At 67.5% G+C, this 54,369-nt stretch carries 61 protein-coding genes (2 of these 61 running past the window's edge); 43 read left to right on the top strand and 18 right to left on the bottom strand.

Annotated elements, in window-relative coordinates; translation table 11 throughout:
* The 38 genes from IAI54_RS14425 to IAI54_RS14240 form a co-directional block, all read left to right on the top strand.
* Nucleotides 1-582, top strand: the 3' portion of a protein-coding gene (locus tag IAI54_RS14425) for a phage portal protein (protein WP_187967864.1). It extends 981 nt beyond the left edge of the window; 582 of the gene's 1,563 nt are visible here — the last part of the coding sequence; its start codon lies beyond the left edge, outside the window; its stop codon occupies nt 580-582.
* Nucleotides 579-1,277, top strand: a complete 699-nt coding sequence (locus tag IAI54_RS29140; RefSeq protein ID WP_187967863.1) for a S49 family peptidase — start codon at nt 579-581, stop codon at nt 1,275-1,277. Before IAI54_RS14425 ends, IAI54_RS29140 begins: the two co-directional genes overlap by 4 nt.
* 20 nt (nt 1,278-1,297) lie before the next feature.
* On the top strand, nt 1,298-1,990 hold the full coding sequence (locus IAI54_RS14415; RefSeq protein ID WP_187967862.1) for a Clp protease/crotonase-like domain-containing protein: 693 nt from the start codon (nt 1,298-1,300) through the stop codon (nt 1,988-1,990).
* Nucleotides 1,991-2,030: 40 nt separating this feature from the next.
* The gene (locus IAI54_RS14410) at nt 2,031-2,384 is read left to right on the top strand and encodes a head decoration protein (protein WP_187967861.1); all 354 of its coding nucleotides are present in this window, start codon (nt 2,031-2,033) and stop codon (nt 2,382-2,384) included.
* Between the two features lie 58 nt (nt 2,385-2,442).
* Nucleotides 2,443-3,474, top strand: a complete 1,032-nt coding sequence (locus IAI54_RS14405; protein ID WP_187967860.1) for a major capsid protein — start codon at nt 2,443-2,445, stop codon at nt 3,472-3,474.
* 67 nt (nt 3,475-3,541) lie between these two features.
* Entirely contained in the window at nt 3,542-3,790 is a 249-nt protein-coding gene (locus tag IAI54_RS14400; RefSeq protein ID WP_187967859.1) for a hypothetical protein, read from the top strand.
* A gap of 31 nt (nt 3,791-3,821) precedes the next feature.
* Nucleotides 3,822-4,253, top strand: coding sequence for a hypothetical protein (locus IAI54_RS14395; protein WP_187967858.1), 432 nt, complete (start codon nt 3,822-3,824; stop codon nt 4,251-4,253).
* A complete protein-coding gene (locus tag IAI54_RS14390) occupies nt 4,250-5,017 on the top strand; it encodes a hypothetical protein (RefSeq protein WP_187967857.1) in 768 nt (255 codons plus the stop codon). The genes IAI54_RS14395 and IAI54_RS14390 overlap by 4 nt, the downstream gene beginning before the upstream one ends.
* Nucleotides 5,014-5,559: a phage baseplate assembly protein V gene (locus tag IAI54_RS14385; RefSeq protein WP_187967856.1), complete on the top strand. Its 546-nt coding sequence runs from the start codon at nt 5,014-5,016 to the stop codon at nt 5,557-5,559. Before IAI54_RS14390 ends, IAI54_RS14385 begins: the two co-directional genes overlap by 4 nt.
* 11 nt (nt 5,560-5,570) lie before the next feature.
* Nucleotides 5,571-5,777 (top strand): DUF7210 family protein, encoded by a 207-nt coding sequence (locus tag IAI54_RS14380; RefSeq protein WP_187967855.1) that lies wholly within the window; start codon nt 5,571-5,573, stop codon nt 5,775-5,777.
* Nucleotides 5,777-6,199: a GPW/gp25 family protein gene (locus tag IAI54_RS14375; RefSeq protein ID WP_187967854.1), complete on the top strand. Its 423-nt coding sequence runs from the start codon at nt 5,777-5,779 to the stop codon at nt 6,197-6,199. Before IAI54_RS14380 ends, IAI54_RS14375 begins: the two co-directional genes overlap by 1 nt.
* Nucleotides 6,199-7,119, top strand: a complete 921-nt coding sequence (locus IAI54_RS14370) for a baseplate assembly protein (RefSeq protein WP_187967853.1) — start codon at nt 6,199-6,201, stop codon at nt 7,117-7,119. The genes IAI54_RS14375 and IAI54_RS14370 overlap by 1 nt, the downstream gene beginning before the upstream one ends.
* Nucleotides 7,116-7,748 carry a phage tail protein I gene (locus IAI54_RS14365; protein ID WP_187967852.1) on the top strand — a complete coding sequence of 211 codons (633 nt, stop codon included), beginning with the start codon at nt 7,116-7,118 and terminating at the stop codon, nt 7,746-7,748. The genes IAI54_RS14370 and IAI54_RS14365 overlap by 4 nt, the downstream gene beginning before the upstream one ends.
* A 15-nt stretch (nt 7,749-7,763) precedes the next feature.
* Complete coding sequence (locus IAI54_RS14360) at nt 7,764-10,043, top strand: hypothetical protein (RefSeq protein WP_187967851.1); 2,280 nt, start codon at nt 7,764-7,766, stop codon at nt 10,041-10,043.
* A gap of 11 nt (nt 10,044-10,054) precedes the next feature.
* Nucleotides 10,055-10,222: a hypothetical protein gene (locus tag IAI54_RS14355; RefSeq protein WP_187967850.1), complete on the top strand. Its 168-nt coding sequence runs from the start codon at nt 10,055-10,057 to the stop codon at nt 10,220-10,222.
* The gene (locus tag IAI54_RS14350) at nt 10,203-11,207 is read left to right on the top strand and encodes a hypothetical protein (RefSeq protein ID WP_187967849.1); all 1,005 of its coding nucleotides are present in this window, start codon (nt 10,203-10,205) and stop codon (nt 11,205-11,207) included. Before IAI54_RS14355 ends, IAI54_RS14350 begins: the two co-directional genes overlap by 20 nt.
* Before the next feature lie 96 nt (nt 11,208-11,303).
* Nucleotides 11,304-12,779, top strand: coding sequence for a phage tail sheath subtilisin-like domain-containing protein (locus IAI54_RS14345; RefSeq protein WP_187967848.1), 1,476 nt, complete (start codon nt 11,304-11,306; stop codon nt 12,777-12,779).
* Between the two features lie 28 nt (nt 12,780-12,807).
* Nucleotides 12,808-13,317 carry a phage major tail tube protein gene (locus IAI54_RS14340; protein ID WP_187967847.1) on the top strand — a complete coding sequence of 170 codons (510 nt, stop codon included), beginning with the start codon at nt 12,808-12,810 and terminating at the stop codon, nt 13,315-13,317.
* Nucleotides 13,318-13,349: 32 nt separating this feature from the next.
* Nucleotides 13,350-13,775: a phage tail assembly protein gene (locus IAI54_RS14335; RefSeq protein WP_187967846.1), complete on the top strand. Its 426-nt coding sequence runs from the start codon at nt 13,350-13,352 to the stop codon at nt 13,773-13,775.
* A gap of 141 nt (nt 13,776-13,916) precedes the next feature.
* Nucleotides 13,917-16,691, top strand: coding sequence for a phage tail tape measure protein (locus IAI54_RS14330; RefSeq protein ID WP_187967845.1), 2,775 nt, complete (start codon nt 13,917-13,919; stop codon nt 16,689-16,691).
* On the top strand, nt 16,688-17,191 hold the full coding sequence (locus IAI54_RS14325) for a phage tail protein (protein WP_187967844.1): 504 nt from the start codon (nt 16,688-16,690) through the stop codon (nt 17,189-17,191). The genes IAI54_RS14330 and IAI54_RS14325 overlap by 4 nt, the downstream gene beginning before the upstream one ends.
* A complete protein-coding gene (locus IAI54_RS14320) occupies nt 17,191-18,183 on the top strand; it encodes a phage late control D family protein (protein ID WP_187967843.1) in 993 nt (330 codons plus the stop codon). The genes IAI54_RS14325 and IAI54_RS14320 overlap by 1 nt, the downstream gene beginning before the upstream one ends.
* 7 nt (nt 18,184-18,190) lie before the next feature.
* A complete protein-coding gene (locus IAI54_RS14315; protein ID WP_187967842.1) occupies nt 18,191-18,436 on the top strand; it encodes a tail protein X in 246 nt (81 codons plus the stop codon).
* A 108-nt stretch (nt 18,437-18,544) separates the two neighbouring features.
* Entirely contained in the window at nt 18,545-18,910 is a 366-nt protein-coding gene (locus IAI54_RS14310) for a hypothetical protein (protein ID WP_187967841.1), read from the top strand.
* A 239-nt stretch (nt 18,911-19,149) separates the two neighbouring features.
* Nucleotides 19,150-20,391, top strand: coding sequence for a head decoration protein (locus IAI54_RS14305; RefSeq protein ID WP_187967840.1), 1,242 nt, complete (start codon nt 19,150-19,152; stop codon nt 20,389-20,391).
* On the top strand, nt 20,391-20,624 hold the full coding sequence (locus IAI54_RS14300) for a hypothetical protein (RefSeq protein ID WP_187967839.1): 234 nt from the start codon (nt 20,391-20,393) through the stop codon (nt 20,622-20,624). Before IAI54_RS14305 ends, IAI54_RS14300 begins: the two co-directional genes overlap by 1 nt.
* The gene (locus IAI54_RS14295) at nt 20,621-21,208 is read left to right on the top strand and encodes a hyaluronate lyase N-terminal domain-containing protein (protein ID WP_187967838.1); all 588 of its coding nucleotides are present in this window, start codon (nt 20,621-20,623) and stop codon (nt 21,206-21,208) included. The genes IAI54_RS14300 and IAI54_RS14295 overlap by 4 nt, the downstream gene beginning before the upstream one ends.
* Nucleotides 21,208-21,867, top strand: coding sequence for a hypothetical protein (locus tag IAI54_RS14290; RefSeq protein ID WP_187967837.1), 660 nt, complete (start codon nt 21,208-21,210; stop codon nt 21,865-21,867). The genes IAI54_RS14295 and IAI54_RS14290 overlap by 1 nt, the downstream gene beginning before the upstream one ends.
* Before the next feature lie 16 nt (nt 21,868-21,883).
* Complete coding sequence (locus IAI54_RS14285; protein WP_187967836.1) at nt 21,884-22,483, top strand: DUF4376 domain-containing protein; 600 nt, start codon at nt 21,884-21,886, stop codon at nt 22,481-22,483.
* Nucleotides 22,480-22,830, top strand: coding sequence for a DUF1353 domain-containing protein (locus tag IAI54_RS14280; protein ID WP_210321127.1), 351 nt, complete (start codon nt 22,480-22,482; stop codon nt 22,828-22,830). The genes IAI54_RS14285 and IAI54_RS14280 overlap by 4 nt, the downstream gene beginning before the upstream one ends.
* 50 nt (nt 22,831-22,880) lie before the next feature.
* The gene (locus tag IAI54_RS14275; protein ID WP_187967835.1) at nt 22,881-23,573 is read left to right on the top strand and encodes a peptidoglycan-binding protein; all 693 of its coding nucleotides are present in this window, start codon (nt 22,881-22,883) and stop codon (nt 23,571-23,573) included.
* Nucleotides 23,573-23,911 carry a hypothetical protein gene (locus IAI54_RS14270; protein WP_187967834.1) on the top strand — a complete coding sequence of 113 codons (339 nt, stop codon included), beginning with the start codon at nt 23,573-23,575 and terminating at the stop codon, nt 23,909-23,911. Before IAI54_RS14275 ends, IAI54_RS14270 begins: the two co-directional genes overlap by 1 nt.
* A gap of 90 nt (nt 23,912-24,001) precedes the next feature.
* Entirely contained in the window at nt 24,002-24,325 is a 324-nt protein-coding gene (locus tag IAI54_RS14265) for a hypothetical protein (protein WP_210321126.1), read from the top strand.
* Entirely contained in the window at nt 24,294-24,581 is a 288-nt protein-coding gene (locus IAI54_RS14260; protein WP_187967832.1) for a hypothetical protein, read from the top strand. The genes IAI54_RS14265 and IAI54_RS14260 overlap by 32 nt, the downstream gene beginning before the upstream one ends.
* Nucleotides 24,578-24,916 carry a hypothetical protein gene (locus IAI54_RS14255; RefSeq protein ID WP_187967831.1) on the top strand — a complete coding sequence of 113 codons (339 nt, stop codon included), beginning with the start codon at nt 24,578-24,580 and terminating at the stop codon, nt 24,914-24,916. Before IAI54_RS14260 ends, IAI54_RS14255 begins: the two co-directional genes overlap by 4 nt.
* A gap of 267 nt (nt 24,917-25,183) precedes the next feature.
* On the top strand, nt 25,184-26,605 hold the full coding sequence (locus IAI54_RS14250; protein ID WP_187967830.1) for a DNA cytosine methyltransferase: 1,422 nt from the start codon (nt 25,184-25,186) through the stop codon (nt 26,603-26,605).
* The gene (locus IAI54_RS14245; RefSeq protein WP_187967829.1) at nt 26,578-28,005 is read left to right on the top strand and encodes an McrB family protein; all 1,428 of its coding nucleotides are present in this window, start codon (nt 26,578-26,580) and stop codon (nt 28,003-28,005) included. The genes IAI54_RS14250 and IAI54_RS14245 overlap by 28 nt, the downstream gene beginning before the upstream one ends.
* On the top strand, nt 28,005-29,306 hold the full coding sequence (locus IAI54_RS14240; RefSeq protein ID WP_187967828.1) for an McrC family protein: 1,302 nt from the start codon (nt 28,005-28,007) through the stop codon (nt 29,304-29,306). Before IAI54_RS14245 ends, IAI54_RS14240 begins: the two co-directional genes overlap by 1 nt.
* 2 nt (nt 29,307-29,308) lie before the next feature.
* On the opposite strand, the gene IAI54_RS14235 is transcribed toward IAI54_RS14240, so the two are convergent.
* The 5 genes from IAI54_RS14235 to IAI54_RS14215 form a co-directional block, all read right to left on the bottom strand.
* The gene (locus IAI54_RS14235) at nt 29,309-29,851 is read right to left on the bottom strand and encodes a hypothetical protein (protein WP_187967827.1); all 543 of its coding nucleotides are present in this window, start codon (nt 29,849-29,851) and stop codon (nt 29,309-29,311) included.
* A gap of 246 nt (nt 29,852-30,097) precedes the next feature.
* Nucleotides 30,098-30,385 carry a tyrosine-type recombinase/integrase gene (locus tag IAI54_RS14230; RefSeq protein ID WP_235679053.1) on the bottom strand — a complete coding sequence of 96 codons (288 nt, stop codon included), beginning with the start codon at nt 30,383-30,385 and terminating at the stop codon, nt 30,098-30,100.
* 400 nt (nt 30,386-30,785) lie between these two features.
* Nucleotides 30,786-31,523, bottom strand: a complete 738-nt coding sequence (locus tag IAI54_RS14225) for a peptidoglycan-binding domain-containing protein (protein ID WP_187967825.1) — start codon at nt 31,521-31,523, stop codon at nt 30,786-30,788.
* Nucleotides 31,524-31,564: 41 nt separating this feature from the next.
* The gene (locus tag IAI54_RS14220; RefSeq protein WP_187967824.1) at nt 31,565-32,725 is read right to left on the bottom strand and encodes a CHAT domain-containing protein; all 1,161 of its coding nucleotides are present in this window, start codon (nt 32,723-32,725) and stop codon (nt 31,565-31,567) included.
* Complete coding sequence (locus IAI54_RS14215; protein WP_187967823.1) at nt 32,662-36,360, bottom strand: SEL1-like repeat protein; 3,699 nt, start codon at nt 36,358-36,360, stop codon at nt 32,662-32,664. Before IAI54_RS14215 ends, IAI54_RS14220 begins: the two co-directional genes overlap by 64 nt.
* A 383-nt stretch (nt 36,361-36,743) precedes the next feature.
* Between IAI54_RS14215 and IAI54_RS14210 the strand changes: the two genes are divergently transcribed.
* Genes IAI54_RS14210 through IAI54_RS14195 form a run of 4 tightly spaced genes read left to right on the top strand, consistent with a single transcriptional unit; the run spans nt 36,744 to nt 40,979 of the window.
* The gene (locus tag IAI54_RS14210) at nt 36,744-38,426 is read left to right on the top strand and encodes a glycosyltransferase (protein WP_187967822.1); all 1,683 of its coding nucleotides are present in this window, start codon (nt 36,744-36,746) and stop codon (nt 38,424-38,426) included.
* Nucleotides 38,423-39,310 (top strand): glycosyltransferase, encoded by an 888-nt coding sequence (locus tag IAI54_RS14205; RefSeq protein ID WP_187967821.1) that lies wholly within the window; start codon nt 38,423-38,425, stop codon nt 39,308-39,310. Before IAI54_RS14210 ends, IAI54_RS14205 begins: the two co-directional genes overlap by 4 nt.
* A complete protein-coding gene (locus IAI54_RS14200; protein ID WP_187967820.1) occupies nt 39,301-40,047 on the top strand; it encodes a glycosyltransferase in 747 nt (248 codons plus the stop codon). Before IAI54_RS14205 ends, IAI54_RS14200 begins: the two co-directional genes overlap by 10 nt.
* Nucleotides 40,044-40,979 carry a glycosyltransferase gene (locus IAI54_RS14195; RefSeq protein ID WP_187967819.1) on the top strand — a complete coding sequence of 312 codons (936 nt, stop codon included), beginning with the start codon at nt 40,044-40,046 and terminating at the stop codon, nt 40,977-40,979. The genes IAI54_RS14200 and IAI54_RS14195 overlap by 4 nt, the downstream gene beginning before the upstream one ends.
* Before the next feature lie 81 nt (nt 40,980-41,060).
* Here the strand turns inward: IAI54_RS14195 and IAI54_RS14190 are convergent, their stop codons facing one another.
* The 5 genes from IAI54_RS14190 to IAI54_RS14170 all read right to left on the bottom strand — a co-directional run bounded on the left by IAI54_RS14190 (nt 41,061) and on the right by IAI54_RS14170 (nt 45,696).
* The gene (locus IAI54_RS14190; RefSeq protein WP_187967818.1) at nt 41,061-41,381 is read right to left on the bottom strand and encodes a 2Fe-2S iron-sulfur cluster-binding protein; all 321 of its coding nucleotides are present in this window, start codon (nt 41,379-41,381) and stop codon (nt 41,061-41,063) included.
* 42 nt (nt 41,382-41,423) lie between these two features.
* Complete coding sequence (locus tag IAI54_RS14185) at nt 41,424-42,740, bottom strand: TRAP transporter large permease (protein WP_187967817.1); 1,317 nt, start codon at nt 42,738-42,740, stop codon at nt 41,424-41,426.
* Nucleotides 42,740-43,252, bottom strand: coding sequence for a TRAP transporter small permease (locus tag IAI54_RS14180; protein WP_187967816.1), 513 nt, complete (start codon nt 43,250-43,252; stop codon nt 42,740-42,742). The genes IAI54_RS14185 and IAI54_RS14180 overlap by 1 nt, the downstream gene beginning before the upstream one ends.
* A gap of 76 nt (nt 43,253-43,328) precedes the next feature.
* Nucleotides 43,329-44,438: a TRAP transporter substrate-binding protein DctP gene (gene dctP / locus IAI54_RS14175; protein WP_187967815.1), complete on the bottom strand. Its 1,110-nt coding sequence runs from the start codon at nt 44,436-44,438 to the stop codon at nt 43,329-43,331.
* Between the two features lie 49 nt (nt 44,439-44,487).
* Entirely contained in the window at nt 44,488-45,696 is a 1,209-nt protein-coding gene (locus IAI54_RS14170) for a cytochrome P450 (protein WP_187967814.1), read from the bottom strand.
* Nucleotides 45,697-45,910: 214 nt separating this feature from the next.
* Between IAI54_RS14170 and IAI54_RS14165 the strand changes: the two genes are divergently transcribed.
* A complete protein-coding gene (locus IAI54_RS14165; protein ID WP_187967813.1) occupies nt 45,911-46,420 on the top strand; it encodes a MarR family winged helix-turn-helix transcriptional regulator in 510 nt (169 codons plus the stop codon).
* A gap of 319 nt (nt 46,421-46,739) precedes the next feature.
* On the opposite strand, the gene IAI54_RS14160 is transcribed toward IAI54_RS14165, so the two are convergent.
* The 8 genes in view from IAI54_RS14160 to IAI54_RS14125 are tightly spaced (at most 34 nt apart) and all read right to left on the bottom strand, a layout consistent with a single transcriptional unit that may run on beyond the window.
* Complete coding sequence (locus tag IAI54_RS14160; protein ID WP_187967812.1) at nt 46,740-48,194, bottom strand: aldehyde dehydrogenase family protein; 1,455 nt, start codon at nt 48,192-48,194, stop codon at nt 46,740-46,742.
* Between the two features lie 5 nt (nt 48,195-48,199).
* Complete coding sequence (locus IAI54_RS14155) at nt 48,200-48,967, bottom strand: sugar isomerase domain-containing protein (protein WP_187967811.1); 768 nt, start codon at nt 48,965-48,967, stop codon at nt 48,200-48,202.
* 34 nt (nt 48,968-49,001) lie between these two features.
* The gene (locus tag IAI54_RS14150; RefSeq protein ID WP_187967810.1) at nt 49,002-49,760 is read right to left on the bottom strand and encodes a nucleoside phosphorylase; all 759 of its coding nucleotides are present in this window, start codon (nt 49,758-49,760) and stop codon (nt 49,002-49,004) included.
* Nucleotides 49,761-49,763: 3 nt separating this feature from the next.
* Nucleotides 49,764-50,642 carry a carbohydrate kinase family protein gene (locus IAI54_RS14145; protein ID WP_187967809.1) on the bottom strand — a complete coding sequence of 293 codons (879 nt, stop codon included), beginning with the start codon at nt 50,640-50,642 and terminating at the stop codon, nt 49,764-49,766.
* A complete protein-coding gene (locus tag IAI54_RS14140; RefSeq protein WP_187967808.1) occupies nt 50,639-51,205 on the bottom strand; it encodes a cysteine hydrolase family protein in 567 nt (188 codons plus the stop codon). The genes IAI54_RS14145 and IAI54_RS14140 overlap by 4 nt, the downstream gene beginning before the upstream one ends.
* A 2-nt stretch (nt 51,206-51,207) precedes the next feature.
* Nucleotides 51,208-52,104, bottom strand: coding sequence for an ABC transporter permease (locus IAI54_RS14135; RefSeq protein WP_187967807.1), 897 nt, complete (start codon nt 52,102-52,104; stop codon nt 51,208-51,210).
* Nucleotides 52,101-53,162, bottom strand: a complete 1,062-nt coding sequence (locus IAI54_RS14130) for an ABC transporter permease (RefSeq protein ID WP_187967806.1) — start codon at nt 53,160-53,162, stop codon at nt 52,101-52,103. Before IAI54_RS14130 ends, IAI54_RS14135 begins: the two co-directional genes overlap by 4 nt.
* Nucleotides 53,159-54,369, bottom strand: partial view of an ABC transporter ATP-binding protein gene (locus IAI54_RS14125; protein WP_187967805.1) — the 3' portion only. The gene runs 328 nt beyond the window's last position; only the last 1,211 of its 1,539 coding nucleotides appear in the window; its start codon lies beyond the right edge, outside the window — the gene reads right to left on this strand; the stop codon is at nt 53,159-53,161. Before IAI54_RS14125 ends, IAI54_RS14130 begins: the two co-directional genes overlap by 4 nt.

The raw sequence follows: 54,369 nt of genomic DNA, 5'->3' as shown, positions 1-54,369 counted from the left end.
CTGGCGCCCGGCGACAAGGCGGAGTTCCTGAACCCCCGGCACCCGAACTCGGTGTTCGAGCAGTTCGAACGCACCGCCCTGCGCAACGTCGCGTCGGCGGCGGGTCTGTCCTACGAGCAGCTGTCGATGGACTGGTCGCAGTCGAACTATTCGTCTGCCCGGGCCGCGCTGCTCGAGGTCTGGCGCGGCCTCACCGCCCGGAAGGACTACTTCGCCCGCACCTTCATGCAGCCGATCTACGGCGCCTGGCTGGAGGAGGCGATCGACCGGCGGGTGATCAAGATCCCGCGGGGCGCCCCGGCGTTCCGCGAGGCTGTCGGCGCTTGGACCAAGGCGAAGTGGATCGGCCCGGCCCGCGGCTGGGTGGATCCGGTGAAGGAGGCGAACGCCGCCGTCGCCCGGATCAAGTCCGGCCTGTCGTCCTACGAGCGCGAGTGCGCGGAGCAGGGCATCGATTACCAGGAGAACTTCCGACAGATCGCCCGCGAACGCGAGGAAATGAAGACGCTCGGCCTGACCTTCGAGGATGGCGGAGCACCGGAAGAGCGCGAGCCGCCGGAAGAGAGAAGGAGTGCCGCATGAGCACCGAAGGCCTGGCTTACGCCAGCGGTGAGCCGATCGAGTTCATGGCCGGCGACGACTACCAGTATGTGCGTGTCGCGCAGCATGTGTTCAACACGCCGCTGCTCGTCATGCCGGACGTCGCCGAGACGATCGGCGCCTACGTCCGATCCCGGATGGAGGGCGTGCGGCCGGAAGCGAACCGCTTCGCCGGCCGCCCGGTCATCGATCCGAACACCGGCGCATACCGCGGCTATCGTCGCGAGGGCCCGGTCGGGATCATCTCGATCACCGGCGAGCTGGTGAACCGCGGCGCCTGGCTCGGCGCCTCGTCCGGCCTGACCTCCTACGAGGGCATCCTCCAGCAGGTCAGGGCGGCGGCGTCCGACGGCGATGTCGAGACGATCCTGCTCGACATCAACTCGCCCGGTGGCGAGGCCTTCGGCATGTCGGACACCTCGCGGGGAATCCGGGAGGTAGCCGGCGGCAAGAAGATCGTGGCGGTCATCAACTCGATCGGCGCCAGCGCAGCCTACGGGCTCGCAACGTCGTCGAACGAGATCGTCGTCACGGAATCCGGCATCGCCGGCTCGATCGGCGTCGTCATGGTCCACTTCGACCAGTCGGAGCGCGCGGCCAAGGCCGGCGTGAAGGCGACGGTGATCACGAACTCCGACGGTCTGGACAAGGCGAGGGGGCACCCCTTCGCCCCCTGACCGAAGACGACATCGGCTTCATGCGGGCCAAGGCGGACAAGATCATGGACGGCTTCGTCAAGCTCGTCATGGACCACCGCCCGAACCTCACCAGCGAGGCGATCAGGGGCCAGCGTGCCCGCACCTTCATCGGAGAGGACGCTGTCGCTGCCGGCCTCGCCGATCGCGTCGGCACGTTCGACGCCGTTCTCCGGCAGCTCACCAGCGCCTCACAGCGCACAACCCCCTCGAGGAGGTATTCCATGTCGACCGAAACTCAGACGGACCCGAAGGCCAACGACGAGCCCAAGGGCATCCCCCAGGCAACGCACGACGCCGCCGTGAAGGCGGCCCGTGACGAGGGGTTCGCCGCCGGCAAGGCTGCGGGCCTGGAAGAGGGCAAGGCGCTCGGCGCCGAGGCCGCGAAGGCCGCCGGCATGACCGAGGCGACCACGCGCATCGCCGCCATCCTCGACCACGAGAACGCCAAGGGCCGCGCGCAGCTGGCTCGCCACCTGGCGTTCAAGACGTCGATGTCGCCGGAAGACGCCGCGGCCGCCATGGCTGTCGCTGCTCTCGACGGCAGCACGGGCGGTTCGCTCTATTCGCAGATGAAGAACGAGCCGGCCCCGGGCACCGGTGCGCCGCTGTCGACCACCAAGGATCAGCCGACCGACGCGCGGGAGCGCGGCAAGCTGATCGCCCTACAGGCCATGGGCAAGAAGTCGGCCTGACGGCCGGCTCCTCCCCGCAACTCTCATCGGAGCACCGAAAATGCAGAATGCAACCTACGACCCCAATGGTCTGCTCGCCGGAGACTTCCCGGTGGCGACCCGGACGATCACCCTGAAGTCGGGCCAGAACCTGAAGCGCGGCGCCGTGATCGGCATGGACGGGAACGACAAGTTCCTGCTCAGCCTCGGTGCGGCCGCGGACGGCTCCGAGGTGCCGACCGCCGTGCTCGCGATCGACTGCGATGCGAGCGGCGGCGACAAGGCCACCACGGCCTATTTCACGGGCGAGTTCAACGACGCGAAGCTCACCTACGGCGCCGGCCACAGTGCCGCCTCGGTGAACGCCGCGTTCCGCGACGCCGCGACGCCGATGTTCGTCCGCGTCCTGCCCTGATCGGCAGCCCCCTTCAATCCATCGACGGCCTCGGCCATCTCAACAGGAGCACTTCACGATGGAACTCTTCGATACCCTTGAACTCGTTGGGATGAGCGAGGCCTTCGACGCCCCCAGCCAGTTCCTGTTCAACCTCTTCTTCGGCACCTCGCGCATCACGTTCGAGTCCGAGGAGATCATGTTCGACAAGATCAAGTCCTCGCGCCGCATCGCGCCCTACGTCTCGCCGCACATTCCCGGCAAGGTCCACGCGCTGCGCGGCGGCACGGCGAAGACCTTCCGCCCGGCTTATGTGAAGCCGAAGGCGCCGGTGAACCCGGGTGCGGTGATCAAGCGCCGGCCCGGCGAGGCGCCGCTCGGCAGCCTCTCCCGCGAGGAGCGCTTCAACCGCATCGTCGTCCAGGAGTTCCAGGACCAGCTCGACATGATCGCCCGCCGCGAGGAGCAGATGGCGGTCGAGATCCTGCGCACCGGCAAGGTGATCGTGGAGTCGCCGGAGTACCCGCGCATGGAGGTCGACTTCGCCCGGCCGGCCAACCAGACCGTGGTGCTCGCCGGCACCGCGCGCTGGGGCGAGACCGGCGTCAACCCGCTCGACGACATCAAGGCGTGGGCGGAGCTCGTGCACGTCAGCTCCGGCACGCACCCGGGCAGGGTGATCTTCGACCCGAAGGCGGCCGGCCTGTTCCTCGCGAACGAGCAGCTGCAGAAGATCCTCGACAACCGTCGCCAGGTTTCCGGTTCGTTCGAGCTGGCCGGCCAGGCCACCGGCGGCACGCCCGGCCTCGAGGCGGTGTTCATCGGGTCGATCGGTCAGTTCGAGTTCTGGCAGTACCAGGCCATCTATCAGGCCGACAACGGTGCGATGCAGAAGTTCATGCCGGACAACACCGTCATCATGGGCTCGGCCGGTATCGAGGGTCATGCCTGCTACGGCGCGATCCAGGACCTCGAGGGCCTGCAGGCCATGGAGCGCTTCCCTAAGATGTGGGAGGAGAAGGACCCCTCCGTCGCCATGCTCATGACGCAGTCGGCCCCGCTCCCGGTGCCGGCCAACATCGAGGCTTCGTTCTGCGCCACCGTGCGCTGAGCGAGCTATCCCGCAGCGGGCCGCGCCTTACCAGCGCGGCCCATTTTCATTCGTGAGGAGAGCCATCATGGCCAGCAAGTTCAAGACCATCGTCGCGCCGATTTCGCTCGTTCTCGAGAAGGGCGGCGAAGCCGTGGAGCCGGGCACGCCCATCAAGCTTCCGGCGGAAGAAGCCGACTCGATCATCAAGCGCTTCGGCGCGGTCGAACACGTCCCCGAAACGGCCAAGGAAGTCGTGACCGCCGGCAAGGGCGGCAGCCAGCCGAAGGAAGGCGAGGGCGGCGACGGCAAGGACCCCAACAACCCCAAGGCCTGAGCCAACCCCGACAACACCAGGAGACACGTCGATGGCTGTAACCCGCTTCGAGGACTACATGGCGAGGTTGGTTGAGCCGGCCATCGACGAGGTCTTCGCCGAGCCGATCGTCCTGATCCCCTGGCGATCGACCCCGAACGGCCGCGGCGGACAGGATCCGGACCGCCAGATCCTGACCGTGAGCGGCGTCTTCACCAACCCGTCGAAGCAGCTCGGCATCCAGCTTGGCGTGCGCAAATCCTACCGCGAGGCGAACGACCTGCGAGCGCTGACCTATGCGCGCGAACCCTACATCTCCGTCGACCGCAAGCATTTCGGCGGCCTCGCGAACGAGCCGCGCCAGTCCGACCGCATCCGCCTGCCGAGGCGTCCCGACCATCCCGAGTACGAGGTGATGAGCGTGGAGCGCGACGGCGTCACGCGGCTGCGGATGAAGCTCATCCAGCGAGGTCCCCAGGCATGAGCATGAACCGTCTGCTGACGCGGCTCGCCGCCGTGTCGGCGCTCAACAACTTCCTCGTGGAGCCCTGGCCGACGATCGCGGGTCCGAACGTCTTCGACTCCAAGATCGAGCCGGTCGACGACACCAGCTTCGACCGGGCGTTCCCGACCTGCGTCGTCTACACCGACTACGACAAGGACCACTGGAACAAGGGGAGCAAGGTCCATCAGCCCCGGCTGCTGACCCTGACCCTCGAGCTGCTGGTGGTCACCGCTCAGAAGGTCGGCGGCGACAGCGCCACCTACCAGCTCGATTGCCCCGAGACCGACAGCGAGATCGAAACCTCGCTCGACGTCTTCGAGACGCAGATCTACCGGGCGCTCGCCGCCGGCAACGAGGCGTCCGACTGCTTCTCCTACCTGTGCCCGAGCTATGAGGCGGTGATCAGCCGCCGCGGCGCATCGGTGGAAGGCGGCCTTCGGCTCGCGGCGCGCCAGATCACGCTGGAAACCAAGGCGCTGCGCGATCCGGTCCTGGGAACGATCCCGACCGAAGTGGCTGCGTTCCTCGATCGCCTCGAGTCCCAGCCCGACTATGCGGAGCGGGTCGACGACATCCGGCTGATGCTGACCGAACCTGCCTCATGGCCGCCGGACCGCCAGGTCCGCAACGCCTTCGGCTATCCGCGTCGCGTCGTCGAAGTGCTGGGCGGGCCGACCTCGCCGCTGACCGTGATCGGTCCGACGCTGACCTTCCTCAACCCGCAGGGAGGGCCGTTCCCGTGACGAACCCCGGCTACGCGCTCATGCGCTTGATCGATCGCATCGAGGCGCTGGAGCGCAAGGCCGCCCGGCTCGACGCCCGCGTCAACAATGTCGTGCGGGAGGGCAGGATCGTGGAGGTCGACAATGCCAAGGGCACGGTCCGGGTCGACGCCCACGGCATCGAGACGGGCTACGTGCCGATGATGCAGCAGGCGGGCGAGGTCAACGAATGGACGCCCATGGCCGTCGGCCAGCGGGTGGTGCTGATCTCTCCCTCCGGAGACGTGTCGCGCAGCTTCGCGATGCCAGGCGGCTACACCGACGAGGTGTCGCAGCCGCACGACAAGGGCGCCGAGAAGCGGATCACGATCGGCAGCGCGGTGCTCACCTTCACCGGCGACGGCCTCACGATCGAGACTGGCGGCGCGAAGTTCGAACTCACGTCCGCCGGCTTCAAGCAGACCGGCGGCCGAATGGAGCACGACGGCCTGGACGTCGGCACGACCCACACCCACGGCGGAATTACCCGCGGCGGCGCCAATACCGATCCGCCCAATCCCTGAAGGAGACCAGCATGAAGAAGGCCTATTACGCTCTCGTCGAGGGCTTCATCGAAGGCACCTACCGCGAGGTGGGCGCGCGGATCGATCTCACCGAAGCCGAGGCGGAGTACCTGCTCCGGGCCGGCCAGATCGGTGAGACCAGGCCGGCCGAGGCTGCCAAGCAGGCGAAGGCCAAGGTCAAGGAGCGCGCGGCCGCGGCCGGCAAGGACGGCGAGTAATGTCGCGGGTCGGCCTCGACGCAAGGACGGGCCGGCTGCTCTACGGCTGGGAGCACTGCGTCCAGAGCATCACCGAGATCCTGCACACCGAGTTCGGCGAGCGGGTGCAGCGGCGCCTGTTCGGGTCTGACCTGCCGCGGATCATCGACCGCCCTCAGAACGAGGAGACGGTCATGGACATCTACATGGCGACCGCGCAGGCGCTCGAGCCAAGGATGGTCGAGGGCCGGCAGTATGGCGAGCCCGGGTTCGTTCTCCTGAGGACGTCCCTGGACGCCGCGACTCCCGGCCGCGTGACGCTGCTGCTCAGCGGCGTCTTCTTCGAGCGCGGGCACCTCGGCGACTACAGCAACCCGTCCGAACGACAGGTCGCCTACGCTGTGACGCAGGCTGCCGACGGACTCAGCATCGAGAAGTTCTGATGGACAGCCAGACGACGATCGATCTTTCCCGCCTGCCGTTCCCGGACGCGATCGAAAAGCTCTCCTTCGAGGATCTTTTCGAGGCATTCCAGGGCCGGTTCGAGGAGTCGTGGAACGCGCTGCGGATCGCGTTCCCGGACCTCCCGGTCTACAACGTCGGCAGCCTCGAGACCGACCCGGTCGTGGTGCTGGGCGAGGCGTGGTCGTTCCTGCGGATGCTCGACCGAGCCCGCGTCAACGACGCCGTGAAGTCGGTTCTCGCCCCGATGGCGAAGGGTGCCGATCTCGACAACATCGCTGCGCGGCAGGGCATCCAGCGCCTCACGCTGGTGCCGGCGACGGAACAGGATCCGGCCGTGATGGAAAGCGACGCCGCGCTGCTGCGGCGCTACCTGCTTTCCTTCGACCGCCCGTCCGCAGGGTCGGTCGCGCGATACCTCTACGAGGCGTGGACCGCGGCGCCCGGGCTGCATGACATCCGTGTCAATGGCCGCGCCGTGCATGGCCGGGTAGGGGACACCGACGTCGTCATCCTCGGCGCTGGCGGCGCGGTGGCGACCTCGGAGGAGCTGGCCACCGTGCAGGCGGCCATCACCCAGGCGCACGTCAAGCCGGAAGCGGTCGGCGTCGCCGCCCTTCCTGCGCAGCGGACCACCTACACGATCGAGCAGACCATCGTGGTGCCGTCCGGTCCGGATGCCGAGCTGGTTCGGCAGGAGGCTCTTGCCCGGGTCACGGCGGTTGCGAAATCGCGCATGCTGATCGGGGCAGGCGTGCCGCGCGACCTGATCGCCGGAGCCGCGTTCGGCCCGAGCGTCATCGACGTGGTGCACGTCGCCCCTGCGCAGGACATCCCTGCCGATCCCTACCGGGCGCCCGTCTGCACCGCCATCGTCATCAACGTCGAGGTGCAGACATGACCGGCGTACGCGACATCCTGCCGGGCATCGCCAAGCCGTTCGTCCTGGCCACGGCCGACGCGATGACGGACACGCTGCCGGTGCCGATCGCGGAGATCATCAACCCGGCAACGTCGCCGCTGGAATTTCTGCCGTTCCTGGCGGCGCATGAGAGCGTCGACCTGTGGTTCAACGATTGGACGGACGAGCGGAAGCGCGCGATGGTGCAGCAGGCGGTCGAGCTGGCCGCCCTGAAGGGCACGCGCGAAGGCCTCATCCGATTCCTCGGCTTCGTCGACGCCGAGATCACCTGGCTGATCGCGCACCCCGCGCGCTTCGCCATGGGGAGATCGGCGATCGCGGTGCGCCCGATCGGCCACAAGCCGATGACCGCGCACTATCTGGTCAAGGTTCCCCTAGTGGCGCCGGCCAACCCGTTCCGCATCGGCCGGGCGGCCCTCGGCCGCAGAGCCTTCACCCGCGTGTCGCTCGAGCCCCTGCGGCGCGCCCGCATGGCGACCGTCGTCGCCAAGGCCCCCGAGACGCTGACCAGTCTCAACTTCGCCTGGCGCCGACGCGCCCGGTTCGGTGACGGGCTGCCGTTCGGCTCCATCCGGTTCGGCGAGTTCATCGACCGGCCGCGCCTCTAAACCTGAGAGAACACGATGAAGAGAGTCCTTTTCGACGACGCAGAGATCGCGGAGCACGGCGACTTCAACGCCATCGGCGAGAACAGCCAGCGCGCGCTCGACGCGGTCATCAACGATGCCATCGGCTACCCGGCGCATTGGGCCGCGTTCACGGTCGCGCAGAAGTCGGCACAGGAGGTCACGATCTCCGCCGGCCGCTACGTGACGCGCGAGAAGATCTTCGGGCAGGACGCTTCGTTCGACCTCAACCTGCAGATCTACATCCCGATCATCTCAAATGACGAGCGCTGGGTTGCGCTGGTGCTGCGCGGCGAGGAGGTGACGGTCAATTCCGCCCGGAATTTCGAGACGTCGGAGGACCCGGAAACCAGCGTGGTGGTGAACCGCCAGACGCCGAAGACGATCGAGCGCCGGGTGAACGTCGTCGTGCAGCAGGGCAACGCGACGCCGGCACCGGCGCTGAAGCCGGTCATCGCCGAGACCGACGCGGTCATCGCCATGGTGCTGCTCCGGTCCACCGGCGTGACGCTGATCGAGCCGGGCGAAGGCTGGCGCGTTAAGAGCCTCTACGAAGTCGAGGGCCGGGTCACCGCGCTCGAGATCAACCTCGACTCGCTGTTCCGGCGCACCACGTCGATCGAAACCGACATCGCCAACATCGCGTCGCGCCTGTCGGACATCCCGAACCCGACGATCATCCGGCAGATGCAGCGGGACATCGGCGCCACGCGCCGGATCCTGGCGCTGCCGGACGAGCAGCGAGCCTACGTCTTCGACGCCGGCCTCACCTACGACATCTGGGACACGGCTCATGCGAGCTGGCTGGCCCGCGTCCGCGAGGGGATCCGCTTCTCCTACGCGAACGAGAGCATCCAGCAGCTGACGGTCCTCAACGAGGACGACCCGAAGATCATGATCAAGGCCGGGCGCCGCATGGTGCCTGCCTATGACGAGGCGCTGCGCATCGCCAACATCGGCACCGACGCCACGCTGAACATCTCCCAGCAGGTGCACACCGTGGTGACCGCCACCGAGCGCACCGTGTCGCGGACCGCCATCCGGTACGGGACGGTGAAGAAGGTCTGCACCAACAGCCGGTATTGGGCTCAGGTGACGGCCGGACTCCGGGTCGGCGAAATGTTCACGCTGGACGGCGAGGAGTTCCTGCTCGTCACCAAGCATGGCGAGGTCACCGGGCAGCACACGAACAAATGGCGTTATGTCAGGCAGGTGATCCGGGAGGAGTGGACCGAGACCTATTGGGACTACGAGACCAGCGACGTGGGCGTGAACGGCTCCGTCTACGGCCAGACGTTTCTGGTCTCCCAGCCCATGGTCATGACGTCGATCGAGCTCAACTTCGCGACGGTCGGCGCCGCGGGCGACGTGCACCTCTTCGTGTGCGAGACGAACGCCTCCGGCATGCCGGTCTTCGACAAGGTGCTCGGCCACGTCACCGTGGCGCGCAACAGCCTGGTGGTCGGCTGGAACCGCTTTGAGCTGCCGCTGACGCTCCTGGAGTCCGGCAAGCGGTACGCCTTCTTCACGGTGACGACCGGCAACCACGCGGTCTACGCCACGACCGGCAACAAGTTCACCGGCGGGTCGCGCTTCTACGCGACCGACGGCGCCTGGGCACAGGGTGATGCCACGAGCGACATCGCGTTCCGGCTCTACGGCGCGCGATTCCGGGATGTCCGGACTGTCGTTCCCTTCAACAACCTGACCCTCGAGAACGGCATGACCGACCTCGAGTTCGTCATGAAGGCATGGGCGCCGGGCGGGACGGCCCTCGAGTGGGAGATCAAGCCGTCGGGCGCAACGGAGTGGACGACGCTCGAGGAGCACCCCGATCTCGGCACGCATCCGCTCGTCGGCCTGCCGGCGCTGGTGGAGCTGCGGCTGGTCATGGTCGGCACGGTCGACCTGGCGCCCATGGTCATTCTCGACACAGCGCTGCGCGGCCGATGCGGTCGCCACCGTGGCAACATGGTCGCGGTGAGCGACAACATCGCGTTCGGCCTGTCCACGACGACCATCGTGACGCAGTTCACGGTCGACGCCTTCAACCCGGCCGAGCACACGTTCACGCCGAAGCTCATGGTGGGCGCCACGGTGCTGACTGCCGAAGCGACGGTGGTCGAGATCGATCCCGACGAGCCGGAGCGGCGGACGTTCACCTCGACCTTCGAGCTTGGCGCCGCCGCCACTGGTGCGCGCATGCGGCCGGAGATGACGGCCTCGAACGTGGTGAGCGTGCCGTTCATCCAGGACTGCTTCATCGCCGCACTCTGAGGGAGAACCCCATGGCCACCTACGACAACGAGACGATCTACCGGGTGAAGCTGACCAGGGTCGTCGAGCGCGGGCCGATGAAGTACCGGCCCGGCAGCGAGATCGAGATGAAGGGCGCCTGGCTGAAGGCGCTCATCGCCGAGCATGGGGAGGGCATCGTTGAATACGCCCACACCTGACAACGGCTACACCGTCGACTCCACGATGGAGATGACGCCGACCCTGTTCAACGGCATCTTCGGCTCGATCCACGCGCGGCTCATCGAGCGCGAAAACCTCGAGGCCAGCTTCGAGTCGTTGATCGAGGAAGGGACGTCGGCGGCGCTCGACATCATCCAGGCGAACATCACGCCGCAGCTGGAGGCTCTTCAGCAGGCGATCGACACCGCCTTCGAGGAGATCTCGCTCATCAGCGAAGGCGTCGCGCCGAACTCGGTGCTGCTGAACGGCCAGAACGGGGCCTACTACCTCAACCCGGCCAACTTCAGCACGTCGGCGAACGTGAAGGAGTTCATGGCGGCAGCGGACTACGCCGCCATGAGGAGCGCGATGGGCGTGTCGTCCACTGCGGAGATGACGGCGGCGATCTCGGCTGCGCTGGATGCCTTCGTGAACGGCGCCCCCGGGGCGCTGGACACGCTCAACGAGCTGGCGGCGGCTCTCGGCAACGATCCGAACTTCGCCGCCAGCATGGCGGCTGCGCTCGCCAACAAGGCGGCGATCGACCACACCCACGACTACGCCACCGACACAGCGGCCGGCTTCCTCGAGATCGGCACGGCGGCGGAGTTCCGGGCGAAGGGGGTCGGCTATGCGCTGACCACGGATCGCGTCTGGGACGCCGCGGTGCCGGTCAACCTGGGCAACCTGAGCGGCCTGGTGTCGCTCAACTTCGGCAACTTCCTGAACGCCCGGGCGACCCTGTCGGGGGCCGTCACCTTCAACGCCAGTCCCGGCCTGAAGCAGGGACAGACTGCGGTGCTGGAACTCGTCCAGGACGCGACGGGGGGAAGGACGCTGTCGCTGAACTCGGCCTTCTTCGAGGCCGGAGGAAGCGGCGGGATATCGCTCTCGACCGCGCCGAACGCGCGGAACGTCATCACCCTGTACGGCCTTTCCACCGGGAAGGTTCTCGTGTCGCTCGTGAGCAAGCTGGCGGCCTGAGGTCACGGAGCTTGCGAACCAAGGCCGCCCTCACCGGCGGCCTTTTTCTTTCCTCCCATCGCGCCCGCAGGCGGGCCAGCTTCATCGGAGAGCAACATGGACATCTATCTTCACGGCGTGGAAACGATCGAGCAGAACAACGGGCCGCGCCCGGTCTCGACGATCGACACCGGCGTCATCGGGCTGGTCGGCACCGCGCCGGACGCCAACGACACGCTATGGCCGCTCAACACGCCGATCCCGGTCTACGGCAGCAACGGCGCCGTCCAGGGCCTGGGCAACACCGGAACGCTGAAGGACGCGATCGACGGCATCTTCGATCAGGCGACCCGCGTCTCGCAGACCATCCTGGTGGTGCGCGTCGAGGAGGGCGAGGACATCACCGAGACGATGGCCAACATCATCGGCAGCTCGACCGGCTACACCGGCCTGCATGCGCTGCGCAGGGCACCGGATCTGCACAACCTGCGGCCCAAGCTGTTCTGCGCGCCGGGCTTCACCAGCCAGCGGCCCACCGACGGCATCTCCGGGATCGCGGTTTCCGACGGCGGCTCCGGCTACACCGAGGCCCCTGCGGTCACCATCACCCGCGGCGCGGGCGACACCACCGGGTTCGGCGCCAGCGCGGTCGCGATCATCGACAGCGAGACCGGCGAGGTTTCCGAGGTTGTGCTGACCAACCCGGGCGCCGGCTACACGACCGCGCCGACGATCGCCCTCACCGGCGGCGACGGCACCGGGGCGACGGCGACCGCGACCGTGGGCACGGTGGCCAACCCGGTGACCATGGAGCTGCTGACGCTCGCCAACCGCTTCCGCGGCGGCGTGATCAAGGATGCTCCGGCCACCAGCGCATCGGCCGCCATCACCGACCGCCTGGACTACGACACCGACCGGCTCCTGATCATCGAGCCGATGGTGAAGGTGTTCAAGGCCGGCGCGGTGGTGTCGCAGCCGGCATCGGCCCGCGTGGCCGGCCTGCAGGCGCGGATCGACTACAGCGAGGGCTTCTGGTTCTCGCCGTCGAACCACGTCGTCGAGGGCGTGGTCGGGATCTCGCGGACGATCGAGCATTCGATCAACGACCCCGCGGCGGAGTCGCAGCTGCTCAACAAGAACGCCGTGGCCTGCATCGTCCGCTCGCCGAGCGGCGGCTTCAAGCTGTGGGGTTCGCGGGTTCCGTCGTCGGATTCGCTTCGCCAGTTCTGGTCGGTGCGGCGCGCGCATGACGCCATCATGGACTCGATCGAACTGGCGTCGGAGGTGTTCATCGACAAGCCGTTCGGCCTGCAGGTGCTCGTCGACATCGCCGAGACGGTCAACAGCGCGCTGCGCCGCTGGCAGGGGCTCGGCGCCACGCTCGGCGGCCGCGTCTGGTTCGACCCGGTGCTCAACACGAAGGAGACCTGGGCGAGCGGACACCTCTACGTGTCCTACGACGCCGAGGGCCCGGCGCCGATCGAGCACATCACCTTCGTGTTCAACCGCAACACCGGCTACTACGAGCAGCTGGCACAGGAGGCGATCCGAGAGATCGCGCGCCTGTCGAGCGCAGCTCTGCCCGCCGCCTGATCTCACGCACAAATAGGAGACCAAACCCATGCGGCACATTCTGCAGGGCTTCACCATGTTCCTCGACGGGCTGGACTTCGGCATCGACACCGAAGAGGTGGATCTGCCGATCCCCACCCCCGTCATGCAGGAATACCGCGGCGGCGGCATGGACCTCGGCGTCAACCAGCCGATGGCGGCCATCGAAGCGCTCGAGGTCACGGTCAAGATGGCGGGGCACAACCCCGACATCATGGGGCGCCTTGCGCTCGGACCGGGCCAGACGACCCGCGTCACCTTCCGGGGCGCGGTCCTGTCGGAAGGCTCCGGCCTCTACATCCCGCACATCTGCATCTTGGAGGGCAGCCCGAACGGCGGCTCCCGCGATCGCTGGCAGCGCGGCGAGAAGAGCGGGCTGGAGTTCGTCGTGAATGGCGTCCGCTACTTCCGCTACGAGGCGGACGCGCGGGTCATCCATGAGCTTCAGGCCTGGCCGCCGAAGCGCATCGTCAACGGCGTCAACCAGCTCGCCGGCATCAACGCAGCGCTCGGCTACTGACAGCCGGGCAAACCCCACAAGGAGAGTGGATCATGAACACAGTCGTGAGGGCCGCGAGGCCCGAGGAGATCGCGAAGGTGGAAGCACAGAAGCAGGCGGAGTCGGAGGTGGCGAGCAAGCCGACCCCGGCTCCGGCCCGCCTGGTCGAGCGGCCCGGCAAGGAGCGCGAGCGCGTCCTCGAGCTGGAGTACCCCGTCGATTACGACGGCACCGTCTACGAAACCCTGACCCTGAAGCGGCTGCGCGGGAGCGACTTCTCCGCGCTGGCGAACATGAAGGGAGACGAGGAAGAGGTGGCGCTCGCCGTGCTCATGACGGGCGCGCCGCGCGAGGTCATCAAGGCGCTCGACGGCGACGACTTCGTCGAGCTGCAGGAGGCCGTACAGGCTTTTCTGCCGCGGAAACTGCGGATGGCGGCCGCGCAGCTTTCCGAGACTGGCCAGAATACGCAGCGGTAGTCGCGCACGTCCTGCACTTCAGCAGGGCCGATCTTCTCGACATGGAGTTCCCCGAACTCGTCGAGGTCTGGTATCCCCAGGCCACGAAGATCTTCGCGCAGACGCAGCAGCAGAGCGTCGAAAACCTAGCGAGGATCCTCCATGTCGGTTTCAAAGGCCGCTAAGCTCATCCTGACCCTGGTCGACCAGGTGTCGGGTCCGGCGCAGGCGATCACCGCAGCCCTGACCGGCGTGAACGCGGCGGTTGGCCTGGCCGGGAAGGCGGCAATGGCGCCCGTGAACGCGGTGGGCAATGCCGCCCGCGAGTTCCGCCGCAGCGCCGGGGACATCACGGTGGCCGGCGGCGCGATCGCCATGGGCCTCGGGAAGGCCGGCAAGACCATCTACGACATGGAGGACACCCTCAACGAAATCGAGGGCCGCCGCTTCGGCAAGAACGACGTCTTCAATCTGGCGGACGGGACGGAGATGACCCGGGAGGCGTTCCGTCAGAACGTCACCGACCTGATCTCGGAAATCAACAAGACCTCGCCGCGTCATGCCGGCGAGATCGCCAAGGCCTACAACCAGCTCGTCCAGGCGGGTCTCACCCACGAGCAGGTTGAGGGTGTCCTGCCAATCGCGATCGACTTCGCGATCGCCGGCAACTACGACACCGAGGAAGCCGCCGACAAGCTGACCAACGTCATGACGGCGATGCGGCTGCCGATGGCCACCATGGCCGAGGCCAATTCGTCGGCGCTGCGCGCGGCCGATGTCATCGCCTACGCCGCGAACCTGACGAACTCGAACGTCGAGCAGATGACCGAGGCATTCAAGTATGCCGCGCCGTCGGCCTCGGCGCTCGGCATTTCGATCGAAGAGCTGGCGGCGATGTTCCTCATTCAGGCGCGCCGCGGCATCAAGGCGTCGGAGGCCGGCGTGTCGATCAGGGCGATGATGACCCGGATGATCCGGCCCACCAACATGGCGCAGGAGGCGTTGGGCCGGTACAACATCGACCTCGCCGACTACCTCGAGAAGTCGCGCGAGATCTCGGCTGCCGACATTTCCAACGCCCTGGCATTCAACGGCCTGGACGCCAAGGCTGCGGAGGCGGAGGTCCAGAAGATCCTCGACTCCACCGTAGCCACGAGCGAGAAGGTCAAGACGATCACCGCCGAGATCATGAAGGCGGTCGGCGACAACAGCACGATGTCCGCCGATCAGATCTCCACCTCGGTGAGCGATATCCTGTTCGGCTTCGGCGAATCGCTGGACGTCGAACGGCTGATCGCCGACATGCAGGCGGCCAACATCGCCATGTCCGACTTCTTCCGGATCTTCGACGTCCGCCAGGGCGCGCGCACGCTGGCGCTCTTCGGCGACGACTTCTCGAAGTGGACCAGCGAGCTCGAAACGAACTCGCAAGGGTTCGCCCAGGCCCTGCGCGAGACGCGCATGGGAGGCGTCGTCGGCGCGGTGGCTCGAATGAGCGCCGCCATGATCGACCTCTTCCGGGCGGCGGCCGACTCCGGCGTCCTGGACACGGCAACGCGGGCGATCGAGAACTTCGCCGCTGCCATCAACCGGCTTGGCGAGGTGAACCCGCTGATCCTGGAGCTGGGCACGTACAGCCTCGCGGCCGTCGCCGGCCTGGCAGCATTCGGGTTCGCGATGACGGGCGTCAGCGCAGCCGCCTCTCTGCTGGTCAACCCCATCACCGCGGCCGCGGCCGCCGTCGGGTATCTGGCCTACCTCAATTGGGATCAGATCACCGGGTACGTGCGCGGCTTCGGCGCGGGTGTGCGCGAGGGCATGGGGCCGGAGACTGCCGCGCTCATCGACCGAGCATCCTCGGCGATCGGCGGGCTCTTCCAGCGTTTCGAGGGCGACGCGGCCGGCCTTGGGGCCAGTCACGGCGCGGGTCTCATGCGCGGCATCGAAACGACGATCGTGCGCACCAGGGAAATGATCGCCTCGCTGAAGGAGATCGTGGCCGCGGTGCAGGCCAACCCGGAGTTTCAGGCGACTGTCGACCTGCTGGCCTCGTTCTTCAACACGATGGCGTCGGCCGGCGGCGCCGCCTGGCGCGTGATCAAGGGTGTGGCGAGCGGGGTGAAGGAGTTCGCGGCGGCGTTCGCCGAGAACCTGGCGCCCGGCTCTGTCGCGGGCATGCGTGACGGTATCGTCAGCCTGCTCAACGCCTTCACGGAGGTGAACAACTTCGTCGGAGGGGTCTTCGACAAGATCTACGTGAACTTCGACGAGTCCGCTGCACGGGCGGGCGCGGCCGCGGCGCGGATGGTGAACTACCTCACCGGGATCGACTGGAGCGGCCATATCCAGCGCTCGATCGACCTGCTGAAAACCCTGCCCGGCGTGGTGAGCGCGCTGGCGGCCGACCTGCAGGCGCAGGCGGCAGCCTTCTACGCTGCCGGCGTGAGTATGGTGCAGTCCCTGTGGGACGGTGCCACGGCGAAGTTCGCCGAGTTCATCGAATGGGTGAGGGGGTTGCCCGGCCGCATCCGTGAGGCCTTCGGCAACCTCAACCTCAGCACCGCGATCGGCTTCACCGGCACGGGCAATGCCGGCAATGCCGGCGGCGCGGCGGCGGCGGGTGCTGCGCTCGGCTCGATGGTGGGAAAGCCGAAGCCCGACGGCGCGCGCGCCAGCGGCGGCCCGGTGAAAGCGGGCCTCACCTACAAGGTCGGCGAGAACGGCATCGAGCTGTTCACGCCGGCCGTCAACGGCTCGATCACGCCCAACCACAAGCTGGGCGGCGGCGCGCCGTCGGTCGTCATCAACAACCGCTTCGTTGTCCAGGGTGGCCAGGCCGAGCAGCAGGCGGCGGAGATCTTCCGCCAGCTGGAGCGTCAGCTCAACCGCTCGGCTCAGATCATCTTCGGCAGCGGCAACGCCTACGGAGAAGCATGATGCTCATGGCCTGGGGACCGTTCCGGTTCACCGTCCCGAACTATTCGGTCGAGACGATCCGGCGGACCATCCAGCCGCGTGTCGAGGCTCAGCCGGTCATCCGCGCCACGCCGCCGGTGCACCGGCTGGGACCCGGCAACGAAGCCATCGTGCTCGAGTCGACCTTCCACCCGCGGCACCTCAACGGCCGCGGGCTGGCGCAGCTGGCGGGCGTGCGCCAGGCGGTGAACGCGCTCACGCCGATGATGCTCGCCCATATCAACGGGGCGGGCATCAACATCTTCGGTGTGTGGATCGCCACGTCGATCGAGGACGAGCAGACCCTGCTCGATACCGCCGGCACGCCGCAGGCGGTCACGACTTCGCTCAACCTCATGCAGTATGGGGGAGGCGGGGCGCGGGGCGCGGCGCTTTCGGCTGTGCTGGGGGCGGCGAACTTCGGCGCGTCTCTCACCGCCGGGCCGCTCAGCCTCGGCGTTCGGGTGGGGATCGGTTTCTGATGCCGGTCCCCGTCTTCTTCCTCAGCGCGAACGGCCAGGACGTGACGGCCAATTTCGCGGGCATCAACATGTCGATGACGATCACCGACGGCGAGGGGCTGAAGGCTGATACGCTCCAGCTGCAGCTCGACGACATCGACGGCTCCATCATCGCCCCGGAGACCGGAGCGATCCTCAACCCGGTCGGCGGCTACGAGGGCAATCTGCGCGACTTCGGCCTGTTCATCGTCGACTCGGTGGCCTTCGCCGGGTGGCCGCAGACGATCACGGTCAACGCCAAGTCGGTCGCGGCCAAGTCGCTCGCCAAGCAGCGAGAGCCGAAAGCCTACCGCAAGGAGGAGTACCCCACCTACGGCGACATCTTCGGCGAGGTGGCCGGCAAGGTCGGCCTGCAGCTGGAGATGGCCGGCGAGCTGAAGAGCCTGCCGAACCCCTACGAAGCGCAGGCCGAGGAGGACGGGCTCGAGTTCCTGACCCGGCTCGGCGCCAAGATCAACGCGGCCGTCACGGTGAAGAGCCAGCGGCTGGTCGTCGTGGTGAAGGGCAAGGGGCAGAGCGCCAGCGGCGGCGCACTCGACGTGCTGGTCGTGTCGCCCGGCATCAACCTGATCAGCTACACCGTGACGGAGGCCGACGAGCCGAAGCACGGCGAGGTCGAGGCCACCTACTACGACCGCGCCAAGAACGAGCGGAAGACGGTCTCCGAGTCGACGGGACTCGAGGGGCCGAAGCTGCTCCTGCGATCTCCCTTCAGCGAGGAGGGGGAGGCTAAGCGCGCAGCCAGGGCGAAAGCCGAGGAGCTGAAGCGGATCCAGGCGACCGCGTCCTTCGAGATCGACGGCGCGCCCTTCGCGCAGGCGGAAGCCTATGCCGAGGTCAGCGGGTGCCGGCCGCGTGTCGACGGCCGCTGGCGCATCAAGACCGCGACGCACAATTTCTCGGCGACCGGTCCCTACACCACGTCGCTCGAGTGCGAGACGCCCACCGAGTGAGGCCACCATGCGAGAACGATACCTGACGGCCGCCGATGGTTCGGTGGCCTATGTGAGCGTCGACGGCGACATGGTCGACCTCATCGCCCACGTCTACTACGGCAGCCACCTCGGCAATACCGAAAGGGTCTACGACGCGAACCCGGGCCTGTCGGCCCGCGGCCCTGTCCTGCCCGCGGGTGTCGTCGTCAAGCTCCCCGAACTCCCCGTGAAGGCGGCCACGGCCAAGCCGTTCCGTCGCCTGTGGGATTGAGACGTCGCGACTGCAGCGCGACCAGCCCGGCCGCTCCAATTCTCCTCCCTGGGGCGGCCGGGCGCACCTCTGCAGCAAGAACGAAACCCCACATCACCGGAGGCGACCTTGCAAATCCGTTTCCCGAACGTCGAGCCGATCCGGCCCGGCTACGAGGGGCCGCCGATCCGCATTCGGTACTCCGCGCCGTTCTATGCGGCCGAGCAGCTGGCGACCGGCAGGCTGGTCGCTCAGTTCCGCCCCTCGGTCGTGGGCGAGATCCTGTTCGAAGCCGACACCGAGGACGGCTCGATCACCCGGGAAGGTGCCGACACGATCGTCATCACGATCCCGGGGGCGACCACCGCGAACTTCGCCAGCCTCTCGACGGTGTTCTTCGACTTCGTCCGGATCAGCGACGACGGCCGGCGCCGCGTGGTGCCGGGGCAGTGGTCCTGGCCGGTCAAGATGTCGGTGACGCGCAATGTCGAATGATGGTGTCGCGATCTTCTTCGAGCCCGTGGTCGAGGCCACGCTCGAGGTCGGCGCGGGCACGGCCATCTTCGCAGGCGCCTCGCCGATCGGGAGCATTCCCCCACCGTGGTCGATCCGGCACCAGCGATCGTGCCGGGTCCGCCTGGGCCGCCCGGACAGGGTGGGCCGCCCGGACCTCCGGGCCCTCCGGGGCCTGAAGCTGACCTCTCATCCCTCGTAATCGATGGTGGATTTTTCTGATGGCAACGATTCTGAAGTTCAAGCGGCGCTCTGCGGGCGGCGCGGCCGGCGCGCCCGCGGCCCTGAAGTCGGGTGAGGTCGCGCACAACGAGGCCGACAACACGCTCTACATCGGCAAGGGCGATGACGGCTCCGGCAACGCGACGGCGGTCGTTCCGCTCGCGGGCACCGGCGCCTTCGTCGACAAGGCGACCAGCCAGACGATCGACGGCGTGAAGACGTTCTCGTCTTCGCCGGTGGTGCCGGCGCCGACCACCGACCTGCAGGCAGCGACGAAGAAGTATGTCGACGACGCTGTCGCCGGGGCGGCGGTGGCGGACGGCAGCATCTCGAACGCCAAGCTCGCGGACATGGCCAACGCCACGATCAAGGGCCGGGCGAGCGCGGGCACCGGCGACCCCGAGGATCTTTCGGCGGGGCAGGTGAAGACGCTGCTGGCTCTGACCAAGAGCGATGTCGGCCTGGCCAATGTCGACAACACGTCCGATGCGAACAAGCCGGTCAGCTCCGCGACGCAGACCGCCTTGAACGCCAAGGCGAACCTGGCATCGCCGACGTTCACCGGGACTCCCGCGGCCCCGACGGCTGCCGGCGGCACCAACACGACGCAGATCGCGACGACGGCTTTCGTCCAGGCAGCCTTCGGCAACAACAGCGTCACGAACGCGAAGCTCGCCGATATGGCGACCGGCACGATCAAGGGCCGCGCTACGGCGGGGACCGGAGACCCCGAAGACCTCACCGCCGCCGAGGCGAAGGCGCTTCTGGCGCTGACCAAGAGCGACGTGGGGCTGAACAATGTCGACAACACCAGCGACGCCAGCAAGCCGATCTCGACGGCGACGCAGACGGCGCTGAATGCCAAGGCGAACCTCGCGTCGCCGGCCCTCACGGGAACGCCGACGGCGCCGACGGCGGCGGCGGGCGTGAACACCACGCAGATCGCGACCACCGCCTTCGTGCAGGCCGCGCTGTCGGCGCTGATCGATAGCGCGCCCGGCACGCTCGACACGCTCAACGAACTCGCGGCCGCCCTCGGCGACGACCCGAACTTCGCGAGCACCATCACCACCTCGCTCGCCACCAAGCTCGTCAAGTCGGCGAACTTGTCCGACCTGACCGATGCGGCGGCGGCGCGCGGGAACCTGGGCCTCGGCTCCATGGCGACGCAGGCGGCCAACGCCGTCGCCATCACCGGCGGCTCGATTGACGGCGTCACGATCGATGGAGGCACCTTCTGATGGCAAGCGTGGTCCAGCTCCGTCGGTCGTCGGTGCCGGGCCACAAGCCCGACACCCCGGATCTCGCCATGGGCGAGGTGGTCGTCAACACGCACGACGGCAAGCTGTTCTTCAAGGTGAACGACGGCACCGACGCCATCGTGGAGGTGCAGGCCGTGCCGGCGTCGCCGGTCGACTACAGGTCCATCGCCGCCGAAGCCACCTCGTTTCGCGACTACGGGAGCATTGCATGAGCACGCAGGTACAGAGGCGTCGCGGCACGACCGTCCAGCACGAGTCCTTCACCGGCGCGGCTGGCGAGCTGACCATCGACACAACCAAGCAGACCGTGGTCGTCCACAACGGCGTTACTCCCGGGGGAACCCCGCTGGCGAAGGAGAGCCACACGCACGCCGAAGGCACCGACACCGCCCCGGGGATGCTCGAGGTGGCGACGGACGCGGAGATTCGCAGCAACGCCGTGGCCAACCGGGCGCTCGTGACGGATAAGATCTGGTCCGCGGCAAGCCCGGTCAACCTCGGAAGCGTGACCGGCAGCATCACCCTCAACTTCGGCAACTTCCTGAATGCGAGGGCAACGCAGACCGGCAACGTCACGCTCAACGCGGTCTCGGGTTTGAAACCCGGGCAGACCGCCGTGATCGAGTTCTTCCAGGACGGCACCGGCGGCCGGACGATCTCGCTCAACTCGTCGGTGTTCCTGACCGCCGGCTCGATCAGCATCGCGACGACCGCGAACGCCAGAAACGTCCTCGTCCTTTACGGGCTGTCGGACGGAAAGGCGATGGTCGTCGTATCCGGGAAAGGAATCGCCTGATGGTCCCTGGAGTTTCCGGCGCGCCCAACATGGCGTCTGTGGAAAAGCTGCCTTTTCCGACAATTGTTAGCAGCGCGGCCAACGCGAGCACAGCCACGACAGCTAGCGTATCAATGCCCGCAGGAAATGTCGGCGATCTCATCATCGCCGCGTTCTCGGTCGTCTCGGGCAGCACCCGCACGATATCGACGCCGAGCGGCTTCACGCAGCAGTACAACGACATCCCCACAAACGTGAGCCAGCATCGCCGGGCCGCGCTGTACACAAGGGTGGCAAACGGTTCCGAAGGTGCGACGATTTCCGCGGCTCTGTCGGGAACTTCGGAATGGGGCGCCGTCGCGCTCCGGATCCGCGGATGGGGTGATCTCGCGATCTCGGCAGCTGCCAACTCGACGACTACCAGCAACCCGAACCCGCCGGCTCTGACGCCCCCATGGGAGGAAATGCAGACGCTCTGGCTGGCCTTCGTCCACGGCTACAATGCCGCCGGTGATGCGCCTGTCGACTACACCATGATCCAGCAGATCGGCGACGACAACGGTCGCATGGCGGTCGCGGCGCGGTTCCTCGAAGCCGCTTCAGAAGATCCTGGTCCCTTTGCTGGAACAAACAACTGGTACGCGCGGACGCTGGCCATCAAGCCGGCCCCCGCATCCTAGAGAGAGGTTGAGACGAATGCCCGCTTACATCGAGAATGCAGGCACCTTTGCCCTGTGGCGCGGCGAGGCCATCGACGGAATCCTGCATTCGCTTCAGATCGCAGACCTGTGGTCCGAAGCGGAACTCGCAGAGGTCGGGCTCTATCGCCCGGCCGAAGCCGACCCCGTACCGGAAGGCCAGCGGATCGTGAGCACTTCCGTCGAACGGGTTGACGGCGTGGTCAAGTTCGTCCACGAGCTGGCCCCGATCGTTCCGACGGCCGACGACGTCGACGCCGAGCGAGATCGTCGCATCGCCAGCGACTTCACGTTCGGCGGCGTAGTCTATCAGTCGCGACCGAGCGACCTCAAGAACATCGCGGGCGCCTCGACGGCGGCGCTCGGCGCCATGATGGCCGGCGCGCAGCCGGGCGATCTCTTCTGGCACGGCGGTACGTCGGAGTTCACCTGGATCGCCGCCGACAACAGCACGACGCCGATGGACGCGCAGACGCTGTTCGCCTTTGGGCAGGCGGCCATGGCTCACAAGCAGGCGCACATCTTCGCGGCCCGCGCGCTGAAGGACATGGACCCGATCCCGTCCGACTACGCCACCAACGAGGCCTACTGGCCGTGAGCGCCTTCACCGACAGCCTGGCGGTGACGCCGCGGGCGGATGGCCGGTGGGTGCTGCTCTCGCCTCTCAGGTGGGAGATCGGCGCAAAGGGGTCGGGCATGATGTGGGTGGTCCCCGCCGGCTACTCCTGCGATCTGGCCACCATCCCGGCGCTGGCTCGCGCCATCTTCGATCCGAGCGATGGCCGCTTCGCGAAGGCGGCCGTGCTTCACGACCACATGCTCGAGTCCGGCTTCGACCGGCTCACCGCGGCGGCGGAGTTCCATTCCGCGCTGAGGGCCGACGGTGTCGCCCGATGGCGGCGCCTGGTCATGTTTCTGGCAGTCGCGCTGTGGCGCTACGACTGACCGAGCGGCCCGCCTGACCAGCGGGCCTTTTCATTTCCGAGGACAATCCGATGACTTTCACCGAGTGGCTGCAGGGCCGCCTGGTCGCGCACGGCTATCGAATCCGTGTCGACGGGCAGAACGGCGGCGAGACCAAGGCGGCGCTGATCGCCTTCCAGCAGACGGCCGGCCTGCGGGTCACGGCCGTGGCGGACGAGAAGACCGTCGCGGCCCTGCGCATGAACCCGCGGCAGGGATCGGCAGCGCCCGCGCCCGCGCCGGAGCAGACCATGCCGCCGTGGATGGCGGAGATGCACCGCCGGATGGGCCTGCATGAGGTCCGCGACAACGCGGTGCTCATCGCCTGGCTGAAGATCGGCAAGTTCCTCGGCAACCCGGCCGAGCTGCCGTGGTGCGGCGACGGCGTCGAGAGCGCCTTCGTCAAGGGGCTGCCGCTCGAGCCGTTGCCGGCGAATCCGTTCTTCGCGCAGAACTGGATCAAGTTCGGCTGGGGCATGGCGGATGCGCATGTCGGCGCGGTGGGCGTGATCAAGTGGTCGCCTGCGGCCGGGCATGTGGGCATCGTTGCGGATTCGAACCGCACCGATGTGTGCCTTCTCGGCGCGAACCAGTCGAATGCGGTGACCTTGGCCTGGTTCCCCCGCAGCAATTTCATCGGCTTCCGCTGGCCGAAGACCTTCCCGCTGAAGGCCTATCCGCCGCTGAAAGGCGGCAAGGCCGGAGACATGGCGGGGACGCGGTGATGCGGCCGCCCTGGAAGATACGGCGCCGGGTCGTGCTCGCCGTCCTAACGGTGTGCGCGATCGCGGTGCTGCGCTTCACGTTCCTGCCGACAGCAGGCGTCGACCCCGAGCTGGCGAAGATGATCGTGCTCGGCGCCTACGGCCTCGCCGGCACGACCACCGGGGCTTACGTGTTCGGGGCGGCCTGGGATGACCGGAACGTCATGAAGCTGATCGGCAAGGATGCCTACGCGCTCGAGCCGCCCGCCTGGCCGAAGGACATCGTGATGCCCGAACCGGCGCATGGGCAAGACGACTTCGTCTACAACGCGCCAATCCCACCACCGCCGAAAAGATAGGGGCGCCATATGGCTTCGCTCGCACTCCTCGCATTCTGGAAGACCTGGATCCGCCCTGTCCTCGTTCCGGGTATCACGCTGCCGCTCTGGGTGATCCTGGCCGCCATCGTCTGGTGGCAGGTCGACAAGGGGTCGGCGGTCAAGGCTGCAGTCGAGAGCGCGATCGAGGAGCTGGTCGACGGCGCCGAGCTGGAGGCCGAGCGGGCGAGAAACGAGGCGCTGCGCAAGATCCTCGCCGAACGAAACCGGGTCGCCGAGCGCGATCGCGAGGCGCTGGCCCGCTATGTGGATCTCCTCGCTGCATCTGAAAACGAGAAGGGAGACCTCATCGATGAAATCGCTGAGCTGGAAGCGATGCCTCCACCTGACGGCTGCACTGTCGATGACGCTCTTCTCGACCGGCTGCGCAACTGACTGGCAAGGCCGCCTCGAGCGGACCGAGCGCGAGCAGGCAAGGGCGGATCTGGTGGACGAGGCGTTGCAGGAGGCGCCTCTTCCGGACTGGCCGGCTGACTGCCGCAAGCGGGAGACCTCCGGCGTGGCGAAAGGCGATCGCCTCGATGTCGCCCTCCTGAAGAGCGAGCGGGCGCTGGGCCGGGCAAACGCCCGCGTCGACCGGTGCGCCGGGTTTTACGACGACGTGCGGAAGGGAAGGGGGCCGGGCAAATGACCATTACCGCAGAGAGCGTCGTGTTTTTCCTCACCATCATGGGCTTCCTCTCAGGCATCTGGTGGCGGATCGAGGGGCTGGTGAAGGAGGCCAAGCGGGAAGCAACGCTGAAGGCCGACGCGGCGGGCACCAAGGCAGACCTGGTGAGCGCGCAACTCGCCGAGTACAAGACGCATGTGGCCGAGACCTATGTCTCGAAGGCCGGCCTGCGCGAGTTTCGCGACGAGATGTCGGCTGGCTTCAAGGACATCAAGACCAGCATCGGCGCCATGAACGAGCGCATGGACCGCGTGATCGAGGCGAGCCACAAGCCGCAGAGGCGTACGTCGGCATGAAGCACGGCATGGCTTGAAGAGGGCGAGGGGATCTAGATCCGCAGGATGTGGCGGATTTGATTAAGGGCAACGACGGCCTAGCGCCCCCATTTCTGCCGTTTGGGCATGGTTTGCGTCTGCCCGCAAGCGGACGTTCGGGTTCGCGTCCGCTCCGCACAGCTTCGCCGTAACTCCAATTCACTGAACGTGAATCCGGCATGCCCTATGCTGCCTCAGCGCCGTGGTGTCCCTTGTCATTATGGGCTGACATACTCTAAGGTCCAAAACATGAACAAGATTGACTATTCATCGTTTGAGTCGGCGGTCGAAGCGGCTGACCTCCCCACTGAATTAGTGGCGCCGTCAGCCGCGGCGGTGACAGAGGTTGGGGTAATTTCGCTGTTTGCCGGCATTGGTGGATTCGATCTTGCCTTTGAGCGAGTCGGCGCTGACATTCTCATGCAATGCGAGCTGGACAAGTTCTGCCAGTCCGTCCTTCGCCGTCATTGGCCTAAGGCTAAGCTCGCAGCCGACATCACCAAGCTCGATCCGGAGACTATGCCTGACGCGGACGTGTGGACCGCCGGCTTCCCCTGCCAGGATGTCTCGCTCGCTCGCGGTAATCACGGACGCAACGGTCTCAGGGGCGCCCACACGTCCTTGTTCTTCAAGCTGATGGAACTGGTAGAGGTCAAGAAACCCAAGGTCATCTTGCTAGAGAACGTCGTCGGACTGCTCAATTCGCACAGGGGTTGCGACTTCGCCGTCATCCTGAATGAGCTGACCAGCCGAGGCTATGCCGTCGCGTGGCGCGTTCTCAATGCTCGTTACTTTGGGGCTCCGCAGTCGAGGTCGCGCGTATTCCTATGCGCTTGGCGCGGCGACTACATTAGTGCGGTCGGCACGCTTTTCGAGGGAATTGCGAGCGCGAAGCCCGGTCCGGAGCGTACCGGCTTTGTCACCCAAACGAAAGACAGTCGCACTGGCGCCATCGTGCCGGAAGTCGCCTATTGCGTCGCCGCCACCAGCGGACGTCACACAGGTAACGACTGGAGCCGGTCATACATATCCTATGCCGACCGGGTGCGGCGTCCCACGCCAACCGAGAGCGAACGCCTGCAAGGCTTCCCCACGGACTGGACGCTTCCCGAGGCTACCTTCCCGGAACCGGGTCGCGGATTGGATTCGGAGCGGTATCATGCCGTGGGCAACGCCGTTGCCGTGCCAGTGGTAACCTGGATCGCCGGTCGGATCATCGCCGGCCTCAGTACCAAGACGAAGGCATCGAAGCTCGACTTCGCCGCCTACGTCCGCAAGGCTGCGCCCGACCTGAATCGCGAGAGCCGGCTTGTCGATTTTCTTGAGGTGCTCAAGGGCGTCGACGCTGGTAACTATTCCTATCGGTGGAAGAGCGGCGGCTGCGCCTGGGGCCATGTCGTGGTTGAGGGCGCTGCATCGCCGGCGCCGGTAAAGGTCATTCCCTCGCGCTTCGTCGACGTCCTCGACGCGACCGTGCCGCACGACCGTTATTTCCTGACGCCGAACGCTGCCGCAGGCATCGTTCGTCGGGCCGACTCAGTTGGCCGTACCCTGTTTCCGCCTATGCGAAAGGCATTGGACAAGATTGCCGCGACCATCGAAAAGCCTGGCGTTCACAGCCCCCGCAACGAAGGTGCCAAGGAATGGCCAGCCCAGCTTTCGTCCGCCTAGGTCCATCCAGCGCTGCCCTATCGCAACAACTGGACGAAGCTGACGCCGGTCCGTACCTGGACGAGGTGGAGTTCACTTGTGCGCAGGTCCCACAACAGTTCGGTTCTGGATCGCCGATATGGCTCTGGCTGGGCAGCAACAACAACAAGGGCGTGCCAACCGACTGGGCCCAGGGCATCCGTGGCTATGGGATCTGTAGGAGCAACGAGCGGGTCGAAGGCAGTAAGGAGTATGAGATCGTTATAGGCGACGTTTTTTTGCTGCCCCGATCGGTCTCGAAGATGGAGCTGCTTCAGGCATCGCCCGAAACATATGCCCGGGAACTCGCGGAGGCGGCGATCATCGGGCTCAACAACTACTCGTCGCAGGTCGTGCAGATCCTGAGCGACAATGAGTTCGCGGTCATCGGCGCCATGATCGGCGATATGATGCCGGAAGTGAGCGAGGAGCTTCGCAAGCGCATTCCCGGATCGTCCGGCATCAAGCTCATCGCCCGCCCTGAGGACGACGGCGGCTCGGCCGCCGCTTCGGCGGAAGCGGAAGAACCGGAGCTTCCGCCATATGAGACCGACCTGCCGGAAGAGGATCCGATCCTTCGCGAGGTGCGTCATCTGATCGAGGATGACAACTGGGGGGGCGTGCTGCTCCAAGGTGCACCTGCCACGGGCAAGAGCTGGTACGCACGCCAGATAGCCATCAAGATGACCGGTGGCGACCGGCGCCGCATGCGGGAGGTCCAGTTCCATCCGAGCTACCAGTATGAGGACTTCGTTGAGGGCTATGTGCCCAAGGGGTCAACCGGCTTCACGCTGCGAGACAAGCACTTGCTTGAGATGGTCGAGGTGGCGAACAGCACTGACGGACCTGTCGTGCTGGTGATCGACGAATTCAGCCGGACGGATCCGGCACGCGTCCTAGGCGAAACCATGACGTATATGGAAGGCTCGCTGCGAGGGGTGGAGTTCCGTCTGCCATCCGGACGTCGGATCAGCATCCCGAAGAACCTGGTGTTCCTCGCGACCATGAACCCGGACGACCGCTCTGTGGACGAGATCGACGACGCCATGGAACGGCGCTGGGCGAAGATCCATCTAAAGCCCGACGTCGACAAGCTTCGGACCTTCCTCGAAGGCAACGGCGTGTCTGGCCAGATGCTCGGCGCCGTCATCGAGTTCTTCTTGGCATTGCAGGAGCACGTCGAGATTGGACATGCCTTCTTCCGGACGGTGAAGGATCAGGCTTCATTGGTGCGCCTTTGGGAGCGTCAGCTGCAGTACGTCGTGAAAAAGCGGTTCCGGTTCGATGCCGACGCGCAGGGGGAGATCGGCGTGCTGTGGGCACGGTGTATCTCGCAAGCGATAGGAGATACTGAGCCGGCAGCACCCGTCGATGGCGCCTGATGGCAGCGGCCGCCGTCGTCGCTTCCAAGACAAAGCGCGAAGGGCGCAGGATCATATCCTTGGCATCTCGGTCATCGGTCGAACTGCCCATCACCGACCTGCTTGTCAACGGCAAGCTCGACATCTTCCCGCACGTCGAAGAAAAGGGCCTGCTGTTCCTACAGTTCAGGCGGAACATGCTGAACTTGGCCGCAGGACCATATATCGGCTTGATCCCTCTTACCCCGACCGTCTCGGTAGACGTGCGCCCGAAGCTCCCGATCGGCAACTTCGCTAAGGTGATTGATGCTGCCCGTGGCTCGCTGAGCTCCATCACCGGCGTCGACCGCCTTTACCTGTCCAACGATCTGGCCAGCAACAGCGTCCTTGAGTTCCTCGCGGTCAACCTGCTGCATGCGCTTCGGCCCGTGGCCGAAAACGGCCTGCTGAAGGACTACATCCGAACATCGGAAATGACGAGCAGCCCCCGCGGGCGCATTGATCTCACCGGCACAATGGTTCACGCTTGGGTCCGCGGGCAGAAGCACAAGGTGCAGGCGCAGCGTTTCGAACAGACCCCGAACGTGCCTGTGAACCGTGTGCTTAAGTCGGCGCTGCGGATGCTGCTGTCGGGCCTTAAGAGCAGCGGGGCGAACAGTCGCCAACTGAACTCCGCCGTCAACCGCGCCTACTTCGAAATGCCAAGCGGCATCGATGAGATGCGGCCCACCGACTTTGAGCAGGCAAAGCATCTGTTGCTGTCGCGGCTGCTGCCGGTGTCCCGGATGTATTACATCCGGGCGCTGGAAATCGCGCTGCTGATCGTTTCGAACCGTGGCATCTCGCTACAGGATAAGGGTGAAGACGTGATGCTCGACACCTTCATCGTCAACTTCGAGACGATGTTCGAGGACTACCTGCGGCGAGTGCTGGAGCTTCGGGCCGATCCCGCGTTGCTGAGGGTTCGCGATGGCAATGCGGAGGGGAAGAAGCCGCTTTTCGATGACCGCAGGGATCCGCCAGCGCAGCCGGACATCGTCATCTCATCGATCACCACGGGCAAGAAGCTGATCGCCGAGGTGAAGTACAAGGAGAAGCCGAACCGAGACGACTACAACCAGGCCATCACCTACGCGGTCACGTACCGGACCGACCGGGCGATCCTAGTCCACCAGAACAAAGCTGGCGCAGCGACGGGCCTTCGCCACATTGGCACGATGAACGGCATCGTGCTCGACGCCTATGCCTTCGATCTATCCCATGCCGACCTGGAAGCGGAGGAGCAGGCCTTCGCGGATGTGCTACTGGGCGCCGTTGTCTGACCTCACTCCATCGTCTTCCGCCGAATGATCATGGCCAGGCGATCGGCCTCTGCCATCAGCTCGAACACCTGAGCTCTGATCTCAAAGAACCGCTCCAGCTCTTTACCGGCCTTGTGCCGCATCGTCTCAGTCGCCATTGGCTGCGCGTCGGCGCTGCTTAGGAACCGTTCCATGCGAGCGACCCTCACGACCTTATCGGGCGGGTTCAGCGTTTCCAGGTAGTCGCGCCAGGGCTTTTGGCCCTTGCTCTCGTTGCAAGTGCGACAGCACGGGACCAAGTTGCGGACGTGGTGCCCATGACCGGAAAAGTCTCCCTTCACCACGCGATTAAACACATGGTCCCAAGTTGCCGCTTCCTTGCCGCAGTAGACGCACGCCAGCTCGCCATCCGGATCCTGGTCTAGGTCGCGCATAGCCGCAGCAATGGATGCGCTGTCGAAAACGTCGTGCGGCGCCAATGCAGAAGCGAAAGCGTTTGAGAACGTGCTCTTGCGTCCCATGATGGTCGAAGGCTTTAGATATTTTTTGATGGTTGAAGACTTCACGTTCGTTACTCGTTTTCATCCAGGCACTATCCTGTAAATTCCTTGAACAACCAATGAAGACCGCAATGGAGGCTTGTGAATTGCACATGTCATAAGCCACCCCGAGTGAACGGCAGCTTACTGCCGTACGTTTCCCAAAACCGGATCGTCTGGAAAGGGCCCCATTCGTGTCATTCCAGAATCTTAACAGTTGTCCGGTGTCGGCAGCGAGCCTGTCCGCTGCCTCGATGAGTTGCGGGCGTCGATCTATTCGGCGGTCAGCACCGGTAGCCACTTCCAGCCTTCATACCGGTCGCCTCTGGTCTTAATGTGCGCATAGCGCTGCAGGGACTGCCAGCCGCGGTGTCCGGACACGGATGCGGCAAGGGGGATGGTGCGTCTCATCTCGAACAGCCGAGACACGCCCTCGTGGCGCAGGTCGTGGAAACGGAGGTCGTCGATCCCGAGCACCTGGCATGCGCGCGTGAAGGCTGCGCTGATCGCGTCTGTGCCATAGGGGAAGACTCGGTGCCCGACCCGTGGCAAAGTCTCCATGATTGTCAGGGCTCTGGGGGCTAGTATCGTGCCTACTTTCGCGTACTTGGGACTCATGGCGACCGCTGCTACGGCCGGTGGTGGTCGATATAGCAAATCGAAGACAACTGAAACGGCGCCCCCCTAGAGGGGCGCCATCTCGATTCTGACGACGACTCTAGTGACACGGCCCGTTGAATTCATTCAATGGCCGGCAGCTTCCCAAGCTGCATACGAGGGTTCGATTCCCTTCACCCGCTCCAGCTCGTTTTCACCGGATTAGCTGTGGCCGGGAGGTGCATTCGCGCTTCGGTTTTGCGGCCGGTTTTACCGGTGACGTTCCCGTTCTGCCCTTCGCGATCTGTCCGGTCTCAGTCGCCGCCGCCCTGTCCACGTGACAGCCGGTGCATGGACGACACGATCAGCAGCCGCCGGACATGGCCGACATCCGGCTCAGCAGCCGTGCCGTCTCCTCGTCGATCCGGCCGGACGGCTCAAGTCCATACTGGATCTGAAACCTGTTGACGGCGTTCGACGTCGTCTCGTCGAAGACGGCGTCGGGACGTTCCAGCAATTGCCCGAGACGGTTGAGGATAGTCTCGGCGGCGTTGACGCGGGGCGAGATGTCTCCGGGCTCCAGTGCCACGAAGCGTCGGTCGGTCGCGGGCCGGCATGTTTCGTCGTCAGGGCGAGGAGAGAGGGCGAAGATGCCCGACAACTGCCCGCCGTCTGCGTCCGAGACCGCCATCAACGAGGCATGGCCCCGCGCGCCATAGACGAGCGACTGTGTCTCCATGAACAGCCGTCCATCCGCCGAGCGCATCAGCGAGGCTCGCCCGCCATCGCAATCGATGGAGCAGCGCAGGATCCCGTTCTGCCCGGAAGTGCAGGACGCCTGTGTGTCGAAGGCGAGATTCGGCGCGTCCCATTCGGTGAAGGCGACCGACAGCAGGTAGGAACCGCCTTCGCTCTCCTCCTCGGAGCCGCCTGCGGATGGCTCCCATTTCGCCAGGCGCACCGTCATCTCGCGCACCGGGCCGTTCTCGCGTGGAAACGATGCCGCATGGCAGATGTCGACGAGGTCGCCAAACCCTTCTTCGCCGAGCGCATCGGCCGATGGAAGCGCCCAGACCGCGATCAGGGCAGCCGCGGCCATCATGCGAGAGACGCTCCGGCGCCTCGACCTGTCAGTTGCCCGGATCATCGCCAGTTTCCCGTCAGAATGAATGGTGCCCAGTAAAACGGGTGCCCGAGACCGAGCGCGTTCGCCTGCGTCCCGTTCGACTTGAGCGAGACCGCCCCGCGCTCGGCCGTTTCGAAGACGATGCTCTTCCCGGCCCAGTTGGTCGTGGAGCCGATGTCATCGGAGATGAATTCCCGCTGCACCAGGCCGAGCGCATGCGCCTTCGAGTAACCGCCCCGATCGCGCAGTTCGTAGAAGCGCTGCATCATGATCGCCGTGGTGTTGTCGGCGACCGGCCAGAGGCTCGCCAGGATCGCCCTGGCACCGCGGTTGCCGGTGATGCGCGCGAGGCTCTCCAGTTCCCGCCCGTCCCGTCCCGGGCTGGCGAAACCGGTCTGGCAGGCCGACAGCGTCAGCAGGTCGACACGTCCGAACTCGAAGGCCCGTCGATTGGCCTTGATGTCGGCCAGCGGCAGTCTCTCGCCCGTCCCAAGCAGGAGGAACGACGTCGAATCGGTCTCGCCCAGGGCAAAGTGCGAGGACACGTGGACGACGCCGACGCCCGCCGTTCCGGCGGTTCCGATGCGCAGTGCATCCTCCAGCGCCGTGCGGTCGAACTCGTCGTCGAAGCGGACGCGCCCGTCAAAGAGACCCTCACCGTCGCCTTGCCGCAGGATGCCTTCGAGTTCGATTCGCACGCCCGGCAAGGCGGAGAAACCTGCCGCGGCCCGCGTCATGCCGAGACCGGCGAAGGGGATGCCGGTCACCCGGTCGCCGGCGATTTCGAAGCCTGCGTCGGACAGAACGGAGACGTCGAACCGTTCAACGAGGAAGCCCCTGCCGTCATGCAGGGCGGCAAAGGGAAGGTAGCGCAGGCGTCTGTCGAGCGAGACGAGCAGCAGATCGACGTCGAGCGCATCGAGGTCCGCCGCGAAAGGACCGATCAGGAGATCGTGGAGCTTGCGGCCCTGCGTGCGCGGATCGCCGCGGGGTGCGTTCAGGGCCTGGAGAAAGGCGTCGATCTCGGCATTCAGGACCGTTTCCCGGAAGGGCTCGCCCTGCCATGTCGTGACAGTGTGGCTCCGCCGGTCGGTGCGGGTGGTCAGAATGGCGCTCAGCCGGTCGGGCAGCACCACGAAATGGATCGCCGCCGCGTTCTCCTCGATCTCCGTCTGCATGTAGCCCTGCAGCGGCCCGAGATCGGACAGGCGCGTGGCTCGGTCCCCCGGCCAAGCGTCTCCGCGGCGGCGATGATGTCGTCGAGGCCGCGCTCGAAGGCAGCATCGGCGGCGTTCAGACGGTCTTCGATCGCGGCCAGTTCGCGCGCCTCGTCAGCGTTCAGTCCTTCAAGCGCGCGCTTGGTGCGCAAAGCGTCGCTGCGTCTCGCATCCTCCACCGTCGGCGGCACGAGCGCCTGGAGCGCCTGGCGCAGCGTCTCTTCCTCGTCCGAGAAGGGCAGCTCTTCATAGGAGCGACCGACGAAGGCCGGGTCGCGTTCGACGAACTGGAACGCCTCGAAGTCCTTGAGCAGCCCCATCACGAATTCGGCCTCGCTCAGCCGGTTCTGCCGGATCAGGAGGTCGGCCAGCCAGCGATAATTGTCGGCGACGAGGTCGCGAAAGCAGGTCTGCAGCCGTTCGGGAACGGCCGAGAGGTCGCTGCGGATGCGCTGGAGGGCGTTGACGGCGTCCTTGGCCAGGACCATCGCGACGTCCGACGCGCCGAGATCGAAGGCCCGTTCGCTCGCGCGCGACAGGTGGCAGACGCGTGTCAGCCCGTTCTGGATCGGGCTGCTGGTCAGGGCGGCGATGTCGTCGAGCGCAAGCTCGGCCGACAGGGCAGCGAGCTCGAGCCTCAGTGCAGGCTCCGCCGCGCCGTCTGCCGTCAGCGCCAGGGAGTACTCCCGTGCCGCGTTGACCAGGGCGCGGCTCAGGCCGCCGCGCGCTGCCACCGTCTCGTAGGTCTGCGCCGCCCGGGCCGTGTCTCGCCGTACCGGCGCCGGCTCCTGCGGCAGTTCGAACATCATGTCGAGATAGGCCTCGGCCTTCTCGTCGCCATTCCGGGCCAGGATGCGCAGGAAGGGTTCGAGCGCCGGCGGCAGCGATTTCAGCGCACCGCCCGAACGCTGGACGAACAGGCGCCGTAGCGTCGGGTCGCGCTCCGCCGATACGCCGTCCAGGGCGTCGCCAACGACGACGTTGAGGGTGCCGTCGTCTGCGGCCTGCCGGGCAAGCGCAAGGGCGCCCTCGAAGTCGCCATAGGCGGCGCGGATGTCGATCAGGCTCGGCGACCCGAGCCGTTCGAGCCGTTCGATGCCCTGCGCGATGAGGCGCACGTCCAGCCGCCCCGAGGCGAACAGACCGGCTGCCTCCTCACATCTGCCGTTGGCTTCACCACAAATGGCGTCGAGGACCTCGGCCATGTCGGACGCGAAGCTGGCCGGGTCCGCCCTGTCCATTGCCAGGGTGAGGTAGGATGCGAGATGCGTGTCGTATCCGAACAGCGCACCGCTCCCGTTTTCGGCAGGCGTCACGTTGGCAGCGAGCTTCTCGGCCGCTTCGCCTGGTTTGCTTTCGAGGGACGGGCGCGCGCGAAGAAGAGTGGCTAGCAGATAAGCGGCGTCATCGTCGTCCTCAGCCGCGCGTCGAAGCCAGGTCGCCGCCGCCGCCACATCCACGGGACCGCCGCACTCCGTGCAGAGAAAGGCGTCTGCCAGTGCCCGGGCCAGAAACGGGTCGTCGGCGACCTGCTCGTCCAGCAGTGTCCGCCCCAGCGGACTGGCCAGCGCGCCGCTCGACGCGACGATCCGGTTCACCACGAGGCTGCGGATGTCGTCATTCGGCATCCCGCCCTCGTTGAGCGGCGCCAGCGCCTGGCCGTAGAGCGCGATGGTGCGACGGACGTCCGCGCCTTCGACGTCGAGGATCGTGGCCAGTTGATAGGCGGCGAAGGGCTCGCCTGCTTCGGCGGCACGTTCCGCCATCCTTCGGGCGAGCTCGAGGTCCTGCGCCACCCCCAGGCCATGGCGGTGCAGGAAGGCCAGGCGGGAGGTGGCGAAGCTGTCGCCCCGATCCGCCGCCGCCGCAAGGAAGCGCGCCGCGAGTTCAGGGTCGCGCCCGCTTGGTGTCGCACCTTCGAGCAGCCGGTCGGCCAGCTTGATCGCCAGGTGGACCGATCCCTCCTCCAGGAGAAGGCGGGCCGCCTCCGGATCGTCCTGTGCCAGTTCCGCGAGGCGGGCGAGATCGGCGAGTTCGGCGACGCTGACGGAGGTTCGACCATCGATGGCGAGGGGGCCGGCAGCGTGCCGGTAGATTTCGCCATTCTCATTGCCGAACTCGCGGTCGCGCTGTGCTTCGGCTTCGATCGCGGCGCGCGCGGCCGTCACTGCGAGACGCGGGTTGCTCCGGGCGGCCTGGTAGAGCTGATACGGTTCGGGACTGTCGGCGGCCAGACGCCGCCAATGCAGTGCCGCGGCGTCCGATCGTGAGACGCCGATCCCGTCCGCATAGATGTCCGCGAGCATCGCCCGCTTCCTGGCCGGCGTCAGCCCGTAGGAAGTGAACACCGATTCCGCCAGCCGCTCGCCGAAACGCGTCCAGTCCGGAGCGCGGCCGAGACGGTCGAACAGTTCCACACGTTCGGGCGTCAGCGACTGCAGCCAACCCGAATCGTTCTGATCCAGGAAGTCGAGCGCGATGATCGTCTCGGCGCCGTCGAAGGCGTCGCTGTCGCAGGCGCCGGCGGCCATCGGCCGTTTCGCGGCGGCGACGACATCGCCCGGCGTCGGTCGACCTTCGGGAGCGGGCAGACCCGTCGCCTGTGCCAGCGCGCTCCACGCGGCGGTCGTCATCGGGCCGAAGGCGCCGTCATGGTCAGGGTCTGTGCAGCCGTGGAGATACAGCAGCTCCTGCGCCCGCAGGTAGAGCGGATGATAGGTCGAGCGGAAATCCTGCTGGCGCTCGACGAGCGTGTGAATCGAGTTCTGCTCGGGGTCCGCCAGCACCAGGCAGAGCTGGTCGCCATACCGGTCGACATCCTGCGCGACCGCGCGAACGACCGTGGGATGCGCGGCGATGATGCCGTTCATGATCGCATCGCGCCGGTCTGCATCGAGATCGGAGAGGCCGTAATTCTCCAGGATGTCGTCGGCGAGATCGGCGAAGCCTGCCGCGCTTCCGAGGCTGCGGACGGTCTCGCCGGTGTAGGCCGACAGCAGGATGAGCATCGGGCCGGCCTCGTCGCGCTGACGCGGCAGGCCCTCGCAGGTCAGCCGGTCGAGGCTGCCCAGCAGTTGTCCGATGCCGTCCGCCGCCGGCACGGCCTTCCGGTTGTTGGCGCGCAGCGAGGCCAGGATCGGGCGGGCGATGTCGCGATAGCTCTGCGCCCGGTCGGCGGAATAGGTGAAGTGGATGGCTGCGAAGCAGTCGCACGTGTCGATCCGCAGATAGGCAGACGAAACGGAAAGCCCAAGCACCTCGTCCGTCAGCGTCACGCTGCATTCGGTCGGGGAACTGGCCTCGTCCGAACGCTTCAGGAAACCCTCGGCAGCCTTGTTCTCGATCCGCTCGGCAAGGAGGCTCGCACATTCGTCGTGGCGGTCCTGGATCAGGCGCAGATTGCCGCGGACGCCTTGTATCGCAAACTGGCGATCGATGCCCGAATGGGTGAAGCTTGCGCCCTCGGGAAGGGTGACGCTGACCTGGTAGGCGACGCCGTTGCGCGTCAGTTCCACGGCTTGCGCTGCGCCTGTGCCGACGAGAAGAGCCAGTATCGGCAGCAGCCTGGTCACCACGGCCGAGACAAAGTTCTGCATAGCCGTCCGATCTCGGTTGAGGGGTCGAGCCAGTCCATTCTTGCCGCTCATGTCCGCGACGTCAAATCGTCGTGGTGGTTCCGGGACAGCGGTGACAGGAACCTGCCGGGGTGGTGCTTCTCTCGGGAAGCTTTTCCCAAAATTTCTCCGGGAGCTCTTCCCCAGATTGCGTCCAGAGCCCCGCAGAGTGCGCATGGCGGCTTCAAGGTGCGCCGGGCGCAGAGGGCCGGAGAGGGGCGGAGGCGGGCCTCGTTCGCGTCTGTTTCACCAAGGGGCGTGCAGCACCGTGGTGTGATCCGGAAATGGGCCGGATCCGTGCAGGTGAAAAGCTTTCATGCTAGCAACGCGGCTCGTGCAACCGACGTTCAGGATTAGTCGACTAGATGGCTGCGAGTGATGGTTGCGCAAGCGAACGCAAGGTTGCGGTCTCCATCCTGGCTCTCGGGCAGATCGGCTACGGGCTGGCCGCGCGCGAGGCCGTCGCCTCCGTCCTGCAGCACACCGTTTTCGACGTCTTCCTGACCTGCGACGCCGTAACGGCGCCTCTCTTCGCGCCGCACGGTCGACTGCACCTTCTGACTCGTCGCGCGCCTGCGGTGTCGTTCAGGCCGACGAACTTTTTGGCCAAGTTCGAAGCGCTGGCGGACTGTCTCGACGTCAGCGATGCCGCGTTCTTCATGCAGCTCGACGCGGACGCCGTGCTGACGCGGTCCGCAGACGGCGCCATGGTCGCCGAGGCCCTCGGCGACGCCGACATCGCGATGGCCGAGCAGACATCGATCCTCGGTTCGCCGATCGGGCGCGCCGAACTGCGCCGGCACTATATCGACCATGCCCTGGCGTTCCTGGCGCCGCAGCTGGAAGCGCCGCCGCCGGACCGGTTCTGCTTCGCCAATTCAGGCGTGGTGCTGTTCCGGCGGGACGGGCTGAAGGCCTTCCTCGACTGGGCGCGGCCCCTGGCGGCTGGGCTGACGGCCGAGCATCGGCATGGAGAGCACTGGATCGCGGATCAGGACTATCTGCAGGTCTGGGCCAATGCCGTGAACCCCTCGCGCTTCGCCCGCCTGCCATGGCAGTGGAACCACTGCGAGCACTGGGACGAGGGATTTCCGCGCGCCGAAGCCCTGATCGCCCATCTGAGCAACTTCATGAACGGACCGGTGCCCGAGACGGTCCTGCGCCTTCGCGCTCTGCGCCAGGCGGACGCGCCGCCCGTTGCCCGCCCGCCCGTTCCCCGCCCGCCCGGGCGCGGGCCGCGGACCACCTTCGTCGTGGTCAGCCACAACTCCGCCGGCTGGCTGGACATGTGCCTCGAAGCCGCCGCGCCGCATGGCGACCTCGTCGTGGTCGACAATGCGTCGTCCGACGCCTCCCCGGTCATCGCGCGTCGCCGGGGAGCGGAGGTCCTGCGCAACGGCTCGAACCTCGGCTTCGCCGCCGCCGCCAATATCGGGGCCAAGGCCGCCCGGACGCCGTTCGTCTGCTTCCTCAATCCGGACTGCCTCGTCACCCCGCCGGTGGTCGAGGCGGCCGAGGCGGCGCTGGCCGAGGAGCCGCTGCAACTGCTCGTCCCCGGTTTCGTCGACTGGACGGGCAGGCCGGAGAGCGGACTGCAGCCGGGCTACACCCGGCTCAAGATCCTGGCCGATCTGATCGAGACGCGCGCGCCGAAGCATGCCCGCCGGATCCGCTCCGCGGCGCGTGTCGACGACGACGCCTGGCACTGGCCGCTGGGCGCGTGCATCTTCACCTCGACGGACGCCTTGCGGATCCTCGGCGGGTTCGACGAGAGCTATTTCTGCTACATGGAGGACGTCGAGATGGGACGGGCAGCCGCCGCGCGCGGCATCGCCATGAACGGCCTGCCGCACGTCGTCGTCCATCTGGGCCAGCATGGAGCGGCGATCGCCGGATCGCGACGGGCGGCGCTCATGAACGAAGCGCGCTTCCGCTATGCCGCGCGCCATCACGGGCGTGGCTTCGCCGTGTTCGCCGAAGCCACGGCCCGTCTCCTGGGCTTCCTGCGCAAGCCTCTCGGCGGGTTCCCGCGACGGGTGCGGGGATGAACGTCTACTTCCTGCCCGGCGCCGGGATATTCGGCGGCATCAAGGTCGGTTTCCAGTTCGCCGAGGCGCTCGCGGCGGCCGGCCTGAAGACCGTCATGGCCCTGCCGGAGGCGGCAGCGCCGCAATGGTTCCGCAGCACGGCCCCCGTCGTCGACCGTGCCGCGGCGCTGGCCGCGCTGAAGCCCGGCGACGTCGCGATCTTCTCGTTCCCGCCCGACCATGCCGAGCTGAAGGCGACGCCGGCGCGCCTCGTCTTCCACTGCCAGGGGACCGCGCCCGAGATCGACCCCATCCTGGCCGATCCGGACGTGACGGTCCTGACCTGCTGGCAGCAGGCGCAGGATTACGCGGCGGCGCGCGGGCGCCGCTCCATCCCCGTCGGCATCGCGATTTCCGACTGCTTCTTCTACGACGGCACGCCGAAGCGCCGGGACGCCGTCTCCTTCATGCCGCGTCGCGGTGCCGCCATCGCGCGGGACGCTCTGCTGGCTCATCCCTGGCTCGACCTCGTCCCCATCGACGGTCTGCACGAGAACGCCGCCGCCGCGGTCATGAAGCGGTCGGCGCTCCATCTCGCCACGTCGGTGGGCGAATGGTTCGGCCTTCCGGCACTCGAGGCGATGGCGGCCGGCTGCGTCGTCCTGTCCGTGCCGGTCGTGGGCGGACGCGACTATCTGCGCGACGGCGACAACTGCCTCGTCGGCCAGCCGGGCGACATGCCGGCGCTGCTGGCGCGGCTGAGCGGACCCGGCGGCGCAGGCCTGCGCGACAGGCTCCGCACCGGAGCGATGGCTGCAGCATCCGGCTACCGGCCGAGCCGGCACAGGGCGCTGGTCAGGCAGGCGGTCGCTGCGGAGCTGGGGGCGGTGATGTCATGGAACTGACCGTCGTCATTCCCTCCTACGGGCTGAACGCCCTGCTGCGCACCTGCCTCGCCATGCTCGACGAAGCGATCAGGCAGGCCGGCATCGAGGCCTTTCGGGTCGTCGTCGTCGACAATGGAAGCGCGGTTCCCTACCAGCCCTCCGAATTCGAATGCCGCCAGCTCGACGTCGTGCGCCTGGATCGCCGGACGTCCTTCTCCCGCGCCTGCAACGTCGGTGCCGCCTGGCGCCCGGCGTCCTTCCTCCTGTTTCTCAACAACGACGTCCTGCTGCATCGCCTCGCGCTGAAGGACATGATGGCGCTCGCCGCGGACGCCCGCGTCGGCGCGTGCGGCGCGCGGCTGGTCTATCCCGACGACCGCATCCAGCATTGCGGGGTGCGGCTGTTCGGGAACGGCGACGGCCCGCATCACGAGTTCCACGGGTGGCCGACCACGAGCGTCAGCCGCGCCGTGCGCAGCTTCCAGGCGGTCACCGGCGCGGCGCTGCTTGTCCGGGGGGACACCTTCCGCGCACTCGGCGGCTTCGACGAAATCTATCCGTTCGGCTTCGAGGACACCGATCTCTGCCTGAGGATCAGGCAGCGCGGCCTGGGGGTGACGTGCTCCCAGGCGGTGGACTCCATCCACTTCGAATCCACCACCAACAAGTTGCCCTACCGGCACATGCCCAGCCGGGAGATCTTCTTCCGCCGCTGGGAGGGCCGCTACGCGCTCGACGGGGACGCCCGGCGATGAAGGAGGCGCCGATGATCTCGCTGATCGTCCACACCCGCAACGCGGCCGCCCGGCTCCCGGCGCTCCTGGCCTCGACAGCCTGGATCGTTGACCGGGTGCTGATCGACATGTCGAGCACCGACGGCACCCAGGCTCTGGCGGAAGGCGCGGGATTCCGGGTGGTGACGATCCCGCCCTCGGACGACGTCGACGCCATCCGCAACGAACATCTCCGCGAAGCCCGCGAGGAATGGGTGCTCGTGCTCGATTCCGACGAATCCCTTTCGGCGGATGCGCAGACGGAGATCGGTCGCCTGATCGCGGCGCATGGAGGGGCCTGCGATGCCTTCGCCATTCCCCGGTTCAACACCATCGCCGGCCACGTCATGCGCGGGTCGGGGTGGTATCCCGACCACCAGATCCGGCTGTTCCGGCAGGGAACCGTCGAATGGTCTTCCGGCCATCACCGCCCGCCGCGCGTCGCGGGGGGCGACGCCCGGCTGATCAGGCTCGACCCGCCCGACTGTTTGCACATCCACCATGCCAATTATGCCAGCCTCGCGGATTTCGTGGCGCGCCAGACGCATTATCTGCTGACGGACCGCTACGATCACACCTTCGATTTCGACGCCTACGTGACCGCCGCGCATCAGGAGCTGGCCCGGCGGCGGGACGTGGAGGCCGATGGCGACCTGTCGACGGCACTCGCCCTGCTGATGGCCTGGGACCGTATCGTCCGCGGGATCGTCCACTGGGAGAAATCCGGCCGAACGGCACCGCTCGACGTGTCCCTGGCGGTTCCCTTCGTCGTCGAGGTGGCGCCGACGACGCTGCACACGAGCCTGGGCCGCGCCTACCGCGCCCTGCGGACGTTCTATCGCCATCCGCTCAGGTTGCCCAAGGCATACGTCCGGGAGAGACTGCGCCGCAGGAAGGCCCGCGACGGCACCTGACCGGGGGGGCGAGGGCGGGCCAGGCGATGGGCCGCCATCGCGGCTTCGATTCTGCCCTGATCCGTTTCGGTCGCCGTCGGCTCAGAGCTGCCTGTCCGGCAAGTGGACGACGATGCCGTCGATCCCGGCCTGCATGCGGATCTGGCAGGAGAGCCGGCTCGTGGCGCGCCGCTCTGCCGTCGCGCATTCCAGCATGTCTTCCTCTCCGTCGACCGGCGGCCCGACCCTCTCGGCCCAGGCGTCGTCGACGTAGCAGTGACAGGTCGCGCACATCATCGAGCCGCCGCATTCGCCGAGGATGCCGTCGATGCCGCTGGAGACGGCAGCCTGCATCAGGCTCTCGCCCTCGTCCGCCTCGACCAGCGTGGTGGCGCCGTCGGCGGCGACAAAGGTGATCTTCATGGAAATCAGTCCTCGTTGGGAGCGGTGCGTCCGGCCGAGCGGTCAGCGCATCAGATCGGGCAGGAAGAGGGTGATCTGCGGATAGGCGATCAGCAGCGCCATCACGAAGAACTCCGCCACCAGGAACCAGGCGACGCCCCGATAGATCGTCCAGATCGGAATCTGGTCGCCGACGACGGATTTGACGACGAAGACGTTCATTCCGAGCGGCGGCGTGATCATTCCGATCTCGACATATTTCACCACGATGATGCCGAACCAGATCAGGTCGAGCCCCAGCGCCTTCATCATGGGCAGGAACACCGGCATGGTGATCAGCATGATGCCGAGCGGATCGAGGAACATGCCGAGGATCAGATAGATCGCGGAAATCGCCAGGATGACCATCAGCGGATCGCCGGCGAAGCCGGTCATCATCTCGGTGAGCAGGCCCGACACGCCGGTGAGCGAGAGCAGACGCGTGTACATGACCGCGCCCATGCCGACGAAGAAGATCTGGGCGGTCGCCGACATGGCTTCCCGCAGCGATTCGGTGAAGGCCTCGCGGGTCATGCGGCCCTGCAGCAGCGCGATGAGGAGGGCGAGGGCCGCGCCCACCGCGCCCGCCTCGGTCGGCGTGACGATGCCGCCGTAGAGCCCACCGACGACGCCGGCAATCAGCAGCAGCACCGGCCAGACCTCGCCCAGTGCGCGCAGCCGCTCGGACCGGAGTGTGGCGAGTTCGGCGTCGTCGAGCCTCGGCGCGAGCTGCGGGTTCAGCCGGCAGCGGATCAGGATCAGCAGCGTGTAGGCCACGGCGGTGAGCAGTCCGGGAACCACGCCCGCGATCAAGAGCCGCGAGATCGAGACTTCGGCGAAGACGCCGTAGAGCACGAGCAGGATCGACGGCGGAATGACGGCGGCGAGCGTTCCCGCGGACGCGATCACGCCGGTGGCCAGCGCCTTGTCGTATCCGGCCTTCATCATCTCGGGAATGGCGAGGCGGCCCATCGCGGCGGCCGAGGCGAGCGAGGAGCCGCAAGCTGCGGCGAAGCCGACCGACGCCATGTTGGCCGCGACCGCCAGTCCGCCGGGCAGGGCGCTGAACCAGAGCCGCGCCGCCCGGAACAGCGCGGTCGAGATGCCGGAATGATTGGCGATCGCCCCCATCAGCAGGAACATCGGGATGGCCGTCAGATCCCAGTTCGCCGCGAAGGAGAAGGGCGTCTCGCGCAGGATCGACCAGGCGATGCCGAAATTGCGGACATAGGCGAGGCCCAGCACCGACACCACGCCGAGCGCGACGCCGATCGGAACCCGGAGCGCGATCAGCGCCAGGATGATCCCGAGGGTGGAGAGGCCGAAGGTGAGGGCGTCCATCAGCGCTTTTCCCCCGTCGTGATGCGGTGGCCGGTCAGGCGGGCGAGCAGGCGGAACACCATCACCAGCACCATGGCGGTGCCGGCGACGGGCAGAAGCCAGCGCGTCGGCCAGACCGGGAGGTAGCCGCCGAGGATTTCCCAGACTTCGCCGCGATCCGTGCGTGCCATCGCCGACAGAAAGCTCTGCCACACGAAGGCGGCGACGTAGACGATGACGAGGAGATCGACGACGACCGCGATCACGTTCCTCGCGGCCGCCGGCAGGTTGCCGACGAAGATGTCGGCGGTGACGTGCTCGTCGCGCAGCGTGACCCATGCCAGTGGAAGAAAGGCCACGGCGATCATGTAGTAGGTGGCGGTGATCTCGCCGGTGCCGGGCAGTGGGTAGTTGAACAGCGTGCGCGACGCCACGTCGATCGTGACGTGCACCATCATCAGCCCGCCCGCCGCCATCGCCACGTAGAACAGGGCGTTGGACAACAGGATCGCCAGGGAATTGATCTGCTTCATTGCATCGAGCTCATCACCGCCTGCGCAAGACGATCGGCGGCGCCCGGGGGCGCCGCCGGCCGGGAGGATGGCCGCGTCAGAGCGCGGCGGGGTCGACCTTGGAGAAGACTTCGTCCCACAGGCGCTGCGTCATCGCATCGACGTCGGTTCCGACCTCCGCGGCGATGGGCTTCCACTTCTCGACGGCGGCGAGGAAGGTGTCGATCAGGACCTCCGGGTTCTCGACGCCGAGCTTCTCGCCGGCCTTGATCAGCCGATCGCGGTCGGCCTTGCCGAAGCCCTCGACCAGCGACGTGAGGTCGTCGGCGGGCGCCACGAGCTGCACGCCGTTGTCCTTGACCTGCCGCTGGAAGCTCTCCTCGTCGCGCAGCACGTAGTTGCCGATCGTGTGCTTCGCGGTTACGCGTGCGGACGCCCGCAGCATCGCCTTCTGCTCGGTGTCGGAGAGGCCCATGAACATCTCGCGGTTCACCAGGAAGCCGATGGCTGGCGCGGAATTGCCGAGCGGCAGGTCGGTGACGTGCTTGGCATACTCGCCATAGCCATAGGTCTGCAGCCATTCGCGCGTGGCCATCAGGCAGTCGAGGCCGCCCTTCTGCAGGAGGCCGACGGCGTCGGTCAGCGTGGTGGAGGTCGGCGTCGCGCCGGCGAGCAGCGCGAGTTCGGCGAAGCCGCCGGTGGCGCGCACGCGCTTGCCGTTCATGTCGGCGGTGCTCGCGACCGGGGTCGTGCACATCAGCCGGTAGGAGGCCGAGGCGAAGCCGCCGAAGGGCACGACGTTGTTCTTCCGCGCATCCTCCAGGCAGGACGGGCAGTTGAGAAACACCGTCTCGGCGGCAGCGGCTGCGACGGCGACCGTGTTGTCGCCCGGAACGACGATCGAATAGAGCAGCGTGAAGGAAGGCATCGCCTCCGGATTGTAGACGGGGATCTGGAGGCCTCCCTGCATCAGCCCGTCGGAGACCGCTGCGAGCGTGCCGCGGCCGTCGGCCAGCTGGCCGCCCGCGATCAGCTCCCATTTGAGCGAGCCGTCCGTCTCCGCCTCGATCTGCCGGAAGGCTTCCGGCAGCGCGTCGGTGTTGAGATAGTCCGAAGCCGGCGGCCAGGAGCCGTAGATCGGGTCCTGTGCTGCCGCCGCCGTCGCCAGGAGCGCGAGCGCGCCGGCGCCGAGAATCGATCGTTTCATGGTGTCCTCCCTAGGATGCGCCCCCTGCGGGCGCGGTTCAGATGGAATGTCAGGCCGGGGTCACTTCGACCGGGATCGCGTGATAGCCCCGCAGCCAGTTGATGTAGACGCGCTCCGGTGCGTCGGTGAGTTCGATGCGCCTGACCTTGCGGGCGAGCGCGGCGAGCACGGTCTCGGCCTCCAGCCTCGCCACCATCTGGCCGACGCAGGCGTGGATGCCGGTTCCGAAGGCGAGGTGGCCGACGGTCTTGCGTTGGATGTCGTAGTCGTCCGGCCGGTCCCAGCGCGCGGGGTCGCGGTTGGCTGCGGCCAGCCACATGAGCACCTTCTCTTCCGCCCCGAGCGCTACGCCGGCCAGTTCGGTGGCGGCCGGCGTGGTGCGTCCGATCACCGGGCTCGGTGCCATGAAGCGCAGACCCTCGTCGAAGGCCTGCCGCGCCAGCGACGGATCGGCCCGCAGGATGTCCCATTGCTCCGGGCGCTCGATCAGGGCCATCAGCGTGTTGCCGATGCCGAAGACCGTGGTGTCGATGCCGGCCGAGATGAAGGCGCGGACAAGCATGCCGGCATCCTCGTGCGTGATCTCGCCGGCATGGGCGGCGGCATAGATCTGCGCGCCGAAGCCGCCTTCGATCAGGTTTTCCTCGGCCATCTGCGCGGCGACGTATTCGAACGTGCCCTGCTCCTCGACGATCTTTCGCGCGGCAAGGTAGCGCTCGTTCTTCGGGCCCATCGCATTGAAGTTCAGCTCCGAGTACGGCATCAGGTGATGACGCCCCTCCGGCTGCAGTCCGACGGACTCGGGCAGCACCTTGAAGGGAAAGGCGAAGGCGAGGTCCGCCGCGATGTCGAAGCGCCGTTCCTCGATCAGCCTGTCGACCATGGCTTCCGCGATGATCCTGAAATCGTCCGCCAGCTTGCGCATCGCGGCGATCGACAGGACGCGCGCCAGCACCTTGCGGTTGGGCGTGTGCACCGGCGGATCGGCTTCCAGGATGCGGGAAGGCTTTCGCCAGGGCTCGTCGCGCAGCACGTTGGTCAGGCCGGTGCCGTAGGCGGACGAGAAGCGCTGCCAGTCGTTGAAGACCTCGCGGATGACCGCGTCACGGCCCGTGACCCAGAAGCCGTATTTCGGCACCCAGACCACGTCGCCGGCCGCGCGGATGGCGCGGTCGAGTTCGATCGGATTGTCGACCGCTTCGTCGCTGAACGGATCGATGTCCAGCACCGGCCGATCGTGCGGCACGTTCGTCGGCATGACGTGGGGTCCTCCTTTCATGAGTTTATTTAGCAACCGATTTATTTAGCAAGCGAATTGTTGCAGGTGCTGCGGGGGACGGCGCCGGATGGGGCCGGTCGCGCCACCATGCCGGTGCTCCGGCAACCCGGCCAGGCAAGGGCGTGTAGCCGGCGAGGTTTGCAATCGCTGCACTGCAGGGTTAAACGCGATGGTCCAGACGAGAAGATCACCCATGACCGACGATCCAATCATCACCGATGGCGGCAAGTCGGTTCGCGCCGAAAGCTACGCGCCCTACTATCTCTCGGTGCTCAACAACAGACTGTCCTGGGGCGCCTCGCAGCTCTATCTCAAGCTCTTCGACATCGGGCTGAACGAGTGGCGGATTCTCTCCGCGCTGCGCAACGAACCGGGCATCCAGGCGCTGCGCGTCACCGAGATGGTCGCGCTCAACAAGTCGGTGGTGAGCCGCTCGTCCAGGCGCCTCGAGGAACTGAAGCTTGTCCAGGCCCGGCTCGAGGAGGGTCGCCGTCTGCTCTGGCTGACGCCGCGCGGGGCCGCGCTCCACGACGAGATCATCACCATCGCCTACCGCCGCCAGGAAGCCCTTCTGGACGGATTCGACCAGGCGGACCGCGACACACTCTTCGCCCTGATGGAGCGCATGCGGCGGAACCTCGCGAAAGTCGACGTCGTCGACCGCACGATCGTCGAAAGCCGCAGCGACATGCCGACGGCGTGAGACGCGCTCCCTGCTGTCGATGCCGGCAGCCGTTCTTCGCAGAAATGATGACGCGTGAACATGCACGGCTCGCTCTCCTCCCAGGCTTGCCGATGTGGTTTATATAGCAATTAGTTTATTTAGCAACTGCATCCGCCGCGATCGGTGGCGCAGGTGCCAGGGTCGCCAGCGTGTGCCGGCATCGGCGGTGCCGGTCGGCGCCACTGGCGGGAGATCAGGGTTCAGTCGCCGGTACGGGGCCTGCGACCCGCCGGGTCGAGGGGGCCGCCGGCCGATCCGGCGCCGGCGGCGGGTCTCGCACGGCGGCCCCCCGACCGCTTCACAGGCCCATGCGATCCCGCACGCGCATCTTGATGTGCTTGGACTCGCGAAACGCCTCGATGCCTTCGCGGCCGAGTTCGCGGCCGATACCGCTCATCTTCCAGCCCCCGAAGGGGGCGTGGAGTTCGCTGGTGTCGTTGACGTTGACGCCGACGGCGCCGGCCTCGATCCGCTCCGCCAGGCTCCAGGCGCGTTCGAGGTCGCCGGAGTAGACATAGGCGGCGAGGCCGAAGGGGAGGGCGTTGGCGACGGCCAGCGCTTCCCGGTCGTCCGCAACCGGCCTGATCGCCGCCAGCGGTCCGAAGGTCTCCTCCGTCAGGGCGAGGGCGCCGTCCGGAACGTCGTCGACGACCGTCGGCTGGAAGAAGAAGCCGCGGTCGTAGCCATCGCCGCCCGGTCGCCCGCCGCCGGCTACCAGCCTGCCGCCGCGCCGCAACGCGTCCTGGAGATGGGCGTCGGTCCGCGCGCGGACGCTCTCGTTCAGCACCGGGCCGTAGAGCACGCCCGGCAGGACGCCGTGGCCGAGCCTGATCTTTCGCGTCTCCTCCGCCAGCGCCTCGACGAAGCGCGCGTGGATTCCGCGCGCGACGAGGATGCGGTTCACCGCGATGCAGATCTGGCCCATGTTGGAGAAGGAACGCCGCGCGGCAGCGGCTGCCGCCTCCTGCGGATCGGCGTCGTCGAGCACGATGAAGGGGCATTGGCCGCCGAGTTCGAGCGACAGCCGCTTCAGCGTGCCGGCCGCCGCGCGCATGATCGACTGGCCGGCGGGAACCGAGGCCGTCGCGGTCACCATGGCGATGCCGGGGTGCTCGGCCAGCGCCGCGCCGACCTCCGGGCCGGTGCCGGGGATGTCGTTCAGCACGCCCGCCGGCAGGCCCGCCTCGACGAAGCATTCGACCACCTGGCCGATCGCGAGCGGCGTCTCGTGCGGCGGCTTCACCACCAGCGTGCATCCGGCGGCGAGCACGGGGGCGACCTTCCAGGCATAGAGATCGACCGGATAGTTCCACGGCACGATGCCGCCGACGACGCCGACGGGTGCCGTGGTAACGAGGCTGCGGATGTCGGCGCGCGCGGACGGGCGGATCGAGCCGCCGAGCCTGCGGCCCTCCTCGGCGTAGAAGCGGATGACCTCGACGCCGAACAGGATCTCCTTCATCGAGTCCGGCACCGGCTTGCCCTGCTCGCGCGTCAGCGTGTCGGCGATGGCCGGGGCGCGCTGCGCGACCAGATCCGCCGCGCGGTGCAGCACCCGGGCGCGCTCGTCGGCATGGGTCGAGGCCCAGCCCGGCAGCGCCTTGCCCGCGGCGGCGACCGCGCGGTCGACGTCGGCGCGGGTGGCGATGGCGCTGGTGCCGACGAGGTCGCCGGTGGCCGGGTCGCGGATCTCGGCGCGCCCGCCCGCGGCGGCCTCGGTCCAGGCGCCGTCGATGAAGAGTTTCCTGTCCATGCCGCTCACCGTGCCTTCAGCCGGCGCCAGAGTTCCTCGTAGTTCTCGTCGTTCTGCCGGTTGGCGGCCTCCTTGGAGGTCGTGTTGGGGCTGACCATGACGTGCGGCGTGATGCCTTCGGCGACCAGCTTTTCGGCCGTCAGCGCCACGATGGCATGGGCGATGGCGATGGTGACGCTGGTCGAGGAGGCGCCGACCGGCGACTCCAGCCCGTCGATGTAGAGCGCCGCGTCCGCCTTGGGGATACCGGTGTCGATGACCACGTCGGCCACCTCGTAGAGCCGCTTGCCGCAGGAATGGCGCGACGGCGTGGACGAGGAATGCGGGATGGAGGTGACGCCGATCAGCTTGATGCCGCGCTCCTTGCACTCCATCGCGATGTCCATGATCACGGCGTTGATGCCGGAATGCGAGAACAGGATCATCGTGTCTTCGGGATCGATCTGGTGCGAGCGCAGGATCGCCTTGCCGTAGCCTTCCTGGGCATGGATGAAGCGGTATTGCCGCGCTCCCATGTCGCCCCAGACGTGGTGGAACGAGATCATCGTGCTTTCGACGATCGGGCGGAAGCCGACGATGGTGCCGGTGCGCGGAAAGCTCTCCAGCGCCGGCAGTGCGCCGTGGCCGGTGCCGAAGGTGAAGGCGAGCTTGCCGGCGGCGATGCTTGCCGCGCACAGCGCGGCTGCCTCCTCGATGGCGGCGGCCTGCGTCGTCCGCACCGTCTCCAGCCGTTCGGCGAGCGACCCGAAATAGCGGTCGAGAAGCGTTGTCATGGCTTGGTCCTTCTTGTTCTTCTTGCCGGGAGGGTCAGGCGGGCAGGGCGGTGAGAGCGTCGAGCGCGGTCTCGAACAGTTCGATCTCGGCTTCCGCCATCGCCGCGTCGCTGATCTTCTCCTGCGTATGCGCATCCACCGTGGCGACGCAGAGCGTCGAGGCGCGCGCGCCGAGGATGCGGGCGGCGACGAGCAGCGCCGAGGTCTCCATGTCGGTGCCGATCAGGCCCATGCGCGCGATGTCCTGCTTCAGGCTGCCGATCATCTCGCGGCGCGCACCGGAGAGGCCGAACATCTCGGTGTAGAACCCGTCCCAGGTGCCGAAGATGCCGGCGTGCCAGGTGCGGTCGCCGGTCGCGAGGCGCCGTCGCAGCGCCGTGTTCAGGTCGAAGTCGGCGATCGCCGGATAGCCGAGCGGGGCATAGCTGTTCGATGTGCCGTCGGCCCGAAGGGCGCCGTCGGCGAGCACGAAGTCGCCGAGCCCGGCAGGCGGGATCGCCATCGCGGTGCCGATGCGCAGGAAGGTGCGGATGCCGAGCGCGTAGAGCTCGTGCAGCACGATCGAGGCGATCGGCGCGCCCATGCCGAAGGCGGCGGCGGTGATGCGCCGCCCGCCGCGCAGCCCGGTCACGGTGCGCAGGCCGCGGCTGACGGGCGGGAAAGCCGGGTTTTCGAGATGCTCGGCGATCCGGTCGATGCGCGCGGGATCGCCGATGAGGATCGCGGCGTCGCCGACCTCCTCGCGCGATACGCCGATGTACCAGGCGCGGTCGGAGCTTTCTTCCTGTGTCATGGGTCAGGCACTTTCGTCGGTGGGAAAAAGGCGGCTGCGCAGCAGCGTGGCGGCGGCCCGATGGCCCGCCCCGACCACGGCGGCGAGATCGGTCTCGCCGCCCGCGAGAGCGGCGATGGCGCCGCCCGCGAAGGTATCGCCGGCCCCGGTCGGGTCGGGCGTCTCGAAGGGAAGGGTCGGCACGGTCAGCGTCGTCCCGTCGCGCGTCACGACTGCGCCCTCGCCGCCGAGCGTCTCGATCACGACGCGCCCCGGACGCGCACCGGCAGCCGCGCGGAACGCCGCCTCGACGAAGCCGCGCTCGGCCCGGCTGTGGCAGATCACGTCGGCGCGCGCGGCGAGCCGGGCGGCGAGTTCGGGCGGCAGCGCCCGGGGATCGTCCTTCACCACCCAGGCCAGCCGCGCCGCGGGGCCAAGCGCGTCGAGCGCCGCGAGCGTCGCGCGGGTTGGGCCGATGGTGACGCAGAGCCAGCCGGCCCCAGCCACGGCGTCGCGCTGCGCGGCGGTCAGGTCCAGATCCTTCGGCATGCCGGGATCGTAGAGGCAGGCGCAGCCGCCGTCGGGATCGTAGGCCAGCACGGCGATCGGGGTGCGTGCACCCGGCACGCGGGCCATCGCGTCGACCAGGACGCCCCTGCCGCGCAGCTGTTCGAGATAGGCGTCGCCCGCCTCGTCGGCGCCGATCCAGCTCACCGGCTTCGCATCCGCCACGCCGGCCGCCGCCAGCGCCGACGCCACGTAGGCGGGGCTGCCGCCGAGCCGCGGCCAGGCGTTCTGCGGGCGCGCGAGGATGGTGGAGGTGCGGCCGGGCCGCGGCACGCTGTCCAGCATGGCCACGTGGTCGAGGCTCGCATAGCCGATGATGGCGATGCCGCCCGTCACGACAGCATGTCCACGGCTTCGGCGAGCGGCACGACCTGGCCCATGTAGCGGTGGATGTCCTCCAGCGACGCTTCGGCCAGGTGCGGCCGGTTCGAATTCGTCGCCTCGCGCGGCACCACGGGCTCGAAGCCGTTGGCGAAGGCGTCCTGCGCGGTGGCGCGGATGCAGACGTTGGTCTTCACCCCGGCAATCACGACGCGGGTGACGCCCTGCTCGGTCAGCAGCAGCGCGAGATCGGTGGCGAAGAAGGCGCTGAAGCGGCGCTTCCACACGACGGTCTCGTTGGCGCCCTGCGGCACGAAGTCGGCGAAGAAGCCGGCATCCTGCGCCCCTTCGAGGTGATGCACCGGCAGCTTGCGCCATTCGAAATCGTCGAAGCCGGGCCGGTGCCGCTCGGCGGCGTGGACGACGACCGCGCCCGATCGCCGTGCGGCGGCACGCAGCGCGCGCATCGGCTCCAGCACGTCCTCGACGCCGGGATAATGGTTCGGCTGGCCGGCCTCGAAGAACGAGTTGATCACGTCGACCAGGATCAGCGCCGTGCGCGGGGCTTGCATCGTCATCGTCAGGCTCTCCTTGCCTTGGCGCGGCGGGCGGCGAGGGCGACGGCCGTCAGGACGACGATCACCATCGCGTAGGGCAGCGTCTGGACCAGTTCCGCCGGCACGCCGCGCCCCTGCATGCGGATCTGGAAGGCGTCGAAGAAGCCGAACAGCAGCGCGCAGGCGGCGGTCGCCCAGGGCCGGTTGCGGCCGAAATAGAAGGCCGCCAGTGCGATGAAGCCGCGTCCTGCGGTGATGCCCTCGTTGAAGATGCCGACCACGCCGATCGACAGCGAGGCGCCGGCGAGGCCGGACATGATGCCCGCATAGACGGTCGAGAGGTCGCGCAGCATCAGCGGGTTCAGGCCCAGCGCGCGGGCGGCCTGGGGCGCTGCGCCGACGGCACGCAGCCGAAGGCCGAGCCTCGTGCGGGCGAGGAACCAGACGGTGACCGGCACCATCGCCCAGGCAGCCCAGGTGAGCGGATCGTGGCCCGACAGGATCGCGCCGAGAACGGGGATGTCGGCCACCACGGGGATGTCGATGCGCGGCAGGCGGGCGACGTCGGGGAGGCTGAGCGTGCCCGAACTGCCGTAGGCGACACTCAGGAAGAAGCGGACGAGACCGGCGACCGCGACGAGGAAGCCGAGCCCGACGATGATCTCGTTGGCCTGCAGCCGCGTCACCGCCAGCGACATGGCGAGACCGACCACCCCGCCGGCCGCGGCCGCCGCCAGCAGCGCGACCGGCCAGCTTCCCGTCATCGACGCCACGATCAGCCCGAACAGCGCGCCGGCCAGCATCATCGAATCGAGACCGATGTTGACGAGGCCGCCGACCCGGTTGATCAGGCCGCCGAGGGCTGCGAGCAGCACCGGGGTGGTCATCACCACGGCGGCATGGATGATGTTGTCGATCATGCCGCGCGCCTCCGCCGAACGATGAGCCGTCCGAGCTGCGCGACCGCGAAGACCATCACGGTCCCCTGCAGGATGTCGACGATCTCGATCGGCACGTCGCTGAAGAACTGGATGGTCGCGCCGGCATTGGCGAGCGCGCCGAAGAGCAGCGCGGCGAGGAAGATGCCGAGCGCCGATCCGCGCCCCAGCAGCGCCACCGCGATGCCGGTGAAGCCGTAGCCCGGCGAGAAGCCGGCGACGAAGCGGCCGACATTGCCGAGCGCGTGGATGCCGCCGGCCAGCCCGCCGATGGCGCCCGACAGCAGCATCATCTTGATCACCAGCATCGGAACGTCGATGCCCGAAGCGATGGCGAAGCGCGGGTTCATGCCGGCCAGCCGCGTCTCGAAGCCGAGCGCGGTGCGGCTGCCCCACAGCGCGTAGAGGCCGAGCAGCGCGATGGCGATGAGGAAGCCCGCGTTCAGCGTCGACGGCGGCATGAGCTTCGGCAGCCGCGCCGCGTCGGCGATCATCGGCGTGGCGGAATTGGCCGAGCCGGGCGCGAGCAGCGGGCCGTTGACCAGCCAGGCGGTGAGGCTGATGGCGATGAAGTTGAGCATCAGCGTGGACACCACCTCGTCGACGTCGAGCCGCGCCTTGAGGACGCCGGGCGTGAGCATCCACAGCGAGCCGACGACGACCCCGGCCAGAAGTGCCAGGGGCAGCAGGAGGGCGGCCGGCAGGCCGGCGAAGGTGAAGCCGACGGTGGCCGCCGCCAGTCCGCCCACGAAGATGCAGCCCTCGACGCCCACGTTGAAGGCGCCGGCGCGGAAGGCGACGGCGGTGGCGAGCCCGGTCAGGATGAGCGGCGTGGCCGCCGACAGCGTCGCGGCGATGCGGCGCGAACTGCCGAAGGCTTCGGTGGCGAGCAGCCCGTAAACCTCGAGCGGATTGTGCCCGGCGGCGAGCAGCACGAGCCCGGCCACCACGAAGGCCGCGACCAGGGGGCCGAGCGGCTCCAGCATGCCGAGAAAGGCGGAGCGTCCGGCGGGTGTCGTGGCGACGGCCTGTCCGCTCATCCCTGCCTGCCTCCGAGCATCAGCCGGCCGATCTCCTCCAGCCCGGCGGCGCCGCGCGCCACTTCTCCGGTGATCCTGCCGCCATAGACGACGACGATGCGGTCCGACAGCGTCACGAGTTCCTCGAGTTCCTCCGAGACCAGCAGCACGGCGCCGCCGCGGTCGCGATAGTCGATCAGGCAGCGGTGGATGAAGTCGATGCCGCGGATGTCGACGCCGCGGGTCGGCTGGCAGGCGACGAGCAGTTTCGGATCGCCGTCGAGCTCGCGCGCGACTGCCACCCGCTGCTGGTTTCCGCCCGACAGGCTGCCGGCCGGCTGGCGGTCGGATGCCCGCTTGACCGAATAGCGGTCGAGCAGGTCTTCGACGTGGCGCGCGATGGCTGACCGGCGCAGGATGCCGTGGGAGCACAGTTCCGGCCGCCGGTGGTGGCCGGCGATGGCATTCTCGGCGATGGAGGCGGCAAGGCACAGGCCCTCCGCCGCGCGGTCGGGGCTGAGATAGGCGAGCCCGAGCGCCCGCCGCTGTGCCAGCGTCAGCGCGGCGAGGTCGGTGGCGCCGAACCGGATCGACCCGGCATCGACCGAGCCGAGCCCGGTGATTGCGGCGACGATCTCGTCCTGTCCGTTGCCGGCGACGCCCGCGATACCGACGATCTCGCCCGACCGTACGGTGAGGTCGAAGGCGGACAGGGCGGCGTTGCCGCGCAGGTCGCGGGCGGACAGGCCGGCGATCTCCAGCACGGGAGCGCCGGCCGATACGGCGCGCGGCTGTGGCCGCGCCAGCACCTCGCCGATCATCATCTCGGCCAGGCTCTCGCGGCTGGCCGACGAGCGCGGCAGGCTGGCGACGACGCGGCCGTTGCGGATGACGGTGATCTCGTCGGCCACGGTCAGCACCTCGTCCAGCTTGTGGCTGATGAAGAGAACGGTGCGCCCCTCGTCGCGGAGCTTGCGCAGCAGCGCGATCAGCTCGCGCACCTGCGCCGGCGCCAGCACCGCCGTCGGCTCGTCGAGGATCAGCACGTCGGCGCCGCGGTAGAGCAGGCGCAGGATCTCGACGATCTGGCGAACATGCACCGGCGCGTCTTCGGCGGGCGTGTCCCAGTCGAGAGAGACGCCGGCGAGCGCTTCCAGCGCGCGGGCCTTGGCGAGCGCCGCCGCGCGGTCGATGCGGCCGAGACCGTCCACCGGTTCGGCCGCCAGCA

Origin of the sequence: Aquibium microcysteis, assembly GCF_014495845.1 — a bacterium.
Taxonomy (GTDB): Bacteria; Pseudomonadota; Alphaproteobacteria; order Rhizobiales; family Rhizobiaceae; genus Aquibium; species Aquibium microcysteis.
Note: the sequence above shows the minus strand (reverse complement) of the source record. Positions and strands in the feature narration are given on the sequence as shown.

What these genes read in the sequence shown, in the direction of transcription:
- IAI54_RS14130 (WP_187967806.1), bottom strand. Translation starts at nt 53,162, where the DNA reads ATGAGCGGACAGGCCGTCGCCACGACACCCGCCGGACGCTCCGCCTTT.
- IAI54_RS14140 (WP_187967808.1), bottom strand. Translation starts at nt 51,205, where the DNA reads ATGACGATGCAAGCCCCGCGCACGGCGCTGATCCTGGTCGACGTGATC.
- IAI54_RS14135 (WP_187967807.1), bottom strand. Translation starts at nt 52,104, where the DNA reads ATGATCGACAACATCATCCATGCCGCCGTGGTGATGACCACCCCGGTG.
- IAI54_RS14260 (WP_187967832.1), top strand. Translation starts at nt 24,294, where the DNA reads ATGACGCTCTTCTCGACCGGCTGCGCAACTGACTGGCAAGGCCGCCTC.
- IAI54_RS14355 (WP_187967850.1), top strand. Translation starts at nt 10,055, where the DNA reads ATGGCCACCTACGACAACGAGACGATCTACCGGGTGAAGCTGACCAGG.
- IAI54_RS14285 (WP_187967836.1), top strand. Translation starts at nt 21,884, where the DNA reads ATGCCCGCTTACATCGAGAATGCAGGCACCTTTGCCCTGTGGCGCGGC.
- IAI54_RS14215 (WP_187967823.1), bottom strand. Translation starts at nt 36,360, where the DNA reads ATGCAGAACTTTGTCTCGGCCGTGGTGACCAGGCTGCTGCCGATACTG.
- IAI54_RS14255 (WP_187967831.1), top strand. Translation starts at nt 24,578, where the DNA reads ATGACCATTACCGCAGAGAGCGTCGTGTTTTTCCTCACCATCATGGGC.
- IAI54_RS14330 (WP_187967845.1), top strand. Translation starts at nt 13,917, where the DNA reads ATGTCGGTTTCAAAGGCCGCTAAGCTCATCCTGACCCTGGTCGACCAG.
- IAI54_RS14245 (WP_187967829.1), top strand. Translation starts at nt 26,578, where the DNA reads ATGGCCAGCCCAGCTTTCGTCCGCCTAGGTCCATCCAGCGCTGCCCTA.
- IAI54_RS14250 (WP_187967830.1), top strand. Translation starts at nt 25,184, where the DNA reads ATGAACAAGATTGACTATTCATCGTTTGAGTCGGCGGTCGAAGCGGCT.
- IAI54_RS14405 (WP_187967860.1), top strand. Translation starts at nt 2,443, where the DNA reads ATGGAACTCTTCGATACCCTTGAACTCGTTGGGATGAGCGAGGCCTTC.
- IAI54_RS14315 (WP_187967842.1), top strand. Translation starts at nt 18,191, where the DNA reads ATGCGAGAACGATACCTGACGGCCGCCGATGGTTCGGTGGCCTATGTG.
- IAI54_RS14325 (WP_187967844.1), top strand. Translation starts at nt 16,688, where the DNA reads ATGATGCTCATGGCCTGGGGACCGTTCCGGTTCACCGTCCCGAACTAT.
- IAI54_RS14185 (WP_187967817.1), bottom strand. Translation starts at nt 42,740, where the DNA reads ATGGACGCCCTCACCTTCGGCCTCTCCACCCTCGGGATCATCCTGGCG.
- IAI54_RS14305 (WP_187967840.1), top strand. Translation starts at nt 19,150, where the DNA reads ATGGCAACGATTCTGAAGTTCAAGCGGCGCTCTGCGGGCGGCGCGGCC.
- IAI54_RS14200 (WP_187967820.1), top strand. Translation starts at nt 39,301, where the DNA reads ATGGAACTGACCGTCGTCATTCCCTCCTACGGGCTGAACGCCCTGCTG.
- IAI54_RS14340 (WP_187967847.1), top strand. Translation starts at nt 12,808, where the DNA reads ATGCGGCACATTCTGCAGGGCTTCACCATGTTCCTCGACGGGCTGGAC.
- IAI54_RS14360 (WP_187967851.1), top strand. Translation starts at nt 7,764, where the DNA reads ATGAAGAGAGTCCTTTTCGACGACGCAGAGATCGCGGAGCACGGCGAC.
- IAI54_RS14220 (WP_187967824.1), bottom strand. Translation starts at nt 32,725, where the DNA reads ATGCAGACGGAGATCGAGGAGAACGCGGCGGCGATCCATTTCGTGGTG.
- IAI54_RS14170 (WP_187967814.1), bottom strand. Translation starts at nt 45,696, where the DNA reads ATGCCGACGAACGTGCCGCACGATCGGCCGGTGCTGGACATCGATCCG.
- IAI54_RS14225 (WP_187967825.1), bottom strand. Translation starts at nt 31,523, where the DNA reads ATGATGGCCGCGGCTGCCCTGATCGCGGTCTGGGCGCTTCCATCGGCC.
- IAI54_RS14155 (WP_187967811.1), bottom strand. Translation starts at nt 48,967, where the DNA reads ATGACAACGCTTCTCGACCGCTATTTCGGGTCGCTCGCCGAACGGCTG.
- IAI54_RS14275 (WP_187967835.1), top strand. Translation starts at nt 22,881, where the DNA reads ATGACTTTCACCGAGTGGCTGCAGGGCCGCCTGGTCGCGCACGGCTAT.
- IAI54_RS14300 (WP_187967839.1), top strand. Translation starts at nt 20,391, where the DNA reads ATGGCAAGCGTGGTCCAGCTCCGTCGGTCGTCGGTGCCGGGCCACAAG.
- IAI54_RS14210 (WP_187967822.1), top strand. Translation starts at nt 36,744, where the DNA reads ATGGCTGCGAGTGATGGTTGCGCAAGCGAACGCAAGGTTGCGGTCTCC.
- IAI54_RS14380 (WP_187967855.1), top strand. Translation starts at nt 5,571, where the DNA reads ATGAAGAAGGCCTATTACGCTCTCGTCGAGGGCTTCATCGAAGGCACC.
- IAI54_RS14160 (WP_187967812.1), bottom strand. Translation starts at nt 48,194, where the DNA reads ATGGACAGGAAACTCTTCATCGACGGCGCCTGGACCGAGGCCGCCGCG.
- IAI54_RS14375 (WP_187967854.1), top strand. Translation starts at nt 5,777, where the DNA reads ATGTCGCGGGTCGGCCTCGACGCAAGGACGGGCCGGCTGCTCTACGGC.
- IAI54_RS14165 (WP_187967813.1), top strand. Translation starts at nt 45,911, where the DNA reads ATGACCGACGATCCAATCATCACCGATGGCGGCAAGTCGGTTCGCGCC.
- dctP (WP_187967815.1), bottom strand. Translation starts at nt 44,438, where the DNA reads ATGAAACGATCGATTCTCGGCGCCGGCGCGCTCGCGCTCCTGGCGACG.
- IAI54_RS14240 (WP_187967828.1), top strand. Translation starts at nt 28,005, where the DNA reads ATGGCAGCGGCCGCCGTCGTCGCTTCCAAGACAAAGCGCGAAGGGCGC.
- IAI54_RS29140 (WP_187967863.1), top strand. Translation starts at nt 579, where the DNA reads ATGAGCACCGAAGGCCTGGCTTACGCCAGCGGTGAGCCGATCGAGTTC.
- IAI54_RS14395 (WP_187967858.1), top strand. Translation starts at nt 3,822, where the DNA reads ATGGCTGTAACCCGCTTCGAGGACTACATGGCGAGGTTGGTTGAGCCG.
- IAI54_RS14150 (WP_187967810.1), bottom strand. Translation starts at nt 49,760, where the DNA reads ATGACACAGGAAGAAAGCTCCGACCGCGCCTGGTACATCGGCGTATCG.
- IAI54_RS14195 (WP_187967819.1), top strand. Translation starts at nt 40,044, where the DNA reads ATGAAGGAGGCGCCGATGATCTCGCTGATCGTCCACACCCGCAACGCG.
- IAI54_RS14365 (WP_187967852.1), top strand. Translation starts at nt 7,116, where the DNA reads ATGACCGGCGTACGCGACATCCTGCCGGGCATCGCCAAGCCGTTCGTC.
- IAI54_RS14320 (WP_187967843.1), top strand. Translation starts at nt 17,191, where the DNA reads ATGCCGGTCCCCGTCTTCTTCCTCAGCGCGAACGGCCAGGACGTGACG.
- IAI54_RS14190 (WP_187967818.1), bottom strand. Translation starts at nt 41,381, where the DNA reads ATGAAGATCACCTTTGTCGCCGCCGACGGCGCCACCACGCTGGTCGAG.
- IAI54_RS14290 (WP_187967837.1), top strand. Translation starts at nt 21,208, where the DNA reads ATGGTCCCTGGAGTTTCCGGCGCGCCCAACATGGCGTCTGTGGAAAAG.
- IAI54_RS14205 (WP_187967821.1), top strand. Translation starts at nt 38,423, where the DNA reads ATGAACGTCTACTTCCTGCCCGGCGCCGGGATATTCGGCGGCATCAAG.
- IAI54_RS14335 (WP_187967846.1), top strand. Translation starts at nt 13,350, where the DNA reads ATGAACACAGTCGTGAGGGCCGCGAGGCCCGAGGAGATCGCGAAGGTG.
- IAI54_RS14295 (WP_187967838.1), top strand. Translation starts at nt 20,621, where the DNA reads ATGAGCACGCAGGTACAGAGGCGTCGCGGCACGACCGTCCAGCACGAG.
- IAI54_RS14370 (WP_187967853.1), top strand. Translation starts at nt 6,199, where the DNA reads ATGGACAGCCAGACGACGATCGATCTTTCCCGCCTGCCGTTCCCGGAC.
- IAI54_RS14270 (WP_187967834.1), top strand. Translation starts at nt 23,573, where the DNA reads ATGCGGCCGCCCTGGAAGATACGGCGCCGGGTCGTGCTCGCCGTCCTA.
- IAI54_RS14390 (WP_187967857.1), top strand. Translation starts at nt 4,250, where the DNA reads ATGAGCATGAACCGTCTGCTGACGCGGCTCGCCGCCGTGTCGGCGCTC.
- IAI54_RS14230 (WP_235679053.1), bottom strand. Translation starts at nt 30,385, where the DNA reads ATGGAGACTTTGCCACGGGTCGGGCACCGAGTCTTCCCCTATGGCACA.
- IAI54_RS14400 (WP_187967859.1), top strand. Translation starts at nt 3,542, where the DNA reads ATGGCCAGCAAGTTCAAGACCATCGTCGCGCCGATTTCGCTCGTTCTC.
- IAI54_RS14345 (WP_187967848.1), top strand. Translation starts at nt 11,304, where the DNA reads ATGGACATCTATCTTCACGGCGTGGAAACGATCGAGCAGAACAACGGG.
- IAI54_RS14410 (WP_187967861.1), top strand. Translation starts at nt 2,031, where the DNA reads ATGCAGAATGCAACCTACGACCCCAATGGTCTGCTCGCCGGAGACTTC.
- IAI54_RS14415 (WP_187967862.1), top strand. Translation starts at nt 1,298, where the DNA reads ATGCGGGCCAAGGCGGACAAGATCATGGACGGCTTCGTCAAGCTCGTC.
- IAI54_RS14180 (WP_187967816.1), bottom strand. Translation starts at nt 43,252, where the DNA reads ATGAAGCAGATCAATTCCCTGGCGATCCTGTTGTCCAACGCCCTGTTC.